Below are 57,671 nucleotides of genomic sequence, written 5' to 3' on the forward strand. Positions count from 1 at the left end.
TGGTCGCGGCGACCGAGGAAGCCGTGAGTGACCGGGTCGCGGAGCGGGCGGCGGAGCTGGCCGAGCGGTACGGGCTGGTGCCGATGGCCGCCGACGACACCGTCGAGGAGATGGATCACCCCGGTGATCCCGCCTCCGTGCGGACCGTCGCCGAGGCGCTCGCCGCCGACGTGGTGGGGACGGCGGCCGCGATGGCGGGGTCCGCGCTGCGGCTGCCGGCCTCGCCGCGGCTGGTGACCGCCATGGTCACGCTGCTGCGCGAGAACCCCCGCTTCCGCTCCTGGCTGCGCGCCCGTCTGGGCAACGCCCGCATGGAAGTCGTCCTCGCCGCCGTGAACGCGGCCGTGCACGGCGCCGGGCACTCCCCGACCTCGCTGCTGCTCGACGGCGTGCTGCGCAGCTGCCAGTTGGCGGAGGCGGTGGTGCGGACGGCCGCCTTCGAGACCGTGCACGACCACCTGTGCGCGCCGGGCCGGGACAGCGTGCCCGCGGATCCGGGCGTACGCCCGCCGCTGCGGACGTCCCCGGCCCAGGAGTACGCCGCCCACGCCTCGACCGGCAGCGTCCTGGGCGCGGCGGCGGCCCTGCTCGTCAAGCACAACCTGGCCGAGGCGGCGGAGGCGGTCCTGGCCGGCTCGCCCAAGGCCGCGCGGTACGGGCCCGCCGCCTTCCACGCCGTCCTGAGCGGTGCCCTGTCCCGTGCGGGCGTCCTCGTGCGGGACCCCGACCGGCTGCGGCAGCTGGAAATGGCCGGCACGGTGGTGCTGCATCCCAGTGCGCTCAGGACACCCGGCGCGGGCGCGGACCCGTGGGCCGAGGCCGTACTGGACGCCGCCCGCCGGGCCGGGCTGCGGGTCGTGATCGTCGACGATCCCGCACTCGCCGACTTCACCGGCCTGGCCGACCAGGTCGTCGGCGCGGACCGGCCACTGAGCGAGGTGGTGGACGAACTGCGCGAGGAGGGCGGTGTCGTCACCGTCGCTCGCCCCCGCCCGCACGAGGACGCGCACGTGACCTTCGGACTTCTCCGGGGCGACGTGGCCGTCGCCCTCACCGACGAGGACGGCCAGGTGGTGTGGGGCGCGGACGTCCTCGCCCCGCACGGCCTCGCCGACGTGTGGCGGCTGCTGATCGCCATTCCGGCGGCGCGGGGCGTCGGCCGCCGGTCACAGACCCTGGCCCGGTCCGGCGCCGCGCTGTCCGGCCTGCTCGTGGCCATCGGCGAGTCCCGCAAGGGCGGCGGTCCACCCCTGCCCGGCCTCCCGCACGCGCCGGTCGACATCGGCGCGGCCGCCGCCCTGTTCACGGGGACACGCGCGGCCCTCGGCGTCGCCGCGGCCCGTCCCCCGCGCCCCCGGCCGCGGGTGTCCTGGCACGCCCTGCACCCGGACGACGTACGCGAGCGGCTGGAGCGGCAGGCGCCCCCGGAGCCGACCCCCGTCGAACAGGCGACCGCCCGGGCGCGTACGGCCGCCGACAGCGTCGTACAACAGCCCGCGATGGCCCCGGCGCGCTGGTCGTGGCAGCTCGCCCGGGCCGTGCGCGGCGAGCTGGACGACCCCCTGACCCCGGTCCTGGCCGTCGGTTCGGCCGCGTCCGCGATCCTCGGGTCCGCCGTGGACGCCCTGCTGGTCCTTGGAGCCCTCGACCTGAACGCCCTGGTCGGCGGCATCCAGCGGCTGCGGGCCGAGCGTGCCCTGTCCGGGCTTCTCGCCCAGCAGAAGCAGAAGGCACGGGTCGCGGACGACGACGAGGGGGAATCGGCACACCTCGTCGACGCCGCCAAGCTCAGCCCCGGCGACGTCATCGACCTCAAGACCGACGACGTGGTGCCCGCCGACGCCCGCCTGCTGTGGCAGGACGGACTGGAGGTCGACGAGTCCGCGCTGACCGGCGAGTCCCTGCCGGTCGACAAGGACATGGACGTGACCCCCCGCGCCCCCGTGGCCGAGCGGCACTGCATGGTCTTCGAGGGGACGACGGTGGTGGCCGGACGCGCCCAGGCGGTCGTCGTGGAGACCGGCGACCGTACCGAGGCCGCCCGGGCCGTCTCGCTCGCCGCCCGCGTCCCGCCGGCCGGCGGAGTGCAGGCCCGCCTCCAGGAACTCACCAGCAAGGCGATGCCGTTGACGATGGCGGGCGGCGCCGCCGTGACCGGCCTGTCACTGCTGCGCGGTACGCCGATCCGGCAGGCGGTCAGCGGCGGAGTCGCCGTGGCCGTGGCCGCCGTACCCGAAGGGCTGCCGCTGGTGGCCACCGTGGCGCAGCTCGCCGCCGCCCGCCGGCTCAGCAGCCGCGGCCTCCTCGTCCGCACCCCGCGCACGCTGGAGGCGCTGGGCCGGATGGACACCATCTGCTTCGACAAGACCGGCACCCTCACCGAGAACCGGTTGCGCCTGGTCCGGGTGGCCGGCTCGGACGGCACGGTCCACACCCTGGACGAGCCGGACGCCGCCGACACGCTGCGGGCCGCGGCCCGCGCCTGCCCCCGCCTCAACGGCGACTCGGTCCGTCCGGTGCACGCCACCGACGAGGCCGTCCTGGACGCCGCCGAACCCGACCCCGACTGGGAGCAGACCGAGGGCGTCCCCTTCGAGGCCGCCCGCGGTTACGCCGCCGCCGTCGGCCGCGCCGGGGACGGTTCCCCGGTCCTGGTCGTCAAGGGCGCCCCCGAGACCGTCCTGCCCACCTGCGCCGGTCTCCCCTCCCACATCCACGACAGGGCCCAGTCGCTGGCCGGCGACGGCCTGCGCGTCCTGGCGGTGGCCGTCCGCCCGCTGAAGGAGGGCGAGCAGGCGACGGACGTACTCGAAGAGCCCCTGCGGGACCTGGAGTTCACCGGACTGCTCGCGCTCGCCGACGTGGCGCGCGAGACGTCCCCGGCGCTGGTCCGCGGGCTGCGCGAGGCGGGCGTACGGCCCGTCGTGCTGACCGGCGACCACCCGCAGACCGCCCACGCCATCGCCGTCGACCTCGGCTGGCCGGACGACGCGAACGTGGTCACCGGCGACGAACTCGCCGCCGCCGACCGCACGACCCGCTCCCGGATGCTGCGGGACGCCGACGTCGTCGCCCGGGTCGCGCCCGAGCAGAAACTCCAGGTCGTCGAGGCCCTCAGGGACGCCGGCCGGGTCGTCGGCATGGTCGGCGACGGCGCCAACGACGCCGCCGCCATCCGTGCCGCCGACATCGGCGTCGGCATCAACGCCCGCGGCTCGGCCGCCGCCCGCAACGCCGCCGACCTCGTCGTCACCGGCGACGACCTCTCGGTGCTCATCGAGGCGGTCCACGAAGGCCGCGCCCTGTGGCACAGCGTCGCCGACGCCATCGCCATCCTCATCGGCGGCAACGCGGGCGAGGTCGGCTTCGGCATCCTCGGCACCCTCCTGTCCGGCGCCGCGCCCCTGTCCACCCGCCAGATGCTGCTGGTCAACCTCTTCACGGACCTGTTCCCGGCGATGGCGGTGGCGGTGACCCCGAAGGCGAAGGAACAGGGCGAGTCCGCAGCGACACGATCCGACGAACCCCTGGGCACGGCCCTGCTCGGTGCCCCCCTCATCCGCCAGATCCGCCACCGGGCCCTCACCACCTGCCTCGGCGCCACCGTGGCCTGGCTCTTCGGACGCTTCACCCCGGGCACGGCCCGCCGCTCCACGACGATGGCCCTGTGCGCGGTGGTCGGCACCCAGCTGGCCCAGACCCTGGCCGACCGCCGGGACAGCCCTCTGGTCCGCTTCACGTCCCTGGGCTCGGCACTGGCCCTCTTCGCCCTGGTGCAGACCCCGGGCGCGAGCCAACTCTTCGGCTGCACGCCGCTGGGGCCGATGGCGTGGGCGGGAGTACTGGCGGCGATCGCAGTGGCCCTGGTGGGCCAGAAGGCTCTACCGGGCGTGGAGGAGCTACTGCTCAAGCGGTGGCCGAACCTGGCCTCGCAAACGGGCTGAGGGGGCCGAACTGCTTCGTGAAATTCCGCCGACCCGGCTGCTCTCCCCTCGTGAAGCAGCCGGGTCGGCGGAGCCGGTCGGTCTACGTGTCGGAGATGTCGAGCTTGCTCACCAGGATGGCCGAGGTGTCGTGCTCCCAGACGATGAAGTACTTGCCGGGCGCGTACTCGTCGCCCATCGGGTACGTGTCCCAGCCGGCGCCTGTTCCGGCCGGTGTCGGGTCGTTGGGGCCGTCGGGGTTGGCGAACGGCTTGCTGCTCGACCAGGCCGCGCCGGGGCTCCTGGTCCGGTAGTTCATGGCGAGCCGGTCTCGGGCGGTGTTGTAGATGGTCAGATACCGGCCGGTGCTGTCCTTGGTGAAGTAGCTCTTGGAGTCGTTGTTGGGCACGTTGGTGTCCAGGGCGAGGTTGCTCCAGGACTCGCCGCCGTTCGTGCTGGTGGCGGTCAGCGCGAACGTCGGTGATGTGCCGTCAGGGGGACTGCTGCGGGCGACCATGAGCAGCTGGTTCGGGTCGTCCTGGGAGATGACCAACTGCGGTTCGCCGGGCAGGTGGTCGGTCGGGTTGGGGGCGGCGGTGCCGGCCGTCCAGTCCTGGAGGTTGGTGGAGTACAGCGCCCCGACCTTCCGGCCCGTCCACCAGACCGGCATGACATATCTTTTGTCGGCCATCTGGACCGGGCGTCCGGCCAGGGCGAGGTTCCCGTGGTCGGCGAGCGGCAGATTGACGGTGAAGTCGTGCCAGGTGTGCCCCCCGTCGGTGCTCTCCTTGGCGACGATGGCGTCGATCGGCAGGCCTCTGCGGTTCGCGGGCGAGGTTCTGCCCATGTACGCGAGGATGCGGTCGCCCGTCTTGTAGAGCTCGACGTAGTGCCAGGAGTGCTCGCTGGTCTCCTGCGCCAGCGTCTGCGGGCGGCTCCAGCTCGCGCCGCCGTCGGTGGTGTACGAGTACCGGATGTACCCGTGGTCGACGACCGGTCCCGAGGTGTCGGTGATCACCGTGGCGGTGGTGCCCTCCCGCCACACCACGACCGCGTCGTTCGCGCTGGTGCTGATGATGTCGGGGGTGCGCGGCCCGTCGCCCTCGGTCGCCGTGTTCTGGTAGGCGACCTGCGGGGCGGAGATACTCGCGGCGGACGCGCGGTCGGGCGCGATGAGCAGGGTCACCAGCAGCGCGGCGACGAGACCGAGGAGACCTGCCAGGAGGGCCGGCCGGGGCCGTCGCGAGAACCGTTGTTCCGTTACCAGAGCCATTGCTGATCCTTGTTCGTGCCGCAGGTCCACTGAGCGGGCTTGACTCCGTTGGCCGTTTCGGTGCCGAGGACGGCCAGGCAGAACTTGCTGTTGGCGTTCGTCAGCCGGTCGATGGAGTCGTGTGCCCAGACCTGCTCGCCGCCGTCACCGCCGTCGCACGGCCACTGGATGGGGTTGGCGCCCTGCACCTTGGTGCTGCTCGCCATGGCGAGACACATGCCGCTCGCCAGGTTCTTCACCTGGTAGCCGCCCGTCGCGGGGATGAGCGCCCAGTACTGGGTCTCGCTGGTGCTGCACGTCCACTGGATCAGCTCGGCGCCTTCGACGTCCGTGTACTCGCCCGGCACGGCGAGGCACTTTCCGGTGCCCTGGTTGTAGAGGCGGGCGTAGACCGGGTCCGCGGCGGCCTCGGCGGTGACCGCCGCGGTCGTGGTGGTCGTGGTGGCGTTGGCGGTCTCTGCCGCCGTCGCCGTGCCGGTGAGGGAGGAACCGGTCAGGACAGGCGCGGTCAGCAGGGCGACGGCCGCCATGGCGAGGGGCATCCGGAAGGGTCTACCCATGGAGGAGTTCTCTCGATTCGGGTGAAACGTACGTGCTCATCACGTCACCAGAATGCGGAGCGGGTACTGAGGCTGTCGTTACCACTGGGTCCACAGGGCTTTGACGCTGCGTCTACTCGCCCTCGAACAGGGCCTGGAACCGGTATTCCGTGGGCGAGATCCCGTACGCGGTGCGGAAGGCGCGGGTGAAGTCGGAGGCGCGGGGGATGCCCCAGCGGGCGGCGATGGTGTGGACGGGCGTGGTGTACAGCGCGGGGTTGGCCAGATCGCGGCGGGCGCCCTCCAGCCGCTGAGCGCGGATCCAGGCCGCCACCGTCTCGCCCGACCCCTCTTCCTGGAAGAGCCGGTGCAGGTAGCTGAGCGAGATGTGGTGCGCGGCGGCGATCACGGGCGGCCGCAGTTCCGGGTCGTGCAGGTGCTGCCGGATGAACGCCCGTATGCGGGTGACCGTGACCCGGCGTTGGGTCTCCGCAGACAGGGCGCTCTCCGCCTCCAGCAGGTGGGCGAGCCATGCCGCCAGCAGGTCGACCAGGACCATGCCCAGACGCGGCGCGTCGGCGGGCTGGAGGAAGTCGGACTGCCGGTCCAGGCCGGTGAGGAAGCCCGTCAGCAGGGCGCCCGTCCCCTCCCGCCCCGACAGCCGCCTGCCCAGCAACTCCCGGACCCGGGCCGGTGGCAGGGGCAGCAGCGTCTTGGAGAAGTCCACACCCACCCCGGTGATGAAGGGGATGTCCTGGTCGGCCGACGGCCGCATGCCGTAGGGCTGTACGTCGTACGGGCGTGAGGTGTCGGACAGCCACAGGTCGTGCGGTCCGTACGTGTCGGCCCGCCCCACGTGGTCGAAGCCCATCCCGCCGCCGAGCACCAGCGACAGGTGGTACTCCTCGGGGTCGGACCGCCGCACCAGCCGCGCGTTCCGCTGGAACCGTGTCGGCCGGATCCGGGTCGGCCACACGCGCACCGGCCCCAGTTCGAGCAACCGCTGCTCCGCCCGGAAGTCCGCGGCGTAGTCACTGCTCATCTCGCTGGGTGCGATCGCCAGGCTCATCACCTGCCGCCAGTACTCGAACCTGTCCTCCACCGGTACGTCCTCGGTCCGGAACACAGTCCCGATCATCCCGCCCCGACCTCCACCCACGTTCCCCGGCGGTCCTGGTCCGTCACCGCCCGTGCGGAGAGTACTTCAGCCCTCGGCGTCCGGCTCGCGTTGCTCAGGCGCTGACGCTCGCCGCATCCCGGACGTCCGTCGCCTCCAGCCGCTCCGCGGTCCGCTCGGCCGTCCGTCGGGCCCATGTTCCGGTGGTCGCGGCGCCCAGAACGAGGACCACCAGGCCGCATCCGGCGAGGATCCACCAACCGGGGACGGCCGCGGAGACGAAGGTGTCGCGGTACGACGAGACGCTCACGCCCGCCGCCAGGACCGCGCCGACCACCGCGACGCCCAGGGTCTGGCCGAGTTGCCGACTGGTGGAGGCGATGGCCGCCGCGACCCCCGCCTGACTGCGCGGCATGCCCGACACCGCCGTGTTGGTGATCGGCGCGTTCACGAAACCGAAGCCCACCCCGAACAGCACGTACCCGAGGAGCAGCGTGACGTCGGACGCCTCCGCGTCGAAGGCGGCGAACAACAGCCCGCTCGTCGTCATCGCGACCCCCGCGATCAGCAGCGGCAGCCGCGGGCCCCGGCTGCCCACCAGACGCCCCGACAGCGGCGCGCACAGGAACGTCGGAACGGCCATCGGCAGCATCCACAGCCCCGCGTGCAGCGCGTCCAGCCCTCGTACGTTCTGCAGATACAGCGTCGACAGGAAGAGGAACCCGCCCAGCGCGGCGAACCCGGCGATCGCGATCACCGTCGCCCCGCTGAACGGCGCCGACCGGAAGAACCGCAGGTCGATGAGGGGTTCGTCGCGCCGGGGCTCGAACCACAGGAGTCCCGCCAGCGCGGCTACCGCCAGCGCGGCGAACGGCAGGACCGAGGTGAGCCCGGCGTTCGGCGCCTCAATGATCGCGTACGTCAGGGAAGCGAACAGGGCGATCACCATGACCTGGCCGACCGGGTCGGGCCGCCGGGCCTTGGGCGCACGGGACTCGGAGACGTAGCGCAGCGTGAGCAGCAGAGCGGCGAGCCCCACCGGCAGATTGACCCAGAAGATCGACCGCCAGCCGACGGACTCCACCAGCAGCCCTCCGACCAGAGGGCCCGCGGCCATGGAGATGCCGACCACGGCACCCCACGCACCGATGGCCCGCGCCCTCTCGCGCGGGTCCGTGAACGTGTTCGTGATGATCGACATGGCGACCGGGTTGAGCATCGAACCGCCCACCGCCTGCACCATGCGGAAGGCGACGAGCATCTCCAGGTTCGGGGCGACGGAGCACAGGGCCGAGCCGAGGGTGAAGACGATCAGGCCCGCCATGAACACCCGCTTGCGGCCGATCCGGTCGGCGGTGGATCCGGCGAGCATCAGCAGGGAGGCGAGGACCAGGGTGTAGCCGTCGATGGTCCACTGCAGGCCCGCCGTACTGGCGTGCAGTTCTCTCTGCATGGACGGCAGGGCGACGTTCAGGGCGGTGTTGTCCAGACTCACGATCAGCAGGCTCATGCAGCAGATCGCGAGCACGAGCATGCGTCGACGGTGGCTGAGCTCGGGCATGCGTTCCAGCGTACGCCGATATCGATAGTGTGTCTAACTAATGACTGTTGCAGGATCACGCAGCCGACCACCCCTCGCCGTACGCGACAATGGGGGAATGTCCACGCCCGCCTCCCCTCTCCAGATCGGCCCGCACACCGTCCGGCCGCCGGTCGTCCTCGCCCCCATGGCCGGGATCACCAACGCGCCCTTCCGTACCCTGTGCCGGGAGTTCAGCGGCGGCAAGGGCCTGTTCGTGAGCGAGATGATCACGACCCGGGCACTGGTCGAGCGCAACGAGAAGACCATGCAGCTGATCCGCTTCGACGCGACGGAGACGCCGCGCTCGATCCAGCTGTACGGCGTCGACCCGGCGACCGTCGGCAAGGCCGTCCGCATGATCGCGGAGGCGGACCTCGCCGACCACATCGACCTGAACTTCGGCTGCCCGGTCCCGAAGGTGACCCGGAAGGGCGGCGGCTCCGCCCTCCCGTACAAGCGCAACCTGCTGCGGGCGATCCTGCGCGAGGCCGTCAGCGGCGCCGGTGACCTGCCGGTGACGATGAAGATGCGCAAGGGCATCGACGACGACCACATCACCTTCCTCGACGCCGGCCGCATCGCCGTCGAGGAGGGCGTCACCTCCATCGCCCTGCACGGCCGCACCGCCGCCCAGCACTACGGCGGCACGGCCGACTGGGACGCCATCGCCCGCCTCAAGGAGCACGTGCCGGAGATCCCCGTGCTCGGCAACGGCGACATCTGGTCGGCCGAGGACGCGCTGCGGATGGTGCGCGAGACGGGCTGTGACGGAGTGGTCGTGGGGCGCGGCTGCCTCGGCCGGCCGTGGCTGTTCGCGGACCTGGTGGCGGCCTTCGAGGGACGTACCGAGGACATCGCACGCCCCTCCCTCCGCGAGGTCGCCGACGTCATGGTCCGCCACGCCACCCTGCTCGGCGAGTGGATCGGCGACGAGGCGCGCGGGGTCATCGACTTCCGCAAGCACGTCGCCTGGTACCTGAAGGGCTTCGCGGTCGGCTCCGAGATGCGTAAGCGCCTCGCCATCACCTCCTCGCTGGCCGAACTCCGCACCGGCCTCGACGAGCTGGACCTCGACCAGCCCTGGCCCACCGGCGCCGACGGCCCCCGCGGCCGTACCTCCGGCAACAACCGCGTGGTGCTGCCGGACGGCTGGCTGAAGGACCCGTACGACTGCGCGGGGATCGGCGAGGACGCGGAACTGGACACGTCCGGGGGCTGAACCCGGTGTGGAGGCTCAGCCCTCGGACGGGTGCGGGGTCGACCCGTACGCCGTCAGGAACCGGTCCCGGAACGCACTCATCTTCCACACCGGCGAGTTCTTGGCGGGCTTCAGGCCGTCCGTCCAGTTCCAGGCGGCGATCTTGTCGAGGACCTTCGGGTCCTTCGCGACGATCGTGACCGGTACGTCACGGCTGGCGCCCGCGCCGCTGACCCGGGCGATGGGCTGGTGGTCGCCGAGGAAGACGAGGACGGTGTCGTCGGTGCCGTAGCGCTCCAGCCACTGGGTGAGGCTGGTGACGGAGTACTGGATCGACTTGCCGTACTCCTCCTTGGAGCGGGTGGAGTTCGTGAGGAGCTCCGAGGGGTCGACGCCGGCCTTCTGGATCGGGCCGAAGACCGAGCCGTCGCCGAGCTCGTCCCAGTCGACCAGCTTCGGGATGGGCGCCCACGGCTGGTGGCTGGAGGTCAGGATGATCTCCGACATCAGCGGCTTGTCGCGCTTCTTGCCGTGCACCAGACGCTGGAAGGCCTCCAGGGTGTACTGGTCCGGCATGGTCGACCAGCTGAACTTCGGGCCCCTGTAACCCAGATGGAAGGCGTTGTAGACCTTGTCGAGGCCGTAGTACTCCTGCTCCGGCCAGCCCTTCTGCACGCCCGGCATGATGCCCACCGTGTCCCAGGCGCCGGTCTTCCCGAACGCCTTCGTCAGGCTGAGGTGGTCGCTGGACATGACGGTCCGGTAGCGCTGCTGGTTGTCGATCCACAGGCCCGACATGGTGGTGGAGTGGCCGAGCCAGCTGCTGCCGCCGTACGTCGCCGAGGTCATCCAGCCGCTCTTCGCGCGGTAACCGGCCTTCTCCAGGGCCTCGGTGCTCGCGTCGAGGGTCTGGTCGACGCCGGGTGCGATCTCCGGGTCTTCGAGCGCGCTGCGGCCGTAGCTCTCGATGAACGTGAAGATGACGTCCTTGCCGCGCAGGTCGGGCAGCAGCTCGCTGCCCGGGGTGTTGCCGAAGGTGTCGGTCTTCGCCTCCTTCGCGAACGCGGCCTCGTCGCGCAGGGTGTCCTGCACCCGCCGCGCCTGGATCTTCAGCGCATAACCGGCCCGGTCGGCGGCGATCGGCATGCCGTTGACCTGGAGGCCGAGGCTGGAGCAGGTGATCCAGACGGTGCCCGCGATCAGGGTGGCCCGGGTGGCGGTCCGGGTGTCGCGGACCAACAGGTTGCTCAGCCGGACCGTCGCCAGCGCCATGACTACCAGCAGCAGCACGACCAGGGCGACCGCGCCGACCGCCGCCCCGATGGCCGTCGCCCTGCCCATGGAGTCCTCGACGTACGCCTGGGCGTCGTCCAGCAGCCCCCAGTCGAGCACCAGGTTGAAGCCCCGGCCGAGGTACTCGATGAACCCCATGTCCAGCAGGTTCAGCACGGTCAGCGCGCCGAGGAGCGTCCCGCACAGCGCCGCCACGACCACCCGCGGCCGGCGCGGCAGCGCGAGCACCAGGACAGCACCGACGATCGCCTCCGCCGGCAGCCGCGTGAACCGGTTGTACTGGAGCGCGCTGACGGTGTTCGGCAGCACCAGGGCGCCGTAGACCAGGACGGCGGCGAGACCGGTGGTCGTCCAGCTCAGGGCGCGGGCGGCGGCGGGGTGCCGGGTGCGCCAGGAACGCCAGTGGGCGAGACGGACCTTGAGCGTGCCGGGCGTCTCCTCGCCGGGTACGGGTTCGCCGGGTACGGCGTCTTCCTCGGGTAGGGCGTCGCCCGTCGCCTCGGTTGCCTCAGTCGCCTCTGCCGACACCCGAAGGTCCTTCCGTACGAAGCCCGGTGATACGGCGGACGAGGGCCCGAAGCAGGGCACCGCATCCGCCGTACTCCCGTACGGTTCGCCTCCGTCCGCTGTTCAGCCCATTTGCCCAGCGCTCGGCAAACACCGGGCAAACGCCTCACCAACGGGCCCGTCGTGGGCCTTGTCAGGCGCCCCCGACCGCCGTGAGCAGCGCCAGCGGAGCCGCTGCCGACCGCGACTCCCGCACGCACGCGTGCGGGTACGGCACCGGCTCCGCGTGCGTGTCCCGGCCGTAGCCCGCGAGGACCTCCGGCAGCCGGTGCCCGGTCGCCGTCGCCGCGTCGACCAGGCCGTGGGCGACCGTGCGGGCCTCGTCGTGCAGTCCGTAGCGGGCCAGGCCCAGCGTGATCAGCGCGTTGTCGTGCGGCCACACCGAACCCCGGTGGTACGACAACGGGTGGTACGCCGGCTGTCCCGCGGCCAGCGTGCGCACGCCCCAGCCGGAGAAGAAGTCGGGTTCGAGCAGGCGTCGGCCGACGAGCTCGCCGTACTCCTTGTCCAGGAGCCCCGACCACAGCAGATGCCCGGCGTCCGAGGCCAGCGCGTCCACCTGGTTGCCCTCACCGTCCAGGGCGAGGGCCGGGAAGGAGTGGTCCGGCATCCAGAAGTCGCGCTGGAAGCGGTCGCGCAGGTCGGCGGCGGCCTGCTCCAGCAGGGCCGCGTAGACCTGGTCGTCCCACGCCGTGCGCGACAGCCACGCGGTGCGGCGCAGCGCGTCGTACGCGTAGCCCTGGGCCCCCGCGGCCATCACCGGGCCGCTCGCGCGGCTGCCGTCGGCCGAGCAGATGGCGCCGGGGGAGTCCTTCCAGTTCTGGTTGGCGAGGCCGCCCTGGTCGGCGCGGTAGACCAGGTAGCCGCGCGAGGTCAGCCCGCCGTGGTCCAGCATCCAGCCGATCGCCGCACGGGCGTGGGCCTCCAGGCGGCGGGCCAGGTCCGTGTCCCCGGTGTACTCGACGTAAGCGCCGAGGAGCACGAGGAACAGCGGGGTGGCGTCCACCGAGCCGTAGTAACGGCCGTAGGGCACCTGCCCGAAGTGCGCCAGCTCACCGTGCCGCACCTCGTGCACGATCTTGCCGGGCTGGGCGACCGCCGTGGGGCCGGTCTCCGTCGCCTGGGCGGCGGCGAGCGCCAGCAGTGTGGCGGCGGCCGGCCGAGGCCGGTAGGGCAGCGCGAACAGCGAGGTCAGCAGGGCGTCCCGGCCCAGCAGGGTCAGGAACCAGGGCGCGCCCGCCGCCGGCACGCGCAGTTCCTCGCCGTCCGGCCCGGTCGCCGGCACCTGGAGCGAGGCGAGATCGGCGAGCCCGCGGGCACAGGCCGCGGCCAGCTCCGGCCAGCCGGTCGGGAAGGCCACGCCCTCCACGAACTCGCCCTCCAGAGCGAGGAGTTGGTCGTTCAGCGCGGCGGGGGAGCGCGGTACCCGCAGCGCCCGTTTGTCCCCGTGCGGCCGTGCCATCACGCGCAGTATCAGCTCGGCCGTGCCGTGCGGTTCGAGATCCAGGGTCCATACGAGGCGACGGGCGCCGGTGCCGGTCTCCTCGACGCCGTCCGGGGCGGGCTCGGCCGTCACCGTCGTACAGGACCGCCACTCGCCACGCTGGTAGGCGAACTCCACACCGTCGTCGAGGACCTGGCGGGAGCGGGTCGCTCCTATCTTCGCGTACGTACGGTGGTCGGAGCGCAGTTCGAACTGGTCGGTGAAGTCGGCGTCCGCGGTCACCGCGAGCCGGACCGTCGTCGGCACCGGGCGGTTGCTGGTCACCCGCAGGGACTCGACGAACGAGCCGTCACCGACGGCCTGTTCGCGGAAGAGCGTGTACGCGGGCGGCTCCTGACGTCCGCCGCGCGGCACGAGCACACACCGCGCGGTGTCCCCGTCGGCGACCGGCGACAGCGCCTCGGGCACCGCGCCGTCCACGGTGAGCTGCCACCGGCTCAGATGCCGGGCGTCGCGCACGAACAATCCGTCCGGGGAACTGCCGCCCCGTACGCCGCTGATGTCCCCGCCGTCTCCCACGGCGGCGAACGTCCCGCCGTGCACGAGCAGATGATGCCGGTCCGTCATCCCCGGTCCCCTCCCCTGTCACTCATCTCGAACGTCCGGATGCCCGTGGGGGACATGTCGTCTCCCGGGCCGGTGTGCAGCAGGTCGAGCGTGAGCGCGGCGGTCCAGCTGAAGCCGGTCGCCCCGCAGGCCTCGCCGGTGTACGGGTCGACGTACTCCGCGAAGTCGGACGTGCCGGCGGTGTCCAGGACGGCCTGGCGCAGCGCGTCGGCCCGTCCCTGTTCGCCGTGCGTGCGCAACCCGCGCTCCACCAGCCAGCTGGTGTTGAACCAGGCCGGGCCGCGCCAGTAGCGGTGCGGGTCGAAGGCCTCGCCGAGCAGGTCGTAGCTCGGGACCAGGCGGGTCGAGTCGCCGAGCCCGAAGTGCTCCCCGCCCAGCGTGCGGACGAGCGCGTCCGTGATCTCCCGCGGCAGGCCGGGCAGCAGCAGCGGCACGACTCCGGAGACACTGCGCTCGCGGATCAGCCCCCCGCCCCGCACGTCCCGGCAGAAGAACATCCCCTCCGCCGGATCCCACAGCCGCTCGACGAGCGCCGCCGTCAGCCGCTCGGCTCGCGCGTGCCGGGCCGTTCCCTCGGCGCCCAGCTCCTGCGCGATTCGCGCGAGAGCGTGCTCGGAGGCGATGAGCAGGGCGTTGAACGCCGGGTCCTCCACCGCGAAGTCGCCCGCGCCGTCCGCGTATCCGCCGTCCCGGTAGTCCGTCGCCAGCCGCACGTACCGCCCGTAGTCCAGATCGGTCGGCCGGTCCTCCGGGGCGCCGTGGTCCAGGTCGGCGCGGCGGAAGGAACGGGCTGGGGCGGGTGTGACGCGGGAGAGCGGGGCGTCCCAGCAGGGGCTGTTGTCCATACCCTGTTCCCAGGGGTGCACGACGGACGCCAGCGACCCCCCGCCCAGGTCCCGCCGGTGCAGCAGGTACCGGTGCCAGGCCGCGAGCCGCGGATACACCCGGGCGAGGAAGCCGCGCGCCCGTGACAGCCCCGGGTCGGCGCAGTGCACCAGCCACGCGGCCAGCGCGTGCACCGGTGGCTGCACGATGCCCGAGGTCTGTACGGTGCGCGGGGCGCCCGCAGCGCGCCCCGCGGTCGAGGAGCGCCAGAAGTCGGGGCTCGGGAAGTACGCGTCGAGCGGGACGGAGGGGTTGAAGACGATGTGCGGGATCCGCCCGTCGCCCCACTGGGCGTCGAGCAGCGTCGTCAGCTCCGTCTGCGCCCGTAACGGCGACAGGTGGCGCAGGCCGATCGCGATGAACGCCGAGTCCCAGGACCACTGGTGCGGGTACAGGCCGTGCGAGGGGACCGTGGAGGTGCCGGTCCAGTTGCCTTCCAGGACGTGGGCGGCCCTGAGGTGCAGGGAACGTGCCGTCGGCGGCGCATGTGTCGCGGACGGCGGATCGTATGCAACGGCCTCCGGCACCGGCACCTCACCATGCCCGGAAAAGGGTGGTGAGGAAATGGTGCCCACGGGCGTCAAGTGCCCGGTGTTGCGGGCGGTGAGCTGCGTTGCGCGATCCACTCAAGGCTCCCCGAAGACGTACGGCCGACCAGTTCGGCAGTGGCTACCGTAGGGTTACGTCTATTTAACACGCAAAACTCAATATGTAATGCAAGCTTGAGAAACACAAGGGGGTGCGCATGACCGGACGACCCGGCAGGACCGGCAGAACGGGAAGTCAGGCGAGCGCCGGAGATCTGCTCGAACTGGTGCGCAGCGGCCGCGCCACCACCCGGGGCGCCCTGCAACAGGCCACCGGCCTCTCCCGCGCCACCGTCGGCCACCGCCTCGACCGCCTCTTCCGCGCGGGCTGGCTCCGCGAGGGCGCCGGCGGCCCCGTCGACTCACCCCTCGGCGGCCGCCCCTCCATCACCCTCGAGTTCGACGACGCGCACGCGGTCGTCCTCTCCGCCGACCTCGACACGCGGCACGCCCGTGCGGCCGTCCTGTCGCTGACCGGCGAGATCCTCGCCGAGCACAGCGGCACGCCGGTCATCGAGGACGGCCCCGACGCCGTACTCGGCGAGATCGGCCGCTGGTTCGCCGAACTCCTGGAGAAGGCCGGCCACCGGCCGGACGAGGTCTGCGGCATCGGCCTCGCGGTACCGGGCCCGGTCGACACCGACACCGGCCGCGTCGTACAGCCGCCGATCATGCCCGGCTGGGACGGCTACGACATACGAGGCCGCATGGCGAGGGCCTTCACCGAACACTCCGGTGCCGGGCCGGTACCCGTCCTGGTCGACAACGACGCCAACCTCATGGCGTACGGCGAACAGCGCACGAGATATGCCGACTGCTCGGCCTTCGTGCTGGTGAAGGTGTCGACGGGCATCGGCGCCGGAGTCGTGGTCGACGGCTCGATCTACCGAGGCGTCGACGGAGGTGCGGGCGACCTCGGCCACATCCGGGTCCCCGCGGGCGCCGACGCGCTGTGCCGCTGCGGCTCCTACGGCTGTCTCGCCGCCGTCGCCAGCGGTGGCGCCGTGGCACGGCGGCTGGCCGAGGCCGGGGTGCCGGCGGCGTCCGGCTCGGACGTACGGGACCTGCTGGCCTCCGGGCACCCGGAGGCGGCGGCGCTGGCACGGGACGCGGGCCGTCAGGTCGGGGACGTCCTGGCGACGGTCGTGACGCTGCTGAACCCGGGCGTTCTGATGATCGCGGGGGATCTGGCCGGAACCGCCTTCCTCACGGGCGTACGCGAGCTGCTGTACCAGCGCGCGCTGCCGCGCTCCACCGCTCATCTGGACGTCGTCACCTCGCGGCTCGGGGAGCGGGCGGGCCTGGTCGGGGCGGGGGCGATGGTCGTGGAGCACCTGTACGCGCCGGAGCGGGTGGAGGAACGGCTGGCCGCACTGGGGGTGTGACCACGATCTTTTCGAGGTTGTTTCGGTCCGGAGACGCGTCCGCATGGTGAAATTCCGGCGCCTGTGACAGCGTGATTATCGCCACCCTTGATAAGGCTTGCGCTCAGATGAGCGGATGGTGCTCGATTGCACTTCTCCAAGGGGTGGCACTGAGTGCCACCCCTTGATCGTTCATCGATCGAAAACGGACGGGCTCGCAGCCGCTCATGTGAGCAGAATTTCAGGAAAGTGAGCGCTCTTGCGTTCAAGAAGTGAAAACATGCGCCCGTATCCGCGTGCCCAGCTTTGACTTTCGATCCGGTGGCGGACGAGTGGTTACAGGCGTATGACGGGCAAGTGGACGTACCCAGAAGCCTTTGATCTGGGTATGTTCCTGCTCGTCAGGGCAGCCACCGCGTCCTCGAGGAGTCGAGACCCGTGTCGGAAAACAAAGATCCCCAGGTAGCTGAGCACGGCACCAGCGTTGAGAGCGTGAAGTTCGTTTACGACTTCACCGAGGGCAACAAGGACCTCAAGGACCTCCTCGGCGGCAAGGGTGCCAACCTCGCCGAGATGACCAACCTGGGCCTTCCGGTGCCTCCGGGCTTCACGATCACCACCGAGGCCTGCAAGGTCTACCTCGACAGCGGCGAGGAGCCGGCGGCACTGCGTGACGAGGTGAGTGCACACCTCGACGCGCTGGAGCAGCGCATGGGCAAGAAGCTCGGCCAGGCCGACGACCCGCTCCTGGTCTCAGTCCGCTCCGGCGCCAAGTTCTCCATGCCGGGCATGATGGACACGGTCCTGAACATCGGCCTCTCCGACAAGTCGGTCCAGGGCCTGGCCAAGCAGGCCGGCGACGACCGCTTCGCCTGGGACTCCTACCGCCGCCTCATCCAGATGTTCGGCAAGACCGTCCTCGGCGTCGACGGCGACCTCTTCGAGGACGCCCTGGAGGCGGCGAAGACGGCCAAGAAGGTCACGGTCGACACCGAGCTGGAAGCCGCGGACCTCAAGAAGCTGGTCACCCGCTTCAAGAAGATCGTGAAGACCGAGGCAGGCCGGGACTTCCCGCAGGACCCGCGCGAGCAGATGGACCTCGCCATCCACGCGGTCTTCGACTCCTGGAACACCGACCGCGCCAAGCTCTACCGCCGCCAGGAGCGCATCCCGGGCGACCTGGGCACCGCGGTCAACGTCTGCTCGATGGTCTTCGGCAACCTGGGCCCGGACTCCGGCACGGGAGTGGCCTTCACCCGTGACCCCGCCTCGGGCCACCAGGGCGTGTACGGCGACTACCTCCAGAACGCCCAGGGCGAGGACGTGGTCGCGGGCATCCGCAACACCGTCCCCCTGGCCGAACTGGAGACGATCGACAAGAAGTCGTACGACCAGCTCATGCAGATCATGGAGACGCTGGAGAACCACTACAAGGATCTCTGCGACATCGAGTTCACCATCGAGCGCGGTCAGCTGTGGATGCTCCAGACCCGCGTCGGCAAGCGCACGGCGGGTGCGGCGTTCCGCATCGCCACGCAGCTCGTGGACCAGGGCCTGATCGACGAGGCCGAGGCGCTCCAGCGTGTGACGGGCGCCCAGCTGGCCCAGCTGATGTTCCCCCGCTTCGACGAGGACACGAAGGTGGCGAAGGTCGGCCGGGGCATCGCGGCGTCGCCGGGTGCGGCGGTCGGCAAGGCGGTCTTCGACTCGTACACCGCTGTGAAGTGGTCGCGCTCGGGGGAGAAGGTGATCCTGGTCCGCCGCGAGACGAACCCGGACGACCTCGACGGCATGATCGCGGCCGAGGGCATCCTGACCTCGCGAGGCGGCAAGACCTCGCACGCGGCCGTGGTCGCGCGCGGCATGGGCAAGACCTGTGTGTGCGGCGCGGAGGAGCTCGAGGTCGACACCAAGCGGCGCCGGATGACGGTCCCTGGCGGCCATGTGGTGGAGGAAGGCGACCTGATCTCGATCGACGGGTCGAGCGGCAAGGTCTACCTGGGCGAGGTCCCGGTCGTCCCGTCCCCGGTGGTGGAGTACTTCGAGGGCCGGATGCACGCGGGCGCCAACGACGCCGACGAACTCGTCGAGGCGGTCCACCGGATCATGGCCTTCGCGGACAGGAAGCGCCGCCTCCGTGTCCGGGCCAACGCCGACAACGCCGAGGACGCGCTGCGCGCCCGTCGCTTCGGCGCCCAGGGCATCGGTCTGTGCCGCACCGAGCACATGTTCCTCGGCGACCGGCGAGAGCTGGTCGAGCGGCTGATCCTGGCCGACACGGAGACCGAGCGCGAGGAGTCGCTGAAGGCGCTGCTCCCCCTCCAGAAGAAGGACTTCGTCGAGCTGTTCTCGGCGATGGACGGCCTCCCGGTGACGGTGCGGCTACTGGACCCGCCGCTGCACGAGTTCCTGCCCGACATCACGGAACTCTCGGTCCGCGTGGCCCTGGCCGAGTCCCGCCAGGAGCCCCACGAGAACGAACTGCGCCTGCTCCAAGCCGTCCACCGCCTGCACGAGCAGAACCCGATGCTGGGCCTGCGCGGCGTACGCCTGGGCCTGGTCATCCCCGGCCTGTTCACCATGCAGGTACGGGCGATCGCCGAGGCCGCGGCCGAACGCAAGGCCGCGAAGGGCGACCCGCGCGCCGAGATCATGATCCCGCTGGTGGGCACGGTCCAGGAGCTGGAGATCGTCCGCGAGGAGGCCGACCAGGTGGTGGCCGAGGTCGAGGCCGCCACGGGCACGTCACTCAAGCTGGCGATCGGCACGATGATCGAACTGCCGCGCGCCGCCCTGACCGCCGGTCAGATCGCCGAGGCGGCGGAGTTCTTCTCCTTCGGCACGAACGACCTGACCCAGACCGTGTGGGGCTTCAGCCGCGACGACGTCGAAGCGTCGTTCTTCACGGCGTACCTGGAGAAGGGCATCTTCGGCGTCTCCCCCTTCGAGACGATCGACAGGGACGGCGTCGGTTCCCTGGTGAAGCTGGCCGCGGAGGCCGGCCGCGCGACGCGCCCCGACCTGAAACTCGGCGTCTGCGGCGAACACGGCGGCGACCCCGAGTCCGTCCACTTCTTCCACGAGGTCGGCCTGGACTACGTCTCCTGCTCGCCGTTCCGGATCCCGGTGGCGCGACTGGAGGCGGGACGGGCGGCTTCGCAGTCGGCGGGGAGTGACCACCGGTAGGCCCGACGGGCCTTGGCCGCGGAGGCTTTGACCTGCTGAGGCTTCGGCCCGCTGAACGCCGGAACCGCCGACTGTCCCCGACCGACCCTCACTGATGGGCGGCGATTCCGGAGCACGAAGAGAGGGCGGCACCCTGTGCGGGGGGCCGCCCTCTTGGCATTGCCTCGTGCGGCTGACCTCGCAACATAGGGTCGGGCGCACGATGACCGACTCCTACACCTATGGAACCAGCACCTACCGCCGACGAGCTGGTCCGCCTCGTCGAGCCGCGTGCCCGGTGCATCCCGCCTGGGACCCACCACAGCGTCTTCGAGCCGTCGGGACGCCGCATAGGTGCGGGCCCCAACGACCGTCACAACGTGTTCGTACAGGTCGACGACGTGATGCGTGATGCGCTGTGCTACGTCCTGAACGGCCCCCGCACCTCGTACGTGATCCCGCCCGACGAACTCCCGCTCGTCCCCCGCTGACTCGAGAAGTACAGCCGCGTGCCGTCGGGGGAGAACGCCGGGCCCGTGATCTCCGACGACGACTGGCCGTCGATGCGCAGGAACGGGGCGATCACGTCGGCCGGGGTGATCACGCAGATCTCCATGTTGCCGCCGTCCTCCGCCACGAACAGGTCGCCGGAGGTGGTGCCGGTGATGTTGTCGACGCCGGTGAGCGGGGCGGTGCCGCCTGTCACCAGAGAGTCGTCGTACGCCAGCTCGTAGGTGTTGGCCGCCAGGTTGAGCTGCCAGACGCGGTTGTCGCCCTTCGTGGTGAACCAGACCGTGTCGTCGGCGTAGTGGCAGCCCTCGCCGCCGTTGAAGGACTTCGAGCCGGAGACCTGGGTGCGGGTGGTGGTGGGGGAGCCGTCCGGGTCGGGGACGTTGGCCCAGGTGAAGGAGCCCGAGGTGGCGGAGCCGGCGACCATGACCTGGAGGGTGCCGGAGGAGAGGTTGCCCCAAGTCGTCGGTACGAAGCGGTAGAAGCGGCCGTTCGTCTCGTCCTCCGTCAGGTAGATCACCCTGCGCACCGGGTCCGCGGCCGCCGCCTCGTGCTTGAAGCGGCCCATCGCGTCGCGGCGGGTGGCCGACTGGAGGCCCCAGGGGTCCGTCTCGTAGACGTAGCCCAGGGACACCTCCTCGCAGGACAGCCAGGTGTTCCACGGGGTTTTGCCGCCCGCGCAGTTCTGCCGCGTGTTGGACAGGATGCGGTACGCGCCCGTGATCGTGCCCGTCGACGAGAACCGCACCGCGCTCGCGCCGCCCGACGGGTTGATCTCCGAGTTGGAGACGTAGATCCAGCCCGTGCCGTCGGTGTAACAGGCGCCGCCGTCGGGGGCGTTGTGCCAGGTGTACGACGTTCCGGTGACCGTCTGGCCGGAGCGGGCGATGACCCGGCTGGTGAAGCCGCTCGGGAGTCTGATGCCGTTGGTGTCGGGGGAGCCGAGCGCCCCGTAGGGGCCGGCTCCGGGTTGGGCGGGGGCCGCGTACGCGGCGCCTCGCCACAGGGTTCCGCCGAGGACGGCGGAGGAGCCGCCGATGACGGCCGCACGCAGGAGGGTACGACGTTCCACGCTTGCTCCAGGGTGTGTCGTGACCTGCCCGCCACCGGTCCGGCGGCGGGGTGGCGCGGTCTCGGACCCTAGGGGCGCGGGATGGACTCCCTGTGGACGGGCTGTGAAGCGGGGGCGCGGTGTACATGACCAGCGACGTGCAGTGCCAGCATCTCTCGGCCTCGCTGGGTGGCGCCGCCCGGTGCATGGCCCGCCATGGGTTCCGCCGACGGCAGTCGCACCACCGCGTCCAGGCCGCCGGTCGCCGCCGCGCGCACGCTCGCCTCGCCGCCGCTCGCGTGGGCGAGGCGTTGGACGAGGGAGAGGCCGAGGCCGGTGCCGCCCTTGGGGGCACCGGGCGCGCGCCAGAAGCGGTCGAAGGCGCGGGCGCGTTGGTCGGGGGTCATGCCAGGGCCCTCGTCGGTGATGTGGAGGTCGACCCAGCAGGGGCGGGCGTCGCGCAGGGCACGGCGGGCGGGGACGTGGAGGCGGAGTTCGATGGTGACGGTGGTGGCGGGCGGGGAGGCCCGCAGGGCGTTGGAGAGGAGGTTGTCCAGTATCTGTTCGATGGACCCGGGCAGTGCCAGCACCGGGCCCACGCTGCCCGCGAACAGGACCAGGGACACGTTCCGCCGGTCGAAGAGCGGCGCCCAGGTGTGGTGGCGTTCCGCGCAGACCGCGCCGATGTCGATAGGGCCGGGTGTGGCCGCGTGCTCCTCCAGTCGCGCCATGGCCAGCAGGCCCTCGACCATGCGGGAGAGCCGGTCCGTCTCGGTGACGGCGGCGGTGAGGCTGCCCTGGCCGCGGGCGGTGACGTTCGGTTCCAGGTTCTCCAGGCGGAGGCGCAGGGCGGCGAGCGGTGTCTTCAGCTGGTGCGAGGCCTCGCCGGCGAAGGCGTGCTGGGAGTCGATGAGATGGGCGAGGCGGGCCGCCGTACGGTTGAACGCGGCGGCCAGGCTGCGGACTTCGGGCGGGCCCTTGGTGACGGTCACCGGCTGGACGCGGCCTCCGTCCGCCAACTCGTGTGTCGCGCGCTCCAGTTCACGGATGGGGCGGCCGGTCCAGCGGGCGATGCCGAAGCCGACGAAGGTGACCGCGGTCAGTACGCCGAGTCCGCCCACGGCGAGCAACAGCCATACGTGGTGGACGCGTTCGTGGACCGTCCGGGTCGGGAGCGTGAGCCAGACGGCACCTTCCGGCCGTACGTCCTGGCCCACGGGTGCGGCGACCGAGAGGTATTCCACCCCGCCGATGGTGGAGGTGCGGACGTCCACCGTGGAGGTGCCTCGCAGGGCGGCCGTGATGCCGGGGCGGGACGTCAGGGCGCGGGACGCGTCCGGGGTCAGCGGATGCGAGGTGGCGAGCGGTGCGCCCGTGTCGTCGACGACCACCACCTTCCCGCCGATGCGCTCGGCGCAGTGGGCCACCCGGGCGGGCAGGTCCTGCGCGGCACGCCCGGCGGCGAGGGACAGGGCGGCGTACGCGGAGACCGACTCGGCCTCGTCCTTCGCCGCGTTGACCACCCGCTCCCGCTCGCCCCGCGAGTACACGAAGCCGAGCGGGATCTCCAGGCAGAGCAGGACGAGCGCGGCAAGGGTGAGGTAGCTGAACAGGAGGCGACGGGTCATGTCGAGCCCAGTCGCTGTTCGCTCGGCGCGCCGTGCACCGCCAGCCGGAAGCCGACGCCGCGCAGCGTCTGGATCCATGCGGGGTGGCCCAACTTCTTCCGCAGTGCGGCGACATGGACGTCGAGGGTCTTGGTCGGGCCCTCGTAGTGCGGGTCCCAGACCCGGTCGAGGATCTGCTGCCGGGAGCAGACCGCGCCGGGGTCCTCGGTGAGCAGCGCGAGCAGCTCGAACTCCTTCGGCGTGAGGGCGACTTGGTCCTCGCCGACCCAGACCTGGCGGGTGCGGCGGTCGACGACGAGCGGGCCGGGTTCGGGGGCGGGGGCGTGGGCCGCGGCCGAGACGGGTTGCTCGTACGACGGTGGCGACAGGGGTTCGTGCGACGGGACCGGCGGTGGGACCGGCGCTCGGTCGTACGACGGGACCTGCGGCGGCACCGGCGCACGGTCGTACGACGGCGTCGACAATGGCATCGGCGCACGGTCGTACGACGGCATCGACACCGGCCTCGGCGTCGACCCCGGCACCGGCTCCGGCACCGCCTGTGTCCGCTGTGTCCGCCGCGTCACCGCCCGCACCCGTGCCACCAGCTCCCGCATGCTGAACGGCTTCGCCAGGTAGTCGTCGGCCCCCAGTTCCAGGCCCAGCACCCGGTCCGCCTCCTCCCCGCGGGCGCTGAGGATGACGATGGGGACGTCGGAGACCTGTCGGATGCCCCGGCAGACGTCGATGCCGTCCATGTCCGGGAGCCCGAGATCGAGCAGGACGACATCGCCGTACGGGCCTCTCAGGCCGTCGGTGCCGGTGGCGACGTGGTCGACCGTCAGTCCGAAGTGGCCGAGACCCTCGGTGAGCGGTTCGGCGATCGTCTCGTCGTCCTCGATGAGCAGTACTCGTAGGCCCATGCGTCCCGTCTCTCCGTGAACCGTGAACCGTGAACCAGGAATCGGCGTGAATCCAGGTGCCCGGATCCGCATTTCGTGCTCCGAAGTCGACACGTTACAAGATGACAGCGCATGCACGAAGCGGGACAAGAAATGTTCAATTCCTGTCCGGGCTCTGGCCGTTACTTAACCTTTCTCTGGGGCGCACCCCCCTACGGTTGGGGTGACCTGGTCGAACTTCCCGTCGAGGAGGCATCGTTGAAGGCACTTCTGGACCGCGCCCGCACGTTCACACAGCGGGTCGAATTCGAGCCCGGCGAATACCGGAAACTGGCCGAGGGGCAATATCCCGAGGCGCTCTTCATTACCTGCTCGGACTCCCGGGTGATACCCGCGCTCATCACGGGCGCCCGGCCCGGAGAGATATTCGAGCTGCGGAACGCGGGCAATATCGTGCCGTCGTACGGGTGGCCCGGGGCAGGTGGTGAGGCGGCCACCATCGAGTACGCACTGGAGGTCCTCGGGGTTCAGGACGTCGTGGTGTGCGGTCACTCACACTGCGGAGCGATGGGCGCGCTGAAGTCCGGCGACGACCTGGCCGCGCTGCCGGGCGTGGGGGCCTGGTTGGAGGTGGCCCGCCCGGAGCTGGCTCCGATGCTCGCCGACGCCTCCGACGATCCGTCGCTGTCCGACGTGGCGCAGCACAACGTCGTCAACCAGCTGGCCGCGCTGCGCAGTCACCCGGCGGTTCGGCAGCGGCTCGACGCGGGCCGGCTGCGGTTGCACGGCTGGTACTACGAGGTCGACACCGGGCGGGTGTACGAGCTCGACGACGACGGTCGTTTCCGGGTGCACGCCGGATGAGCGGGGCGCATGCGCGCAGTCGGGGTGCCGTCTCCAGGAGTGGGGGCGCGAGTGCGGTCAAGGTCGGCAGCAGTGGGGGCGCGACGACGGGCAAGGCCGGTCCCAAAGCCGACCTCGGCACCGAGATCACCGCCTCCCTTGTCGTCTTCCTCGTCGCCCTCCCCCTCTGCATCGGCGTCGCCGTCGCCTCCGGGGTCCCGGCCGAGCTGGGGATCATCTCCGGAGTGATCGGCGGGCTGGTGGTCGGCGCGGTGCGGGGCAGCACGCTCCAGGTCAGCGGGCCCGCGGCGGGGCTCGCCGCGCTGGTCGCGGAGACCGTCGCCGAGGTCGGTGTGGCCATGCTGGGCGTGATCGTGCTGGGGTCCGGGATCCTGCAGATCGTCCTCGGTGTCGTACGGCTCGGCCGGATGTTCCAGGCGATCTCGCTCGCCGTCGTCCAGGGCATGCTGGCCGGCATCGGGCTGCCGCTGATGTTCAGCCAGGCCTACCCGATGGCCGACTCGAAGGCGCCCGGCACGCCGATCGAGAACATGGCCGGGATCCCGGGGCTGTTCGCCGGCATCCTCACCGACCGGCAGGCGATGATCGCCACGCTGCTCGGTGTCGTCACCGTCGTGCTGAGCTTCCTGTGGAAGAAGGTGCCGGGGCCGGTGAAGAAGATCCCGGCCGCGCTGGTGGCCGTGGGCATCGGTATCGCGGTCGCCGCGCTGCCCGGCGTGGACGTGAAGACGCTCCAGGTCGGCAATCTGCTCGCCGCGGTGAGCGTGCCCGGCGGGGAGCAGTTCGCGGGGCTCACCGATACGGCGATCATCACGGCGATCCTCACCTTCACGGTCATCGCCTCCGCGGAGAGCCTGTTCACGGCGGCCGCGGTGGACCGTATGCACAGCGGCCCGCGCACCCGCTACAACACCGAGCTCATCGCCCAGGGCGCGGGGAACACGGTCGCGGGCGTCCTGGGGGCCCTGCCGATCACGGCGGTGGTCGCGCGCAGTTCGGCGAACGTGCAGGCGGGCGCGAAGACCCGGCTCTCCCGCACCCTGCACGGCCTGTGGCTGCTCGCGTTCGCGCTGCTGCTGCCGCAGGTGCTGGCCCTGATCCCGATCTCGGTGCTCGCCGGGGTGCTGGTGCACAGCGGCTGGAAGCTGTTCGCGCCGGAGGAGTTCCCGAAGATGTGGCGCCAGGACCGGGGCGAGTTCGCGGTGATGACCCTCACCACCCTGGTCATCGTGGCGACCGCGCTGCTCGAAGGAGTGCTCGTCGGGCTCGCCGCCGGGATCGTGCTGGCCGCGCTCAGGATGTCGCAGACCGTGATCCGCCAGCACGTCGAGGACGACACCGCCAAGGTCGTCATGGCCGGAAACGCGACCTTCCTGCGGCTGCCGAAGGTCATCGAGGCGCTGGAGGCCGCGGCGGCCTCGGGCAGGCCCCGCATCCGCCTCGACCTGACCGGCGTGACCCATCTGGACCACGCCTGCCGCAACCAGGTGGAGGAGTTCACGGCCCAGCAGAGAGGGAACGGCGTACGGGTGGAGCTGCTGATGCCGGGACCGGCGAAGCCGGTGCCCGCCGAGGTCGAGCCGGACATGCCTGCGACGCCCGATGCCGGGCCCGGCCCCGGTGCCGAGTGGTTCTACCTGGACACGCGGCCCCTCCCGGACGATTACCTGGAGCGTCCCCCGCTCGTAGGCTGAACCTCACCTGCCAGCGGAGGGAGGGTCGGCCATGGCCGGCTGGACCGAGAAGGACATCCCCGATCAGCGCGGCCGAGTCGCCGTGGTCACCGGGTCCAACAGCGGCATCGGGTACGCCGCCGCAAGGGAGCTGGCACGCCGGGGCGCCCGTGTGGTGCTGGCCTGCCGGAGCGAGGCACGCGGCACCGAGGCCGGGGACCGGATGGCCACCGAAGTGCCGGGCGCGGAGGTCGAGTTCGCGCGGCTCGACCTCGGTGACCTCACCTCCGTACGGCAGTTCGCGGCCGTCTTCCCGTACGACCGGCTCGACCTGCTCGTCAACAACGCGGGCGTGATGGCGCTGCCGTACGGGACGACCGCGGACGGGTTCGAGACGCAGTTCGGCGTCAACCACCTCGGGCACTTCGCGCTCACCGGACTGCTGCTGCCCGTGCTGCTCGCCACGCCGGGTGCGCGCGTGGTGACCGTCGCCAGCATGATGCACTCGATGGCCAACATCGACATCCGCGACCTCAACAGCGAGCGCGGGTACCGGCGTTGGACCGCCTACGCCCGCTCCAAGACCGCCAACCTGCTCTTCACGCACGAGCTGGCGCGCAGGCTGGCGGCCCACGGTTCGGACGTCGTCGCCGCGGCGGCGCACCCCGGCTACGCCGCCACCAATCTTCAGACCCAGGGCCCCCGGATGGCCGGCCGCAAGGTCAGCGAGCGGTTCATGGAGGTCGGCAACCGCTTCTTCGCCCAGTCCGCCGAGGCGGGCGCCCTGCCCACCCTGTACGCCGCGACCGCGCCCGACGTATCCCCGGACTCCTTCACCGGCCCGCTCTGGGCGATGTGGCGCGGGAGCCCGGGCCCGTCCTGGCGAGCACCGTGGACGCTCAACGACACGGCGGGGGAGCGGCTGTGGGCCGCCTCGGAGAAGCTGACGGGGGTGGCGTACGGCCAGCTGAAGGCGTGACCGGCGGTCGGCCGGGGTCCTCGCGCCGGTCGACCCTCGCGCCGGTCGACCCTCGCGCCGGTCGACCCTCGCGGCGGTCGGTCCCCGCGCCGGTCAGTCCTTGCGGCCGGTCACGGCCACCGTCACGCCCAGACCGATCATGGTGAGCCCACCGGCCCCGCCCACCAGGGAGAGCCGCCGGGGCGACTGCGCGAACCAGTTCCGCGCGGTCGCCGCCGCCAGCCCCCACACGGTGTCGGACGCGAGAGCGATGAGGTTGAAGACCAGGCCGAGCACCAGCATCTGTGCCGCGGCGTGCCCCCGTCCCCGGTCGACGAACTGCGGCAGCACGGCGGCGAAGAACACGATGGTCTTGGGGTTGGTAACCCCCACGGCGAACCCTTCCCAGAACGTGCGCAGGCCCCCTTGCGCCGCCGCCCCGTCACCGGTGAAGGCGGCCCGCAGCGCTCCGCGCTCCCGCCACGCCTTGACGCCCAGGTACACGAGGTAGGCCGCACCCGCGAGTTTGAGCGCGGTGAAGACGAGGACCGAGCGCTCGACGACCGATCCGACCCCGAGCGCCACGGCCACGATCAGCACGTAGGCGCCGGCCGTGTTCCCGACCACCGTGGTGAGGGCGGCCCGACGGCCCTGGGCCAGTGCCCGGCCGACCACGAACAGCACGCTGGGACCGGGGACCACGATCAGCAGGAAGGACATGGCCGCGAAGGGGAGCAGACGGTCGACAGGCACCATGAACCCCATGCAAGCACGGGGGGCGGCCGTGCCTCCAGCAGGTATCTCAGGCCGTCGCCCCGCTGTCCACCACCAGGTCCGTGCCCACCGTCGAGGCGGCGTCGTCCGAGGCCAGGTAAAGGACGGCGGCGGCCACTTCCGCCGTGGCGGAGACACGGCCGAGCGGGACGGCTTCCCTCATCCGCTCGGCGCGGTCGGCCTCCGTCTCGCCGGGGCGCAGGGACATGGGGGTGTCGACGGCGCCGGGGCTGACCGCGTTGATGCGGACGCCGTCGCGGATGTGGTCGAGGGCGGCGCCCCTGGTCAGGACGGAGACGGCGGCCTTGGAGGCGGAGTAGGCGGCGGCTCCGGGGTGGCGGGTGTGGACGCCGAAGCTGGAGGCGATGTTGACGATCGCGCCGCCCGCCGGCTGGGTGCGCATCTGGCGGATCTCGGCCCGGAGGGCGAGGAACACGCCGGTGACGTTGGTGTCGAGCTGGGTGTGCCAGTCCTCCTCGGACAGGTCGGCCAGCGGGGCGCCGCCGCGGAAGACACCCGCGTTGTTGACCGCCACTTCGAGCGAACCGAAGTGGTCCACGGCGGCGGCCACGAGGGCCTGGGCGTCGGCGGCACGGGTGACGTCCGCGGTGACGGCCAGCGCCTTGCCGCCCGCCGCCTCGATGAGGGTCACCGTCTCGTCGAGCGGCTCCTGCCGCCGCCCCGCTACGACGACGTTCGCGCCCTCGGCGGCGAAGGCGAGGGCGACGGCCCGTCCGATGCCGGAGCCGGCGCCGGTGACGAGGGCGGTCCTGCCGGTGAAGCGAGCGATGGCCATGAGTTCCCCTTTTTTTGACCGATCGGTTCAGTATGAGGTTGTGAGAAGGGGCCCTCGGCGAGGGCCCGTGTCATCAGTGGGTCGGCCTTCAGTCGAGCAGCGCCAGCGCCTGTTCCGCCGCCTCGCGCACCCGCGCGGGGTCCGACGACGCCTTGCCGACGACCTTGAGGCCCTGCGTCAGCACCAGCAGCATGCGGGCGAGGGCGCGCGGATCCCGGCCCTCGGGCAGCTCCCCCTGGGCCTGCGCGCGGACCAGGGCCGTGTGCAGCACGGTCTCCAGGCCGTCCCAGTTGCGCTCGACCTGCCGGGCGGCGACCGGGTCGTGCGGGGCGAGTTCGGCCGCGGTGTTGGTGATGAAACAGCCAACCCGACGCAGTTCCTCGGTGGCGGCCTCGTGCGCGTAACGCCGTACGGCAGCTCGGACCGCGGGCAGTACGGGACCCGGCTGGGACAGCTCCCGCAGCAGGTCCGGGAGCTGCTCCTGGTAGCGCTGGAGTGCCTTCAGGTACAGCTCGTGCTTGTTGCCGAAGGTGGCGTAGATGCTGGCGCGTCCGATGCCCAGGTGCTCGACCAGGTCGGACATCGACGTCGCCTCGAAGCCGCGCCGCCAGAACAGCTCGAGAGCTGACTGCAGCGCGGCTTCGGGATCGAACTCCTTGGTCCTGGCCACGTCCAGGAGCCTAGATGCAGTTGGAACGATCAGTCAAGAAACCCGCTTACGACGTCCGTACCTCGTACGTCGCGATCCGCACCGACTCGTCGTCCAGGCACTGCCCCGACTCGAGGTCGAACCGCTGCTTCAGCAGGGGCGAGGCGACGAAGGGACGGCCCTGCAGCGAGCCGAGCAGGCCGCGGGAGAGGACCGCCGCACCGCTGAACGGGTCGCGGTTGTCGATGGCGTACAGGGAGCCGGCGCGGTCGCGGAAGAGGGCGACCTGGCGGCCGTCGGGCAGCAGCGCCGCCACTCCGCGGCCCGGCAGCAGCACGTTCAGGTCGCAGACCGTGAACCAGCTGTCGGTCAGCTTCAGTTGGACCTTCAGGTCGGTCGTCTCGGGTGCCAGTGTCATCGCTGGGCACTTCCTTCCAGGACGTCTGCCGGGTTCTCACTGGGGCGCATGCCGATGGACAGCAGCGGCAGGTCGGGCTTGATCTGGTCGCGCTCGGGGACGAAGCCGACGACCGGGTCGGGGGTGTCGGGCGCGTTCACGAAGGAGACGAACCGGGACAGCTTCTCGGGGTCGTTGATGGTCGTCGCCCACTCGTCGGCGTAGTGCGACACGTGGTCCTTCATCAGGGACTCCAGTTCCTCGCAGATACCGAGGGAGTCCTCCACCACCACGTCCCGTACGTGGTCCAGGCCGCCCGGGATCCGCTCCAGCCAGGTGGAGGTGCGCTCCAGGCGGTCGGCGGTGCGGATGTAGAACATCAGGAAGCGGTCGATCAGGCGGATCAGCTCGTCGTCGTTGAGGTCCTGCGCGAGCAGGTCCGCGTGGCGCGGGGTGGCGCCGCCGTTGCCGCCGACGTAGAGGTTCCAGCCGTTGGAGGTGGCGATGACGCCGAAGTCCTTCGACTGTGCCTCGGCGCACTCGCGGGCGCAGCCCGACACCGCCGACTTCAGCTTGTGCGGGGACCTGAGGCCCCGGTAGCGCAGCTCCAGGTCGATCGCCATGCGGACGGAGTCCTGGACGCCGTAGCGGCACCAGGTCTGGCCGACGCAGGACTTCACCGTGCGCAGGGACTTGCCGTAGGCGTGGCCGGACTCGAAGCCGGCGTCGACCAGCCGGGTCCAGATGAGCGGGAGCTGCTCGACGCGGGCGCCGAACATGTCGATCCGCTGGCCGCCGGTGATCTTCGTGTAGAGGCCGAAGTCGCGGGCGATCTCGCCGATGACGATGAGGCCCTCGGGAGTGATCTCGCCGCCGGGGATGCGGGGGACGACCGAGTACGAGCCGTTCTTCTGCAGGTTGGCGAGGAAGTGGTCGTTGGTCTCCTGCAGCGCCGCCTGCTCGCCGTCGAGGACGTAGCCGCTGGCGCCGATGGTCGGGGCGAGCGAGGCGATGATCGAGCCGACCGCCGGCTTGCAGATGTCGCAGCCGTCGCCGCCCCGGGCGTCCTCGCGGCCGTAGCGGTCCAGGAGGTCCTGGTAGGTGTTGATCCGCAGGGCGAGGACGATCTCGTACAGCTCCTCGCGGGTCTGCGAGAAGCAGCCGCACAGGCCCTTGTCGACCTCGACGCCGTTGGCCTCCAGCTCGGCGGTGACCAGCTGGCCGAGCACCTTGACGCAGGAGCCGCAGCCCGTGCCGGCCTTGGTGCACTTCTTGACCTCGGGCACGGTCGTGCACTGGTGGTCGGTGACCGCGCCGCGGATCGCGCCCTTCGACACGTTGTGGCAGGAGCAGATGACCGCCTCGTCCGGCAGCGCGGACGGGCCGAGCTGGACGGACTCACCGGAGCCGGCCGGCAGGACCAGCGACTCGGGCGAGACCGGCGGGACCGACCCGGTGAAGGCGCGCAGCGTGCCGTACGCCTCCGCGTCGCCGACCAGGATGCCGCCGAGCAGCGTGCCGTCACGGCCGATGACCAGCTTCTTGTACAGGCCCGAGCGGGAGTCGGAGTAGACGACGTCCAGGCAGTCCTCGGCGGTGCCGTGCGCGTCGCCGAAGGACGCCACGTCCACGCCGAGCAGCTTCAGCTTGGTGGACAGGTCGGCGCCGGTGAACTCCGCCTCGTCCTGCGCGATCGTCGCGGCCACGGTCTCGGCCTGCTCGTAGCCGGGCGCCACCAGGCCGTACACCCGGCCGTCGGAGGCCAGCGCGCACTCGCCGATCGCGAACACGTGCGGGTCGTTCACCGTGCGGCACTGCTCGTCGACGCTGATGCCGCCGCGCTCGCCGACCGTCAGACCGCAGTCGCGGGCCAGCTGGTCGCGGGGGCGGACACCGGCGGAGAACACCACCAGGTCGGTGGCGAGTTCGGAGCCGTCGGACAGCTTCATGCCGGTGACCGCGCCGGACTCGTCGACCACGATCTCCTGCGTGCCCACGCCCGTGTGGACGGACAGGCCCATGTCCTGGATGGTGCGCAGCAGCGCGGCGCCGCCGCCCTCGTCGACCTGGACCGGCATCAGGCGGGGGGCGAACTCCACGATGTGGGAGGTGAGGCCGAGGCCCTTCAGTGCACCGGCCGCCTCCAGTCCGAGCAGACCGCCGCCGACGACCGCACCCGTCGTCCTCGACTTGGCGTACTCCTCGATGGCGAGGAGGTCCTCGATGGTGCGGTAGACGAAGCAGCCCTGGGCGTCCTTGTTCGGGACCGGCGGGACGAAGGGGTACGAGCCGGTGGCGAGGACCAGGACGTCGTAGTCGACGGTCAGTCCGGAGCGGGCCGTCACCCTCTTCGCGGTGCGGTCGACCGTCTCCGCCGGGTCCCCGACGTGCAGTTCGATGCCGTGGTCGGCGATGAACTGCATGTCCGTCATCGAGAGGTCCTCGGGCGTCTTGCCCGAGAAGTACGAGGTGAGCTGCACGCGGTCGTACGCAGGACGCGGCTCCTCGCACAGCACGACCACGCGGTGCGTGGCGGTCAGGCCGCGCTCGGCGAGCGCTTCGAGGAAGCGCTGGCCGACCATGCCATGGCCGACGAGCACGATCGTGGGGGTGTCCGTGGACATCAGGAGCCTCCATCATTGGTGAGCAGGTGGAGCAGGGGGCCGCCGTCGGACGGGAGCGGCTCTGCTCCCTCCCAGGCGCGCGCGAGCGCGCCGACGGTGCCGAGTTCGCCGACGAGGACCCCGCCGACCAGGCGGTCGTCGCGGACGACGACCTTGCGGTAGGTGCCTCTGGTGGCGTCGGCGAGCTGGACCACGTCGTCGCCGGGAAGGGCCTCCGTCTCGCCGAACGCGGCGAGGTCGAAGGCGGTCTGCCCGGCGAGGGTGAGTCGGGTCAGCGAGCGGGTGCCGGTGTAGCGGGCGTTCGCCCGGCCGGCCAGCGACTCGGCGAGCACGTCGGCCTGTTCGAGCGCCGGGGTGGCCAGTCCGTAGACCGTGCCGTCGTGCTGCGCGCAGTCGCCGATCGCCCGGATGTGCGGGTCGGAGGTGCGCAGTTCGTCGTCGACCACGACGCCCTTGCGGACGTCGAGGCCGGAGATCTGGGCGAGGCCCACGCGCGGGTGGACCCCGCAGGCCAGGACCACGAGGTCGGCGTCGAGGGCGTATCCGTCGGCCATCTCCACCGAGCGGACCGCACCGCCGACGCAGCGCACGTCGCGGACCCGGCACTCGGTGTGGATCTCGACGCCGAGGTCGACCAGGTGCCGCCGGACCAGCTTGGAGGCGGACGGGTCGAGCTGGCGTTCCATGAGCCGCTCGGACTGCTGGGCGAGGACGACCTGGGCGCCGCGCAGGGCGAGCGCCCGGGCCGCGGACACACCGAGGAGCCCGCCGCCGATGACGACCGCCTTCACGCCCGGCCGCACCGCCTTGGACAGGCCCAGGCAGTCGTCCATCGTGCGGAAGGCGTGGACGCCCTCGGGCAGTACATGGTCGGGGCTGAACAGGCCGCGAAGGGGCGGGAGCACGGGGTTGGAGCCGGTGGCCAGGACCAGCGTGTCGTATGCGATCTTGGTGCCGTCCGCGCACTCCACGGTCCGTCCGGCCCGGTCGATGCCGGTGACCCGGGCGCGCGTCAGCTCCGCGGGCGCCGGGAGGGCGATCACGTCGGGGCTGTAACGGCCGGCCAGCACCTCGGCGAGCAGAACCCGGTTGTAGGGCCGGTGCTCCTCCTCGCCGATGAGCGTCACGGGAACGCCGAGCTCACCGAGCCGCCGGGCGAGACGGACGCCCGCGATGCCGGCGCCGATCACCACCACACGCGTATTCGAGGTCATGTCTAGGAGCGTGCGTTGCCGGTGTTACCCGGCCGCATCACGTCTGTTTCCCGCGGGGAACGCTGCCCTCAGCGGGGGCGGGGGGTGGATGTGAGGGTTCGTGGCGGGCGCCGGGGGAGCGCTGTGAGGCGGGGCACGGCGGGGGCGGGCCGGGGGCGGCCCGACCGCCGGGATCCGTGCAGTCGGCATCGTCTACGACCGGAGGCGGCACGAGCCGTCAGGGACCGGGTTTCACCAGCTCATGCCCGGAGGGGCGGACGAGCGGCCCTGCCCGGAACATCGTGGTCGGGCGGATCCGGATCCTCCGGTGGTGTCGTCTTCTGCGGACCCGGATCCTCCGGTGGTGTCGTCTTCTGCGGACCCGGATCCTCCGGTGGTGTCGTCTTCTGCGGACCCGGATCCTCCGGCGGCGTCGCCATCTGCGGGACCGCGACCTTTCGTCGACGTCCTCTTCGGCGGACCGGAACCCTCCGCCGGTGTTGTCGTGCTGCTGACGGTGGTGTTCGCGCTGGTGGCGAATCCGGCGTACGAGCAGGGGTGGCGTAGGCCGGGGGTCTCAGCGGCTGCGCGTGGGGTCGCGGGTCCTCGCGGCTGCCCGTGGGATCGCGGGTCTTCAGCGGCTGCCGTGGGATCGCGGGTGTTCAGCGGCTGCCCGTGAGGTGCGCGAACGCGACGACGTTCCCCTGATAGCCGGTGCTCGGTGAGTAACCGCCACCGCACGTGATCACCCGCAGTTCGGGCCGCGCGGCCGGCCCGTACACCTTCGCGTCGGGGAAGCCCTTCGCGTCGTACACCTCGACGGCGTCCACGGTGAAGACGGCGACGCCTCCGTCACGCCGTTCGACCTCGATGACCGCGCCCTTCTTCAGGGCGCCGAGGTCGTAGAAGACGGCGGGGCCGTCGGCGTTGTCCACGTGGCCCGCGACGATCGCGGTGCCCGCCTCGCCGGGGGTGGTGCCCGCCTCGTACCAGCCGGCGAGGTTCTTCCGCGCGGCGGGCGGGACGTCGAGGCTGCCGGTGGTGGTGAGGCGGAGGCCCGTCAAGGGGGCGTTCACGCCGATCGACGGGATGCGGATCCGGTCGGGCGGGGAGGGTGGCAGCGCGGGGGCGGCGGACCGCTGGGTGTGCGGGTCGACGCGGGCCTCGGCCGCGGACGGCTGCGGCGGTGCGTGGGTCTCGGCGCCACTGTGCAGCAGCCACGCGCCGGAGCACAGGGCCGCGGCGGTGACGGCCGCTATCGCGGCGTTGCCGAGCCTGGGCATGGCGGAACCCCTTTCCCCAAGCGCTGGGCCCGCTTCCCCCTCCGGGCCGCGAGGGGCGTCGGACCCGGAGAGGGAGGGGGCATGCGGTACCGGTGGACGGACGGCGGAGGGTGTCCGTCAGATCCCGTCGCCTCTCGCCCGGCGATGCAGGAGCCAGGTACCGCCCGCGGCGGCGACGGCGAGAGCCGCCACGCCGGCCGCGGTCTGTACGGGATCGGGGCCCAGTGCGCCGCCGACCCCCGTCTTCACACTTCCTCGCGGAGCCACCCACTCGCGCGCGGACGTCAGCGTGACGACCAGGTCGCCCGTGACCCGCAGGCCGCTCTCCGCGCACGTCGCGACGATCTCGTACGTCCCCGGCTGCGCGCTCGGCGGCACCCGGAACTGTCCGATCGCGTCGCCCTCGTGGGTGCCGGGGGCCAGCGTGAACGCACCGGCGCCCACCGCGCCGGCGTCGCCCGCCGCCGTCCCGCCGTCCCCGCACTCCGCCGTGTTCACCGTGATCTGGTCGCCCGGCACGACGGAGGCCGGGTAGACCTCCAGGCCGCCGGCACCGCCACCGTACGCGGGCGCGGCACCGAGGCCGGCGACGGCGACGGCGAACGCGCTACCGGACAGCAGACGGGCGGTACGTCGCATCGGTGCTCCCTCGGGCTCTGCGGTGCACTTCGGTGATGGGCTGCTCTTCCGAGGAAAGTGGCAGCGGGCCGAGACCGCTTCCTGAAGGTGTGTCAGAAATGGGGTGAATGGGTGTCAGACGGGACCCGACTGGACGGCTGCGGGCGGTATTTCAGCAGGTCATCGGCGCGAGGTGGGTGAGTGGGGAAAAGAACCCGAAGGACGCGGGGCGGGGGTGTGAACGGGTGACCGGGCACACCTGCGGAAGGGGTGACCGGGCATGCCTGAGAGGCCCGGCTTGATTGCTGACCAGATTGTTGACGATGTTTCGACGTCCGACCACGCGCGGCAGAGCGGTCACGGCGGAGGGTCTCGTGGACCGCCCGAGGTGAAACCCGTCCTGGAGTGCGCCGACGTGACCGGCCGGGGCACCGTCGCCCCCCCGAACATCATCGTCCTGCGCCTGCCCGTCGACGGCTGGACCCGGCAATCACGGGCGGGGGCGGTGTGCGAGGTCAGCCCCGCACACCGCCCCGGTCCCGGTCCCCGCTCCCGCCCTCGTGTTCGGCCAGGACCTCCGCCACGGCCCGGTGCCCCACCGCCGCGAGCACGGGATTCTTCCCGCCGCGGTAGTAGTGCTCCGCCGTCAGCCCGAAGCACAGGGCCCAACCCCGCCCCCGGGCCCACGTCATGTCGTCGACGTCGGCCGCCTCCCGGAAGAGCCCACGGGTCTCGGCGTCGAAGAGTGTCCACGCGGCCATCACGTCCGCCGCCGGATCCCCGACCCCGAGGCCGCCGAAGTCGATGACCGCGGTGAGCCGGCCGTTCTCGGTCAGCAGGTTCCCCGGTAGCAGGTCGCCGTGGAGCCAGACGGGGGCGCCGTCCCACTGCGGCAGCCGCAGCGTGTCCTCCCAGACGGCCGTAGCCGCGGCCCCGTCGATGGTCCCGTCGGCGCCCATGTCGTCGATCGCGGCACGAACGGACTCGTCGTTGCCGGTGAGCGGCCCGCCCCGCCAGGAGGCCGGCCCGCCGGTGGCGTCGACCCGCCGCAGCGCGGCGACGAACCGCCCCAACTTCACGGCCGCGTCCGCGAGTTCGACGAGCGGCGTGTCGTAGGCGTTGGCGCCGTCCAGCCAGCCGTACACCCCCCACGGCAGCGCGTACTCACGCCCGGGCTCGCCCTTCGCGAGCGGTACCGGCACGGCCAGCGGGAGGTGCGGGGCCAGTCGGGGCAGCCAGCGGTGCTCGATGCCGATCTGGTGGGCTCCGCCGGGCAGCCGCGGCAGCCGTACGACCATGTCGTCGCCCAGCCGGTACATGGCGTTGTCGGTCCCGGCCGACTCGACCCGCGTCACCGGGAGTTCCGCCCACTGCGGGAACTGGTCCGACACCAGCCCTTCGACCAGCGTCGTGTCGATGTCGAGTTCGTCGGGGTGCATCTTGGTCGTGGACGGCATACGGCTCCCTGGGAGTCGGGCGGGCGGCAGGGGAGCGTATCCGGCGGCCGAGCGGCGCAGCGATGGGATTTCCCGACGGAAGGGCGCGCCGCCACCCCAGGGGTGACGGCGCGCCCTCGGTACGTTCAGCAGCCGGTGGTCCAGATGTGGGAGTCACCCCGGTCGTTGGCGCCCGCGTTGTAGGGGACCTCCTGACCGGGGGACAGGCAGATGGTCACGCCGCCGCCCTGCCACGCGCCGGCGTACACCTTGACGTGGTCCTTGATGCCAGGGCCCGAGATCCCGTGGTTGGCCCACGAGCTGTCCTCGTCCGCGATGTTGCTCTCCCACCAGCCGTCGTCGCCGGTCCATCCCACCGACAGACCGCCGTAGTCGGCGTCGGTGTAGGCGCAGAAGCTCCCCTGGGCGCAGGGGGCGGCGGCCTGGGCCGTACCGGGCACGGCGGCCAGGGAGGCACCGGCGCCGAGGAGTACGCCGGCCGCGGTGATGAAGGTCTTGCGCATGATGGTGATCCCTTCGATGTGAAATGCGGTGTGATGGTGTGATCTCTGGGTGTCGGTGGTGTCGGTGGTGTCGGTGGTGTCGGTGGTGTCGGTGGTGCCGGTGGTGCCGGTTACTCGGGTCGCTGACGTGGGTCGGCGAAGGCCGCCGCGGGTCGCTGACGTGGGTCGGTGAAGGCCGCCGGAGGCAGACGCCTCAGAGGCCGTGCCGGACGGCGTGGCGCAGGCCGTGCTCGCGCAGCTGTCGGTGTTCGTCGATCAGGTCGGCGTACTCGCCACGCAGGTCGGCCGCGTGGTGCTTCTCCAGCCGGGCGCCGGTGCCTGCGAGGTCCGTGCTCCGGACACACCGTGCCTCGGCCACGGCGTACCGCTTCTGCAGGTCGGCGGCCTGACGCGGATCGAGGTCGCGGGCGCGGCGCTGCCATGTGCTGCGCAGTTCCGCCGGGTCCTCGGCCTTCTGCACCGGGGCGACGCAGCGCGCCCAGCGGTTGAGTGCGGCCCGGTACGCCGGGTCCCGGGTCACCCGGTCGTGAGCGGCGGCCCCCAGGTTGTTGACCGCGACCTCGGTACGGAACCAGCGCGCCTGGTCGCCGTAGAGGACGCGTTGCGCTGCGGCGAGGCAGCCGTCGCTGTTGGCCCTGACGACCAGTCCGGTGGCGGTACGGGTGGACAGCTCTCGGCGCCCGCTGCCGAACATCGCGTCGGCCAGCCGCCGTTGCTGCTCGGCCGCCTTCTTCCCCGGCTGCGGTGCCTGCGGTGCGGGCTGCTGAGCCTGTCGAGTCCCCGCCGCACCCCCGAAGCCGTGTTCGGCGGCCCAGGCGGGGTCGTCGATCCCGTACGGGAACTGGCGCTGCGGCACGGGTGCCTGACCCGCCGAGCCGCGCGGCGCCGCCGAGACCGAGACCGACGGCATCTCACGCTCCGTCAGACAGCGCCGTGCAAGCGCGGATTCGGCCGTCTTCAGCAGATCGTCCTGGGCCTGGGGGGACCGCGGTACGGGTCGAGGTTCCCCCGCATCGTCCTGCCCCGCACCGCCCGCGCAGCCGCCCACCATGGCCGCCACGCACATCGACAGCGCCACCGTGGAAACGAACCTCGATACCCGCACCGTGGTCACCCCCCCCACAGTCCCCCGACTCCTCCGTCGGCCTGGCTCCCATTAGAGGAGGAGAAGGGGGCAGCTGTGACCCTCCGAAGTCATAGGGCGGGGCTCGGGGGTGCTGACGAAGGCAACGCGACGGCCGCCCCGGTCCTGACCACAGGACCGGGGCGGCCGCGTCACGCACCTGCCCGACTCACCCCACGCCGACCGCACTCCACGCCGCGGCCACCGCGCCGTACTCCGCGCTGCCCGCCCCGTACAGATCCTTCGCCGCGCTCAGCGTCGCCGCCCGCGCCCCCGCGTAGTCCGTGGAGGACGTCATGTAGACGGTCAGCGCCCGGTACCAGATCGCCCCCAGCTTGGCGCGGCCGATGCCCGTCACCGAAGCGCCGTCACACGTCGGCGAGTTGTAGCTGACTCCGTTCACCGTGCTGGCGCCGCTGCCCTGCGCCAACACGAACGCGAAGTGGTTGGCGACCCCGGAGGAGTAGTGGACGTCGAGGTCGCCCACGGCAGAGGTCCAGCAGTCCGCGGAGGCGCCGTCCTTGGAGGGCTTGTCCATGTAGCGCAGGGCGTCCCGGCCGAAGCCGGAGCGGACGATCTTCTCGCCGATCAGGTAGTCGCCCGTGTCGGACGAGTTGCCGGCGTAGAACTCCACCAGCGTGCCGAAGATGTCCGACGTGGCCTCGTTGAGGCCGCCGGACTCGCCCGAGTACGCCAGCGCAGCCGTCTTGGACGTCACGCCGTGCGACATCTCGTGGCCCGCCACGTCGAGGGACACCAGCGGTCCGAGCTGCGTCCCGTCACCGTCCCCGTACGTCATGCAGAAGCAGCTGTCGTCCCAGAACGCGTTGTTGTACCGGGTTCCGTAGTGCACGCGGTTGTAGGACCCCTTGCCGTCGCCCGCGATGCCGTTGCGGCCGTGGACGTTCTTGTAGTAGTCCCACGTCACGTCCGTGCCGTACTGCGCGTCGACTGCCGCCGAGGCACGGTCGGCATCCGTGCCGGTGCCCCAGTGGTTGTCGGCGTCGGTGAAGACCGTCGCGGGGGCCCGGCTCAGGCAGACCGTCAGGATGCACAGGTCGTTCTGGTTCGCCGCGTCGCCGGTGTAGGTGTTCCCGCGCGTCGCGTCCTTCAGCTGGTACGTCGATCCCGACTGCGTCGTCTCCAGCGGAACCGTGCCGCCGTACCGGGACTTGCCGTCGCCCGAGGCCGTCTCGATGGTGTCCCAGGCGTCGATCTGGGTGCCCGTGCCGGCGTCCGTCAGAATCGTCCGCCCGGTCGGGTTGCCGAGGGAGTCCTGCGCCAGGGCGTTCGTCCGCCACGCCAGCCTAGGGGTGCCGTGCAGGGCGTCGACGACCAGCTCCGGCTTGGCGGTGATCCGCCGCAGGGTCTCGCCGAGGTTGACGGCACGCAGCGCGTTCACCGCGAGGTCGGCGGCCTTCGGGGCGGACAGCTTCGGGGTGACGCTCGCGAGCGAGATCGCGCTCTTCGTGGCGCGGCTCGTGCTGCGGTAGCTGCCGTCGGGTGCCAGGTGGATCACGAAATCGCCGCCCAGGACGGGCAGTTGGCGGTACGTACGGTCGTAGCGGACGTGCTGCGTGCCGTCCGCGTCCAGTACGACGTCCCGGACGGTCGTGTCCTGCGCGGCGGTGAGACCCAGCGCCGCGGCCCGGTCCGCGAGCACCGACGACGCGCTCTCGATCGCGGCGGCCCGGGTCGGCCGTTCGGCCGCGTCGGCGGCGGGGGTGAGCGCGGCGGCCAGCAGGGTGGCGGCGGTGGCGGCGGCGCCGGCGGTGGCGAGACGACGGGAACCTCGGACGTACGGCCGTATCCGGCTCATCGGTCTCCTAGGGAATGCGCCTTGCGGGGCGTGGGGCGTGAGGGCATCAGGGCATGAAGAAGGGCGCGCTGGAGGTGGGGGGAATGGGTCGGGACGGGGGGGGAAGTAAAGGGGATCTTGAAGAAAGATTTAAGGGGCCATGACATGTCGTGTCTATGGCGCGGATGCGCAGGTGTGTGAGGGGTGAGAATCGTTTCTGTGAGCGCCCCGCAACTGCCCTTCTTCGTCTACGGCACCCTCCGCCCCGGCGAGCCCAACCACGACCTCTTCCTGCGTGGCCGCACACGGTCCGAGGAACCGGGCCGGCTCACCGGCGTCGTGCTGTACGAAGGGCCCGGCTATCCGTACGCCGTGGAGGAGCGCGTGAAGGTGCATGGGGAGGAGCGCGGGGGAGTGGTGTTCGGCGAGGTCGTCACCGCACTGCCCGACGCGTACGAGGAGTTGCTGCTCGCGCTGGACCGGCTGGAGGAGTGCGAGCCGGGGAATCCGCGCAGCCTCTACGAGCGCGTGGAGCGCGAGGTGATCCTCGGCGGCGACGGGCGGGCCGTACGGGCGTGGGTGTACGTGGCCGCGCCCGCCGTGGCCGCGCGTCTGCGCGCCCGCGGGAAGCGCATCGGCAGCGGCGACTGGCTCGTGCGCGGCTGAGCCGGGGCGCGGGCGTCGCTGCGGCAGACCAACGCCTCAACCTCGTGCCGCTGTTGCGTATCTCACAGGAAACATCCTCATTTCGCAGTACGAAAGTTCAACAAATTTTGGCAATGATCGCCGCATGAACGACCGCAAAGCGGTTCCCCGGGCGGCGGATCTGGCGAGCCTCGTCCGCGCCCCGGCCGCCCTCAGCGTTCCCGGTGACGTCCTCGTCGGAGCGACGGCGGCCGGCCGCCCGCTCGGCCTCCGGACGGCCGGAGTCATGGCCTCGTCCGTGTGCCTCTACTGGGCCGGCATGGCCCTCAACGACTACGCGGACGCCGCCGTCGACTCGGTGGAGCGGCCCCAACGCCCCATACCCTCCGGCCGCGTGCCGCGCCGGACCGCCCTGTCCGTCGCCACCGGTCTGACCGCCGCCGGCCTCGGCCTCGCCACCCTCTCGGGCGGCCGGCGCGGCCTCGCCGCCGCGCTGCCGCTGACCGTGCTGGTGTGGGCGTACGACCTGAAACTGAAGTCGACCCCGGCGGGACCCGCGGCGATGGCAGGGGCGCGGGTGCTGGACGTGCTGGCGGGAGCGGTGGCGGGCGGCGGGCGGACGCCACCGCCCGCATCCGGTGGAGGAGCCGGCACCGCGTCGGACGGGACCGCTCGCGCGCTCGGCCGCGCGGCCGTTCCCGCGCTCCTGACCGGGCTGCACACCTACACGCTCACCCTCCTCAGCCGCCACGAGATCTCCGGCGCCCCGGCGCGGCTGCCGGCGGCGACCCTCGCCGTCTCGTCGGCGACGGCGGTGGCCAGTGCCTGGCCCTCCAGGCGGTCGGCACCTCGCGGCACCGCGGACGGGAACGCACCCGGCACCCCTGTCGGCACCACGCCCGCCACCGCCGTCGCCGGCACCACGCCCGCCACCGCCGTCGCCGCGGCCCTCGCCTACCTGGGGACCTACGGCCGGGCCCAGGCGCTCGCCGTGCGCGACCCGCGCGGCGGGCCTGTACGGCGGGCGGTGAGAGCCGGCATCCTCGCCATGGTGCCGTTGCAGGCGGCGCTCACCGCGCGCGGCGGTGCGCCCGGTGCCGCCGCCGTCCTCGGCGCCGTCCATCCACTGGCGCTGCGGCTGGCCAGACGGGTGTCGCCGACATGAGCCTCAGATTCGGCTACGGCACCAACGGGTTCGCCCACCACCGGCTGACCGACGTCCTCGGCGTCCTCGCCGACCTGGGCTACGACGGCGTCGCGCTCACCCTCGACCATCACCACCTCGACCCGTACGCCGTGGACCTCGGCCGCCAGGTCGCCCTGACCGGCAAGCAGTTGGCGCGGCACGGGCTCACCGTCACCGTCGAGACCGGGGCGCCGTACTTCCTCGACGCCTGGGCCAAGCACGAGCCGACGCTGATGTCGACGGAGCCGGAGCGGCGGATCGACCTGCTGCGGCGCGCTGTGCGCATCGCGGCCGAACTGGGCTCGCCCACCGTCCACCTGTGCAGCGGACCGGCCCCGGTCGGGGTGTCCGAGACGGCGGTGTGGCAGCGCCTCGCGGCGGGCGTCGGGGCGGTGCTGGAGACGGCCGAGGCGTACGGGGTGGCCCTGGCCTTCGAGCCGGAGCCCTACATGTTCGTCGACACGGTCGAACGGTGTCTGTGGCTGCGCCAACTGGTGGGCGGGCACGACCTGTTCGGCATCACCCTGGACATCGGCCACGCCCACTGCGTGGAGGAACCGCCGCTGTTGGAATGCGTGCGACGGGCCGCGCGCCACCTGCTGAACGTGCAGATCGAGGACATGGTGCGCGGCGTCCACCGGCATCTGGAGTTCGGCGCGGGCGAGATCGACTTCCCGCCGGTGCTGGCGGCGCTGGAAGCACTGGGACACGAGGGTCTGGTGTCCGTCGAGATCCAGGGCGGTTCCCTGGACGCACCCGAGGTCGCCCGCCGCTCGATCGCGTTCCTGCGCGCGGCCGAGTCCGGCTTACTCGCCTCCTGAGGCTTCCCGGCCTTCCCCCAAGGGTCCCTGAGCTCTCTCCCCTCACGGAGGTAGGTGCTCCATGCCCTCTTTCCCCCCTCACCCCGGACGCCCGCGCCTGGCTCGACGCCGCCGTCGCTCGCGTCAGCGCCGACCCCACCGCCGTCCGCGCCCTCTTCCCCGCCGTCCGCCGCCACTGCGGGCGTGAACCCCTGCCCGACGGCCGGAGCGTCGACGAGGCGGCCCGCGCCCTGCTCCTGACCGCGTTGCCGCTGCGCGGCGAGGCGCTCGTCGAGGCGGTGGGAGCGCTCCACCGGCACGGCGACCCCGCCGAACAGCGGGCCGTCCTCAAAGCGTTGCCGCTCCTCGACGACCGGGGCAGGTACCTGGACCTCGTACGGCAGACCCTGCGCGGCAACGACACCACGTTGATCGAGGCGGCCCTCGGCCCGTACGCGGCCGCCCACCTCCCCGCGGACGAGTACCGGCAGGCCGTCCTGGAGTGCGTCTTCCTCGAGATCCCGCTCGCCCGCGTGGCCGGACTCGACGAGCGCGCGGACGCCGAACTCGCCCGCATGCTCGCCGACTTCGCCGCCGAACGCGGCGTCGCCGGCTGCCCAGGACCCGCGGACACAGGCCCCCTCATCAGTGCCTTTCTCCCCGATGGAGATCTCTGAGCATGCGCATCTTCGACCCCCACATCCACATGACGTCCCGCACCACCGACGACTACGAGGCGATGTACGCGGCCGGGGTCCGGGCCGTCGTCGAGCCCGCCTTCTGGCTCGGCCAGCCCCGCACCTCGCCCGAGTCCTTCTACGACTACTTCGACTCCCTGCTGGGCTGGGAGCCGTACCGCGCCGCCCAGTTCGGCATCCAGCACTTCTGCACGATCGCCCTCAACCTCTGGGGCCCGAACGCGGGCATGCCCTCGACCCAGTGGATCCTCGGCGCCGCCCGCCAGGTCTTCGACGAGCACGACCCCGACCTGACCCTCGTCTACATCCCGCAGATGGACTACGAGCCGCAGCGCTCCGGACCGGACTCGGCGGCCACCGCCCGCGCCGCCCGCCGGCTCGACGACGCCCTGCGCCCCCTGATCGACCACTTCCTCGCCGCCGGCGCCACGGTCGTGGCGCTCAGCGAGTACGGCATCACCCCGGTCTCCCGGCCCGTGGACATCAACCGCGCCCTGCGCCGCGCCGGACTCCTGGACGTCTACACCCAGGACGGCATGGAGTACCTGGACCCCTGGACCCCTGGACCTCGCGCGCCTTCGCCGTCGCCGACCACCAGGTGGCACACGTCTACGTGCGCGATCCCGGGGACGAGCCCGAGGTCGCCAAGATCCTCGGCGAACTCGACGGCGTCGACCAGGTCCTGGACGCGGCGGGCAAAGCGACGCACGGCCTAAACCACGAGCGTTCCGGAGAACTCGTCGCGGTCGCCGAGCCCGACGCGTGGTTCACGTACTACTACTGGCTGGACGACGACCGCGCCCCCGACTTCGCCCGCCAGGTCGAGATCCACCGCAAGCCCGGCTACGACCCGGCCGAGCTGCTGCACGACGAGACGGTGCCGGCGGTGAAGCTGCGAGCCGTCGGCCAGGTCGCCCGCAAGAAGCTCGGCTTCCGCTACCGGCTCCGTACCGTCCCGCTCGACCCGTCCGGCGTACGCGGCAGCCACGGCCGCCTCCCCGACGACCCGGAACACGGCCCCGTACTGCTGTGCTCCGAACCGGGCCCGGCGCGGCCCGAGTTCACCGCGACCGAGGTCGAGCCGCTGCTCCTGCGTCTCGCGGGGCTGGCGGAAGACCCCGTCCGATGAGGACCCGCCCACCCGTACCCACAACGCCCGTCACCTGCTGAAAGAGCCCCCCCATGACCACCACCCCCACGCCCCCTGTCGCCACGCTGAGCGAGACCGTCCTGAAGAACGCCCGCCCCGAGATCGCCGCCTGGCTCGCCGCCTTCGTCGAACGCCACGGCGGATTCGTCGGCTCCGTCCACCTGTCCGAGCCGGCCGAGGACGGCGAGATCGTGCTGGTCGCCGCCCACAACCTGCCGCCCGCCGTGGTGAACGGCGCCGCCGTCGTCGGTATCGGCAAGGGCATGGCCGGAGCCACCGCCGAGCGCAAGGCCCCGGTCGGCATCACGGACCTCCAGACCGACACCTCGGGCGTCGCCCGCCGGCCGGCCTGCGCCTCACAGGCGAAGGGCTCCGCCACTCTCCCCGTCTTCGCCCCGGACGACCCGACCAGGCTCCTCGCCGTGGTCGGCCTCGGCTTCGCGGAGCCCCGCGAGTTCACCGACGAGGAGATCGCGGAGTACGGGGCGGACGCGGCGACGGTCCTCGAGGCCGCGTAACGGGACTCAGCCCTGCACGGCCTCCAGCCGCACCGCGCACGCCTTGAACTCCGGCATCCGCGAGGTCGGGTCGAGGGCCGGGTTGGTCAGGGTGTTGGCGCGTCCCTCACCGGCCCAGTGGAAGGGCATGAAGACGGTGTCGGGGCGGATCGTGGTCGTGATCCGCGCCGGCGCCACCGCCCGGCCGCGCCGGGAGACCACGGCCACCGGGTCGCCCTCGGACGCGCCGAGCCGCTCCGCCAGCCGCGGATGCAGCTCCACAAACGGGCCGGGCGCGGCGGCGTTCAGCTCGTCGACGCGGCGGGTCTGGGCGCCGGACTGGTACTGCGCCACGACCCGGCCGGTCGTCAGCAGCACCGGGTACTCCTCGTCGGGCTCCTCGGCGATGGCCCGGTGCGAGACGGGGACGAACCTGGCCCGGCCGTCCGGGGTGGCGAACCGGTCGAGGAAGAGGCGCGGGGTGCCGGGGTGCACGCCGCCGGCGATGCCGTCGGCCCGCGGCGGGTCGGCCTGCGGGTCGTTCCGCGCCGGGTCGTCGTCACCGAGGGCGTCCAGCGAGGCGTCCTCGGAGTCGGCAGCCTCGGCCCCCTCGGCCCGGTTGTCCCCCGCCGGACACGGCCAGAACACCCCGTTCTCCTCCGCCAGCCTGCGGTAGGTGATCCCGGAGTAGTCGGCCGGCCCACCCGCGCTCGCCCGGCGCAGCTCCTCGAAGACCTCCTCGGGGTCGGTCGGGAAGCCCTTCTCCACGCCGAGCCGGGCGGCCAGCTCGTGCATGACCTCCAGGTCGCTGCGGATGCCCTCGGGCGGGCTGATCGCCCGCTTGCGCAGCAGCACCCTGCCCTCCAGGTTGGTCATGGTCCCCGTCTCCTCGGCCCACTGCGTGACCGGCAGCACGACGTCCGCGAGGGCCGCCGTCTCCGACAGCACGACGTCACACACCGCGAGGAAGTCCAGCGACCTGATGCGCTCCTCGATGTGGGCGGCGCGCGGCGCCGACACCACCGGGTTCGACGCCATCAGCAGCAGCGACCTGATGTCCGTACCCAGCGCGTCCAGCAGTTCGTACGCACTGCGCCCCGGTCCGGGAAGGCTGTCCGGGTCCACGCCCCACACCTCGGCGACATGCCGGCGCGCGGCCGGGTCGTCCAGCTTGCGGTAGCCGGGCAGCTGGTCGGCCTTCTGGCCGTGCTCGCGCCCGCCCTGCCCGTTGCCCTGCCCGGTCAGACAGCCGTACCCGGACAGCGGGCGCCCCGCGCGGCCGGTCGCCAGGCACAGGTTGATCCAGGCGCCCACGGTGTCGGTGCCCTTGGACTGCTGCTCGGGCCCGCGGGCGGTGAGCACCATCGCGGACTCCGGCTCGCAGAACATGCGTACCGTCTCGCGGAGTTGGGGAACGGACACCCCCGTGATCCGTTCCACGTACTCCGGCCAGTGCGCCATCGCCGCCGCCCGCGTCTCCTCCCAGCCGGAGGTCCGCTCGCGGACGTACTCCTCGTCGACCCGCCCCTCGGCGACGACCAGGTGCAGCAACCCGAGCGCCAGCGCCAGGTCGGTCCCCGGCCGGGGAGCCAGGTGCAGGTCGGCCTGCTCGGCGGTCTTCGTGCGGCGCGGATCGATGACGATCAGCGTGCCGCCGTTCTCCCGCAGCTCGTTGAAGAACCTCAGGGACGGCGGCATGGTCTCCGCGAGGTTGGACCCCACGAGGATCACGCAGCCGGTCTTCGGGATGTCCTCCAGCGGGAAGGGCAGGCCGCGGTCCAGGCCGAAGGCCTTGATTCCGGCCGCCGCCGCGGACGACATGCAGAAGCGCCCGTTGTAGTCGATCTGCGAGGTGCCGAGCACCACACGCGCGAACTTGCCGAGCGTGTACGCCTTCTCGTTGGTCAGACCGCCGCCGCCGAATACCCCGCACGCGTCCGGACCATGCTCCGTGCGCGTGCGGGACAGCCCCTCGGCGATCCGGTCCAGCGCCTCGTCCCAGGAGGCGGGCACGAGCGTGCCCTCGGAGCGCACCAACGGGGAGGTCAGCCGCACTCGGGACGAGAGCACCGCCGGCGCGGTACGGCCCTTGCCGCACAGCGCGCCCCGGTTCACCGGGAAATCCGCGCGCTCGCTCACTTCGACGGTCCCGTCCGGGGTGGCCGTCAGATTCATCCCGCACTGCAGGGCGCAGTACGGGCAGTGCGTGGGCGTCGCGGTGTTCTGCATGCCGTTCAGCGTGCTTCGGCCGTGTTACGCGGACGGAGGCTCTCTGTTACGCGCCCGGCACGGCGACCTCCCCGCCGCCGTCCCGCCGCCGTGAGGGCGCCCGCCCGCACGGGCCGCGAGGCGCACACCTGCCCACCTCACAGTCGCCGCCGGTCGGCGCGGAAGTTGCCGTTGTTGTGAAAGACGCCACATGTGGCGCGTTCCGCTCCGTGATTGGCCGAGCACGCCTCGTTGAGAGTTGAAAGACCCGACCCGCAGACTGGCCCCGCGCGCGACTCCGCACGGCGTTCGACACCCGGGCATGCCCGCCGTTCATTCCGGCTGCATCCACACACGGCTCCGCCGCCTGTGGCAAACCGTCACTCGAAACAGCCAGCCAGGAGGTCCCCCAACCATGCCTCTGCGCCAGTTGACCCCCCGCGACCAGCACCTTTTCCGGCAGTACGGCCATGGCCCCACCGTTGCCGTCCCGGACCCCCTCGTCCACCACGCCGTGGAACTGTGGGCCGCGTCCACCCCCCACTCCGTCGCCGCCGAGCACCTCGGAGCGACGATCACCTACGGCGAGCTCGACCGATACGCCGACGCCCTCGCCGCTCGCCTCGTCCGTGAGGGCGTACGCCCCGGCGACCACGTCGGCCTCTTCGTCCGCCGCTCGATCCCGATGCTCATCGGCCTGCTCGGCATCCTGAAGACGGGCGCCGCCTACGTCCCGCAGGACGTCGCCCTGACGCCCCCGGCCCAGCTCGCCCACGTCGTCCGCACGGCCCGCACCCGCGTGGTCCTCACCCTCGCGGAACACGCCCACCGCGTTCCGCTGCCGGACGGCCACCGCGTCATCGCGCTCGACGAGCCGCTGCCGTACGTTCCCGGGCCCCGCCGCGCCACCGACGGTGAGCCCCGGGTCCCGCGCCCGCGCATCCGGCCCGACGACGGCTGCTACGTCCTGTTCACCTCCGGTACCACCGGTCGCCCCAACGGCGTGAAGGTCACCCACCGCAACGTCGCCAACATCCTGCTCACCCGACCGGGCGGCCTCGGCATCCGCCCCGGCGACCGCGTGGCCCAGCTCCTCAACATCGCCTTCGACATGGCCGCCTGGGAGATCCTCGGCTGCCTCGCGCACGGCGGCACCCTCGTCCTCCGCGGCAAGGACCTCGCGGCCGCGGCCCGTACGGCCACCGTGCTGATCGCCACCCCGACCGTGCTGTCCGGCATCGACGACGCCGCCTGCCCGCGCGTCCACACGGTCGCCGTCGCCGGGGAGCCCTGCCCGCGCCCGCTCGCCGACCGCTGGGCCCGCCGGGCTGCCTTCTTCAACTGCTGCGGCCCCACCGAGACGACGATCGTCAACACCATGGGCCGTCACGACCCTGCCGACCCGCTGCTGACCATCGGCCGCCCCACCCCCAACAACACGGTCTACGTCCTCGACGCCGACCGCAGCCCCCTGCCCGTGGGCGAGGTCGGCGAGATGTGGGCGGGCGGCGACTGCGTCTCGGCCGGCTACCTGGGCGACGACCGGCTCAACGCCGAGCGCTACGCCCCCGACCCCTTCCTCGGCGGCGACCGCCGGATGTTCCGCACCCGCGACCTGGGCCGCTGGACCCCCGACGGCGCACTCGAACACCTCGGCCGCACCGACGACCAGGTCAAGGTGCGCGGCTTCCGCGTCGAACTCGACTCCGTCTCCTCGGTACTGGAGTCGGTCGAGGGCTGCGTCCGCGCGGTGACCCTGAAACGGGACGCACGGAACCTGGTCTCCTTCGTCTGCCCGGCGGACGTCGACCCGGACGCGGCCCGCCGCGCCGTGACGGACGCCCTTCCCTACTACTGCGTGCCCTCGGACGTCCTGCCGCTCGCGTTCCTCCCCGAGACCGACCGCGGAAAGATCGACAAGCCGGCGCTGCTGCGGCTGGCCGAGGAGCGGACCGCTCTCCAGGAGGTGGCCCGGTGACGACCTCACTCGACCGCGAGGCCGTCGAGGCCGTCGAGCTGCCCCCGCTCCTCCCCACCGTCCGCCGCCTGCTCAAGCACCCGCGGCTGATGCACCACAACCGCCTGGCGGGGCTGGTGATCCTGGCCAACCTCGTCTTCCTGTACGTCGGCCGGCCACTGTCGACGCCGGCACTGGGTCACGCCTCGATCGCCAACCTCGCCCTCGCGATCGTCGTCCGCCAGCAGCACGTCATCAACCTCTTCTTCCGCCTGGCCACTTGGCCCTCGACCGGCTGGCCGCTGCGGATCCGCTGGACGCTGGGCAAGGTCTACCACTTCGGCGGACTGCACGTGGGCGGGGCGCTCGCGGGAGCGGGGTGGTTCGTGGCGCTGGCGGTCGCGGTGACGGCGGAGGGCAGGAACACCGCCCTGACAGCGGTGAGCTGGACCCTGGTGGCTCTCCTGGCCGTCATCGTCGCCACCGCCCTGCCCCCCTTCCGATCCCGCCACCACGACCTCTTCGAGAAGATCCACCGCTTCGGCGGCTGGACCGCCCTGGCCCTCTTCTGGACGCACACGCTGCTGTCCACCCCGGGGCCGGTCCCCCTGGTGGTCCTCTCCGTGGTCACCTTCAGCGTCGCCCTGCCCTGGCTGCGGCTGCGCAAGGTCGACGTACGCGTCGAACGTCCCTCGCCGCACGTGGCCCTGGCCCGCTTCGACCACGGCGAGACCCCCTTCGCCGGCTCCTCCACGGCGGTCAGCCGCAGCCCGCTGAAGGAATGGCACTCCTTCGCCAACGTCCCGTCCCCCGGCGAGCCCGGCTTCCGGCTCACGATCTCCCGGGCCGGCGACTGGACGGGCTCGTTCATCGACGACCTGCCGTCCCGGGTGTGGGTGAAGGGCATCACCACGGCCGGCGTCGCCAACATCGAGACCCTCTTCACCAAGGTCGTCTACGTCGCGACAGGCAGCGGCATCGGCCCCTGCCTGCCCCACCTCCTCGCCGCCGAGGTCCCCTCCCGCCTGGTCTGGGCGACCCGCGACCCCCGCACCACCTACGGCGACGCCCTCGTCGACGAGATCCTCGCCGTCCAGCCGCACGCCCTCGTCTGGGACACCTCCCGCGACGGCAAGCCCGACATGGTGCGCCTCGCCTACGAGGCCTACCGCGACTTCGGGGCCGAGGCGGTGATCTGCATCTCCAACAAGAAGCTCACCTGGCAGGTGGTGCACGGCCTGGAGCGGCGCGGGATTCCCGCGTACGGCGCGATCTGGGACTCGTAGACCGGGAAGGAAACCGATGGACACCATCAAGATCGAACGGCACGACCGAGTGGTCACCGTACGCCTGCACCGCCCGCACGTCCGCAACGCCCTGAGCGGCGAACTCCTCGCCGAACTCCTCTCCGCCCTGCGCCCGCTGGACGCGGACCCCGAGGTCGGTTGCTTCGTCGTCACCGGCTCGGAGAGATTCTTCGCGGCGGGCGCCGACATCAGGGAGATGGCGTCGAAGACGGCCGTGGAGATGGCGGCGGAGGACTACTTCGCCGACTGGGAGGAGTTCGCCGACCTCCGCACCCCGAAGATCGCGGCCGTGGGCGGGCACGCCCTGGGCGGCGGTTGCGAACTGGCGATGATGTGCGACCTGGTGATCGCGGGAGAATCGGCGGTCTTCGGCCAGCCGGAGATCAAGCTCGGCGTGATCCCGGGCATCGGCGGCACCCAGCGCCTGACCCGCCTGGTGGGCCGGGCCAAGGCGATGGACCTCGTCCTCACCGGCCGCACGATGGACGCCCGCGAGGCGGAGGCCGCCGGCCTGGTCTCCCGGGTCGTCCCCGACGACCGCGTCCTGCCCGACGCCCTCGAAGCGGCGGCGACCATCGCCTCGTACAGCCGTACGGCGGTCAGGGCGGCCCGCGAGTGCGTCGACCGCGCCCTGGAGACCGGCCTGCGCGACGGCGTCCGCTTCGAACGCCGCGTCTTCCACGCCCTGTTCGCGACGGAGGACCAGAAGGAGGGCATGACCGCGTTCCTGGAGAAACGCGCCCCGCGCTTCACCCACCGCTAGGGCCTGGCGAGCGCCTCGGTGACCCCCGGTTCCCTCGGCCCGAGGAACCGGGGGTCCGGCTCGAACACCGCGTCCAGCGCCGCCTTGCCCGCCGCGAAGATCTCCCGCGCGCCCCCGTAGTACCAGGTCACGTCATGCTTGGCGTCGACCCCGACGCCGTACGACGTGACCCCCGCCGCCTGGCACAGCGCGACCGCCCGCCGGATGTGGAAGCCCTGGCTGATCAGCACGGCCCGGTCGACGCCGAAGATCTTCTTCGCGCGGACGCAGGAGTCCCAGGTGTCGAAGCCGGCGTAGTCGCTGACGATCCGCCCGTCGGGCACCCCGTGTTTCGTGAGATACGTGCGCATCGCGTCCGGCTCGTCGTAGTCCACGCGACTGTTGTCCCCGGTGACCAGGACGACCTCGATCCGGTTCTCGCGGTACAGCTTCGCCGCCGCGTCCAGCCGGTGGGCCAGATACGGCGACGGCTCCCCGGCCCACAGCCCGGCGCCGAACACCACGGCAACCTCGGTGCGCGGCACGTCCGCCGCCGTCCGCAACCGGTCGCCCGTCACGGCGTACATCCAGGTCGCCGGAAGCAGCGCCAGCACGCACCCGGCCATCACGGCCTGCACCAGCCGCCGCCGCCCGGTACGGGTGCGCGGCAGGCGGGGTCTGCGCAGCTGTCTGAGCGGCTTCGCCAGTCGCATCGGACGGTCCCTCCCCGGTCGGCTTTCGACAGTCAGAGACGTCCTGTAAGCCCCGCCGGTTCGCCGAGCCCCATGTGACCAGCTTCACCTCGACCTGCGAACCCGCAGGTCACAACACCTCACAGACCCCCTGCACCCCACCGTGAACCCTCCGAAAACACCCGTCATTCCCGTGCAACGGGGTGGCAACCTCCCGCAGCCACCATCGGTTCATGACGGCGACGAGCAAGTCGAACGTTCCTCGTGAGAAGACCGCGACCCTCCCCATCGGAGCCCTGCCGCTCCCGGGGGCCGACCTCGACAGTACGGCGCACATCATGAACCGGATCAGCAGCCAGCTCACCACGCAGCTCAGCCTCGTCTCGCTCGACGGCCGCCGACGCCCGGAGCCGCCCGCGCTCGTGCTGGTCGCCCACGGCAGCCGCGACCCGCGCACGCTGAGCACGGTCCACACCCTCGTCGAGCGCGTCCGCGAGCTGCGCCCCGGTCTGCCCGTGCACCTCGGTCACATCGAGCTGAACGAGCCCCTGCTCCCCGACACCCTCGCCTCCCTCGGCACCGGCGACGCCGTCCTCGTACCGCTGCTCCTCAGCCGCGGCTACCACGTCAAGCGCGACATCCCCGAGATGGCGGCCGCGGCCCGGGCACGCACCCGCGTGGCCGCCCCGCTCGGCCCCCACCCCCTCCTCGTGGAGACCCTCCACGCCCGCCTGGTCGAGGCCGGCTGGCCCACCCGCATGGACGAGACCACCCGCCGCTCCAGCGCGGTCGTCCTCGCCGCGGCCGGCTCCCGCGACCCGGAGGCGGCCGTCGACACGGGCCGCACGGCCCACCTCCTGTCGAAGCGCCTGGGCGTACCGGTGGTCCCCGCCTACGCCTCCGCCGCCACACCGACGGTCGACACGGCGATCCGCGCCCTCGCGGCCCGAGGCCGCGAGCGAGTGGCGGTGGCCTCCTACTTCACCGCCCCGGGCCTCTTCGCCACCCAGTGCGCGGAAGCCGCCCCCTGGACAGCCGCGGCCCCCCTCGGCACCCACCCCGCAATGGCCCGCCTGATCCTGCACCGCTACGACCAGTCCCTGGCAACGGCAACGGCAACGATGACGGCACCAGCCCTGGCCTCGGCCTAAAAACCCCGAGAGCGCCCGACGCCCCCAGGGGCGCGGGGAACGGCGCGACAAGCCACAACGCACCCGCACCCGCAACGCGACAGAAGAACCGGCCTCGGCCCAAGAACGCCGAGAGGGCCCGACGCCCCAAGGGGCGCGGGGAACGGCGCGACAAGCCACAACGCACCCGCACCCGCAACGCGACAGTGCTCGGCAGACGCGTAGGCACACCCGATTGTCACCACCTGCGCTTACTGTCGAGACATGGAAGGCAACAACCACATCCCGCCCCCCGGCTACGACCCGACGTCAGTCGACCGCTGGGCCACCGAACCGGACAAACGCCCAGGCCGCACCGCCTTCCAACGCGACCGGGCCCGCGTACTGCATTCCTCCGCCCTGAGAAGACTCGCCGGCAAGACCCAGGTGGTGACGCCCGGCACCCGGAACCAGGCATGGGACGCCAGCCCCCGCACCCGCCTCACCCACTCCCTGGAGTGCGCCCAGGTGGGCCGAGAGCTGGGCGCGGCCCTGGGTTGTGACCCCGACCTGGTGGAGGCCGCCTGCCTCTCCCACGACCTCGGCCACCCCCCGTTCGGCCACAACGGCGAAGTGGCCCTCAACGAATTCGCCGACGACTGCGGCGGCTTCGAGGGCAACGCCCAGTCGCTGAGGCTCCTGACCCGCATCGAGCCCAAGCGCTTCACCGCCGAAGGCTCCGTCGGCCTCAACCTCACCCGTGCCGCCCTCGACGCCGCCACCAAGTACCCGTGGCCCCGAGGCGCCCACCCCACCCACCCGAAGTCCCCGAAGTTCGGCGTCTACGACGACGACCGCCCCGTCTTCGACTGGGTCCGCAAGGGCGCCCCCGGCACCCGCACCACCTTCGAGGCCCAGGTCATGGACTGGTCCGACGACGTGGCGTACTCCGTGCACGACGTCGAGGACGGCCTGCACGCCGGTCACATCGACCCCAACTGCCTGCACGCCGAGCCGGAACGCCAGGCGGTCTTCGCGGTCGCCATCGGCCGGTACGTGCCCGAGGACACCGACCCCGCCGAGCTCGCCGCGGCCCTCGACCGCCTCCAGGACCAGGAGTGGTGGCCGCACGGCTACGACGGCTCGGCCGTCGCCCAGGCCCGCCTGAAGGACGCCACCAGCCAGCTCATCGGCCGCTTCTGCCTCGCCGCCGAGGCCGCCACGCGCGCGGCGTACGGCACCGGGCGGCTCACCCGCTACACCGCCGAACTGGTCGTACCCCACGAGGCGCGCCTGGAGTGCGCGGTCCTCAAGGCGGTCGCCGACCGGTACGTCATGCAGCGCGCCGAGCAGGAGCGGCTGCGGGCCGACCAGCGGATCGTGGTCGCCGAGCTGGCCGAGGCACTCACCGTGCGCGCGCCGGACGGCCTGGACCCCCAGTTCCGTGCCCTGTTCGACCGGGCGTCCGACGACCGCGCCCGCAAGCGGGTGATCGTCGACCAGATCGCGGCCCTCACCGACGTCGCGGCCCGTTCCCTGCACGAACGCCTGACGGGACATCGGTGAGAGGCCCGGGACACGAGTGACGTGAAACCAGCTCGTACGTGACACTCCGTGGCCTGAACGGGCCACTCCCTCTTCCCGCATCACGCTGCGTGCGGGACGCTCGCATGTGGCGGCACCCTTACGAGGAGGCATCAAGTGGTCGACGCGGATCAGACATTCGTCATCGTCGGAGGCGGTCTCGCCGGTGCGAAGGCGGCCGAGACGCTCCGAGCGGAGGGCTTCACCGGCCGCGTGATACTGATCTGCGACGAACGCGACCACCCGTACGAGCGCCCGCCCCTCTCCAAGGGCTACCTCCTCGGCAAGGAGGAGCGCGACAGCGTCTTCGTACACGAACCGGCCTGGTACGCGCGCAACGACATCGAGCTGCACCTCGGCCAGACCGTCGACGCCGTCGACCGGACCGCGAAGACGGTCCGCTTCGGCGAGGACGGCACCGTCGTGCGCTACGACAAGCTGCTCCTGGCCACCGGCGCCGAGCCCCGCCGCCTGGACATCCCGGGCACCACCCTCGCGGGCGTCCACCACCTGCGGCGCCTCGCGCACGCCGAACGCCTCAAGGGCGTCCTGGCCGCCCTCGGCAGGGACAACGGCCACATCGTGATCGCCGGCGCGGGCTGGATCGGCCTGGAGGTCGCGGCGGCGGCCCGCGAGTACGGCGCCGAGGTCACCGTCGTCGAGCCGGAGTCGACCCCGCTGTACGGCGCCCTGGGCCCCGAGCTCGGCAACCTGTTCGCCGAGCTGCACCGCGAGCACGGCGTCCGCTTCCACTTCGGCGCCCGGCTGACCGAGATCGTCGGCCAGGACGGCGTGGTCCTCGCGGCCCGCACCGACGACGGCGAGGAGCACCCCGCGCACGACGTCCTCGCGGCGGTCGGCGCGGCCCCGCGGATCGCACTCGCGGAGGCGGCGGGCCTGGAGATCGCCGAGCGCGCGCACGGCGGCGGTGTCATGGTCGACGAACGGCTGCGCACCTCCGACCCCGACATCTACGCGGCCGGTGACGTGGCCTCCTTCCACCACGCCCTCTTCGACACCCGGCTGCGCGTCGAGCACTGGGCCAACGCCCTCAACGGCGGCCCGGCGGCGGCCCGGGCGATGCTCGGCCGCGACCTCGCCTACGACCGTGTGCCCTATTTCTTCTCCGACCAGTACGACATGGGGATGGAGTACAGCGGCTGGGCGCCCCCGGGGTCGTACGACGAAGTGGTGATCCGGGGGGACGCGGGAAAGCGTGAGTTCATCGCGTTCTGGGTGAAGGAGAACCGGGTGCTGGCGGGGATGAACGTGAACGTGTGGGACGTCACAGAGCCCATCCAGCAGCTGATCCGCAGCAAGGCCCAGGTGGTCACCGAGGCGCTCGCGAACCCGCACGTACCGCTGGACAGCCTGGTCTCGTGACCCGACGAGTGCGATCGGCTGTCACACCACCCCCGTGCTGCGAATCCCGGGGGACGCTGTATCCCATAGCCGCTGCGCGGCGGACCGGACCCCCGGCCGGGGCTCGGTCACCGCGCCCCAAGAGTGTCAGTTCTGCCCCGTAGACTCACCTCGTGGCAGGACGGATCAACGACGAGGACGTGAAGGCGGTACGGGACGCGGTCCCGATCGACGCCGTGGTGTCCGAGTACCTCCAGCTGCGCAACGCGGGCGGCGGAAACCTCAAGGGGCTGTGCCCCTTCCACGACGAGAAGTCGCCGTCCTTCCAGGTCAGCCCGAGCAAGGGACTCTTCCACTGCTTCGGCTGCCAGGAGGGCGGCGACACCCTCACGTTCGTGATGAAGGTCGACCACCTCTCCTTCTCCGAGGCGGTCGAGCGCCTCGCCGCCCAGGCCGGCATCACCCTGCGCTACGAGGAGGGCGGGTACAACCCCTCCCACCAGCGCGGCGAACGCATCCGCCTGGTCGAGGCCCACAAGGTCGCCGCCCAGTGGTACGTGGAACAGCTGGCCACCAGCTCCGAGGCCGACACCGGCCGCAAGTTTCTCGCCGAGCGCGGCTTCGACCAGGCCGCCGCCGAGCACTTCTCGGTCGGCTACAGCCCCCAGGGCTGGGACCACCTCACCCGCTACCTCCGCGGCAAGGGCTTCAGCGACAAGGAGCTCCTGCTCTCCGGCCTCTCCCAGGAGGGCCGCCGCGGCCCCATCGACCGCTTCCGCGGCCGCCTGATGTGGCCGATCCGCGACATCGGCGGCGAGGTCGTCGGCTTCGGCGCGCGAAAGCTGTACGAGTCGGACAACGGCCCCAAATACCTCAACACGCCTGACACAGCGATCTACCGCAAGTCCCAGGTCCTGTACGGCATCGACCTTGCGAAGAAGGACATCGCCAAGTCGAGCCGCGCGGTCGTGGTCGAGGGTTACACGGACGTCATGGCCTGCCACCTCGCCGGCGTCACCACCGCCATCGCCACCTGCGGTACGGCCTTCGGCACCGACCACATCAAGATCCTCCGCAGGCTGCTGATGGACAACGGCTCAGCCCGCGTGATCTTCACCTTCGACGGTGACGCGGCCGGCCAGAAGGCGGCCCTGCGGGCCTTCGAGGACGACCAGAAGTTCGCCGCCGAGACGTACATCGCGATCGCCCCGGACAACATGGACCCCTGCGAGCTGCGCCTCGCCAAGGGCGACGAGGCGGTCGCCGACCTGGTCGAACCCCGCACCCCGCTCTTCGAGTTCGCGCTGCGCCAGATCGTCGTCCGCTACGACCTGGACACCCCGGCCGGCCGCGCGGCCGCGCTGGACGAGGCCGCCCCCATCGTGGCCCG

General features: G+C 71.9%; 46 protein-coding genes (2 of these 46 only partly in view). 22 read left to right on the top strand and 24 right to left on the bottom strand.

The features are described from left to right. Positions 1-3,944: the 3' portion of an HAD-IC family P-type ATPase gene (locus tag ACFWWR_RS28480; protein ID WP_384306049.1), read on the top strand. Its footprint begins 712 nt before the window's first position; the window shows 3,944 of its 4,656 coding nt (coding positions 713-4,656); the start codon falls outside the window, past its left edge; it ends in the stop codon at positions 3,942-3,944. A gap of 82 nt (positions 3,945-4,026) precedes the next feature. Here the strand turns inward: ACFWWR_RS28480 and ACFWWR_RS28485 are convergent, their stop codons facing one another. From ACFWWR_RS28485 to ACFWWR_RS28500, 4 genes are all read right to left on the bottom strand, one after another. Then, positions 4,027-5,196, bottom strand: a complete 1,170-nt coding sequence (locus tag ACFWWR_RS28485; protein ID WP_384306052.1) for a sialidase family protein — start codon at positions 5,194-5,196, stop codon at positions 4,027-4,029. After that, positions 5,184-5,756: an RICIN domain-containing protein gene (locus ACFWWR_RS28490; protein WP_383867878.1), complete on the bottom strand. Its 573-nt coding sequence runs from the start codon at positions 5,754-5,756 to the stop codon at positions 5,184-5,186. Before ACFWWR_RS28490 ends, ACFWWR_RS28485 begins: the two co-directional genes overlap by 13 nt. A 112-nt stretch (positions 5,757-5,868) precedes the next feature. Further along, entirely contained in the window at positions 5,869-6,873 is a 1,005-nt protein-coding gene (locus ACFWWR_RS28495) for a helix-turn-helix domain-containing protein (RefSeq protein ID WP_383867876.1), read from the bottom strand. Positions 6,874-6,967: 94 nt separating this feature from the next. Then, positions 6,968-8,413: an MFS transporter gene (locus ACFWWR_RS28500; RefSeq protein WP_384306055.1), complete on the bottom strand. Its 1,446-nt coding sequence runs from the start codon at positions 8,411-8,413 to the stop codon at positions 6,968-6,970. Positions 8,414-8,510: 97 nt separating this feature from the next. Between ACFWWR_RS28500 and dusB the strand changes: the two genes are divergently transcribed. Next, positions 8,511-9,653 carry a tRNA dihydrouridine synthase DusB gene (gene dusB / locus ACFWWR_RS28505; protein ID WP_384306058.1) on the top strand — a complete coding sequence of 381 codons (1,143 nt, stop codon included), beginning with the start codon at positions 8,511-8,513 and terminating at the stop codon, positions 9,651-9,653. A 15-nt stretch (positions 9,654-9,668) separates the two neighbouring features. On the opposite strand, the gene ACFWWR_RS28510 is transcribed toward dusB, so the two are convergent. The 3 genes from ACFWWR_RS28510 to ACFWWR_RS28520 form a co-directional block, all read right to left on the bottom strand. Beyond that, positions 9,669-11,453, bottom strand: coding sequence for a CDP-alcohol phosphatidyltransferase (locus ACFWWR_RS28510; RefSeq protein WP_384306061.1), 1,785 nt, complete (start codon positions 11,451-11,453; stop codon positions 9,669-9,671). A 172-nt stretch (positions 11,454-11,625) separates the two neighbouring features. Then, a complete protein-coding gene (locus ACFWWR_RS28515; RefSeq protein WP_383867868.1) occupies positions 11,626-13,563 on the bottom strand; it encodes a glycogen debranching N-terminal domain-containing protein in 1,938 nt (645 codons plus the stop codon). Then, the gene (locus ACFWWR_RS28520; RefSeq protein WP_383867866.1) at positions 13,560-15,074 is read right to left on the bottom strand and encodes a hypothetical protein; all 1,515 of its coding nucleotides are present in this window, start codon (positions 15,072-15,074) and stop codon (positions 13,560-13,562) included. Before ACFWWR_RS28520 ends, ACFWWR_RS28515 begins: the two co-directional genes overlap by 4 nt. 119 nt (positions 15,075-15,193) lie before the next feature. Between ACFWWR_RS28520 and ACFWWR_RS28525 the strand changes: the two genes are divergently transcribed. The 3 genes from ACFWWR_RS28525 (at position 15,194) to ACFWWR_RS28535 (ending at position 20,055) form a co-directional block, all read left to right on the top strand. Beyond that, entirely contained in the window at positions 15,194-16,420 is a 1,227-nt protein-coding gene (locus ACFWWR_RS28525) for an ROK family protein (protein ID WP_383867864.1), read from the top strand. A 417-nt stretch (positions 16,421-16,837) separates the two neighbouring features. Further along, positions 16,838-19,585, top strand: a complete 2,748-nt coding sequence (ppdK, locus tag ACFWWR_RS28530; RefSeq protein WP_383867862.1) for a pyruvate, phosphate dikinase — start codon at positions 16,838-16,840, stop codon at positions 19,583-19,585. Between the two features lie 221 nt (positions 19,586-19,806). Continuing rightward, positions 19,807-20,055 (top strand): hypothetical protein, encoded by a 249-nt coding sequence (locus ACFWWR_RS28535; RefSeq protein ID WP_383867860.1) that lies wholly within the window; start codon positions 19,807-19,809, stop codon positions 20,053-20,055. On the opposite strand, the gene ACFWWR_RS28540 is transcribed toward ACFWWR_RS28535, so the two are convergent. The 3 genes from ACFWWR_RS28540 to ACFWWR_RS28550 all read right to left on the bottom strand — a co-directional run bounded on the left by ACFWWR_RS28540 (position 19,986) and on the right by ACFWWR_RS28550 (position 23,655). Next, complete coding sequence (locus tag ACFWWR_RS28540; protein WP_383867858.1) at positions 19,986-21,146, bottom strand: alkaline phosphatase PhoX; 1,161 nt, start codon at positions 21,144-21,146, stop codon at positions 19,986-19,988. The genes ACFWWR_RS28535 and ACFWWR_RS28540 overlap by 70 nt on opposite strands. A 68-nt stretch (positions 21,147-21,214) precedes the next feature. Further along, positions 21,215-22,753 (bottom strand): sensor histidine kinase, encoded by a 1,539-nt coding sequence (locus ACFWWR_RS28545; RefSeq protein ID WP_384306064.1) that lies wholly within the window; start codon positions 22,751-22,753, stop codon positions 21,215-21,217. After that, entirely contained in the window at positions 22,750-23,655 is a 906-nt protein-coding gene (locus tag ACFWWR_RS28550; RefSeq protein ID WP_384306068.1) for a winged helix-turn-helix domain-containing protein, read from the bottom strand. The genes ACFWWR_RS28545 and ACFWWR_RS28550 overlap by 4 nt, the downstream gene beginning before the upstream one ends. Positions 23,656-23,892: 237 nt before the next feature. Here ACFWWR_RS28550 and ACFWWR_RS28555 point away from each other — a divergent pair, with 237 nt between their 5' ends. Genes ACFWWR_RS28555 through ACFWWR_RS28565 form a run of 3 tightly spaced genes read left to right on the top strand, consistent with a single transcriptional unit; the run spans position 23,893 to position 27,150 of the window. Beyond that, positions 23,893-24,498 (top strand): carbonic anhydrase, encoded by a 606-nt coding sequence (locus tag ACFWWR_RS28555; RefSeq protein WP_383867852.1) that lies wholly within the window; start codon positions 23,893-23,895, stop codon positions 24,496-24,498. Beyond that, a complete protein-coding gene (locus tag ACFWWR_RS28560; protein WP_384306071.1) occupies positions 24,495-26,192 on the top strand; it encodes a SulP family inorganic anion transporter in 1,698 nt (565 codons plus the stop codon). Before ACFWWR_RS28555 ends, ACFWWR_RS28560 begins: the two co-directional genes overlap by 4 nt. A 31-nt stretch (positions 26,193-26,223) precedes the next feature. Next, the gene (locus ACFWWR_RS28565) at positions 26,224-27,150 is read left to right on the top strand and encodes an oxidoreductase (RefSeq protein ID WP_384306074.1); all 927 of its coding nucleotides are present in this window, start codon (positions 26,224-26,226) and stop codon (positions 27,148-27,150) included. Positions 27,151-27,243: 93 nt separating this feature from the next. Here ACFWWR_RS28565 and ACFWWR_RS28570 read toward each other — a convergent pair whose 3' ends face one another. From ACFWWR_RS28570 to ACFWWR_RS28625, 12 genes are all read right to left on the bottom strand, one after another. After that, positions 27,244-27,885, bottom strand: coding sequence for a LysE family translocator (locus ACFWWR_RS28570; RefSeq protein ID WP_384306077.1), 642 nt, complete (start codon positions 27,883-27,885; stop codon positions 27,244-27,246). A 46-nt stretch (positions 27,886-27,931) separates the two neighbouring features. After that, entirely contained in the window at positions 27,932-28,699 is a 768-nt protein-coding gene (locus ACFWWR_RS28575) for an SDR family NAD(P)-dependent oxidoreductase (protein ID WP_383867844.1), read from the bottom strand. Between the two features lie 88 nt (positions 28,700-28,787). Further along, positions 28,788-29,369: a TetR/AcrR family transcriptional regulator gene (locus ACFWWR_RS28580; protein ID WP_384306080.1), complete on the bottom strand. Its 582-nt coding sequence runs from the start codon at positions 29,367-29,369 to the stop codon at positions 28,788-28,790. A 46-nt stretch (positions 29,370-29,415) separates the two neighbouring features. Continuing rightward, the gene (gene nirD / locus ACFWWR_RS28585; RefSeq protein ID WP_384306083.1) at positions 29,416-29,766 is read right to left on the bottom strand and encodes a nitrite reductase small subunit NirD; all 351 of its coding nucleotides are present in this window, start codon (positions 29,764-29,766) and stop codon (positions 29,416-29,418) included. Beyond that, entirely contained in the window at positions 29,763-32,369 is a 2,607-nt protein-coding gene (gene nirB / locus ACFWWR_RS28590) for a nitrite reductase large subunit NirB (protein WP_383867838.1), read from the bottom strand. Before nirB ends, nirD begins: the two co-directional genes overlap by 4 nt. After that, positions 32,369-33,583, bottom strand: coding sequence for an NAD(P)/FAD-dependent oxidoreductase (locus ACFWWR_RS28595; RefSeq protein WP_383867836.1), 1,215 nt, complete (start codon positions 33,581-33,583; stop codon positions 32,369-32,371). The genes nirB and ACFWWR_RS28595 overlap by 1 nt, the downstream gene beginning before the upstream one ends. Positions 33,584-34,224: 641 nt before the next feature. Then, positions 34,225-34,845, bottom strand: a complete 621-nt coding sequence (locus tag ACFWWR_RS28600) for a class F sortase (protein WP_383867834.1) — start codon at positions 34,843-34,845, stop codon at positions 34,225-34,227. A 117-nt stretch (positions 34,846-34,962) separates the two neighbouring features. Further along, positions 34,963-35,484, bottom strand: coding sequence for a hypothetical protein (locus tag ACFWWR_RS28605; protein WP_384306086.1), 522 nt, complete (start codon positions 35,482-35,484; stop codon positions 34,963-34,965). A gap of 494 nt (positions 35,485-35,978) precedes the next feature. Next, positions 35,979-36,920 (bottom strand): aminoglycoside phosphotransferase family protein, encoded by a 942-nt coding sequence (locus ACFWWR_RS28610; RefSeq protein ID WP_384306089.1) that lies wholly within the window; start codon positions 36,918-36,920, stop codon positions 35,979-35,981. Between the two features lie 125 nt (positions 36,921-37,045). Further along, positions 37,046-37,423 (bottom strand): peptidase inhibitor family I36 protein, encoded by a 378-nt coding sequence (locus tag ACFWWR_RS28615; protein WP_384306092.1) that lies wholly within the window; start codon positions 37,421-37,423, stop codon positions 37,046-37,048. A 193-nt stretch (positions 37,424-37,616) separates the two neighbouring features. After that, the gene (locus ACFWWR_RS28620; RefSeq protein WP_384306094.1) at positions 37,617-38,537 is read right to left on the bottom strand and encodes a hypothetical protein; all 921 of its coding nucleotides are present in this window, start codon (positions 38,535-38,537) and stop codon (positions 37,617-37,619) included. Between the two features lie 178 nt (positions 38,538-38,715). Then, positions 38,716-40,365, bottom strand: a complete 1,650-nt coding sequence (locus ACFWWR_RS28625; protein ID WP_384306097.1) for a M4 family metallopeptidase — start codon at positions 40,363-40,365, stop codon at positions 38,716-38,718. A gap of 198 nt (positions 40,366-40,563) precedes the next feature. On the opposite strand from ACFWWR_RS28625, the gene ACFWWR_RS28630 reads away from it, so the two are divergent. The 7 genes from ACFWWR_RS28630 (at position 40,564) to ACFWWR_RS28660 (ending at position 45,341) form a co-directional block, all read left to right on the top strand. Beyond that, a complete protein-coding gene (locus ACFWWR_RS28630; protein WP_383867823.1) occupies positions 40,564-41,010 on the top strand; it encodes a gamma-glutamylcyclotransferase family protein in 447 nt (148 codons plus the stop codon). A gap of 124 nt (positions 41,011-41,134) precedes the next feature. Next, entirely contained in the window at positions 41,135-42,154 is a 1,020-nt protein-coding gene (locus ACFWWR_RS28635; protein ID WP_384306100.1) for an SCO3242 family prenyltransferase, read from the top strand. After that, positions 42,151-42,996 carry a sugar phosphate isomerase/epimerase family protein gene (locus tag ACFWWR_RS28640; protein WP_383867819.1) on the top strand — a complete coding sequence of 282 codons (846 nt, stop codon included), beginning with the start codon at positions 42,151-42,153 and terminating at the stop codon, positions 42,994-42,996. The genes ACFWWR_RS28635 and ACFWWR_RS28640 overlap by 4 nt, the downstream gene beginning before the upstream one ends. A 191-nt stretch (positions 42,997-43,187) precedes the next feature. After that, the gene (locus ACFWWR_RS28645; RefSeq protein WP_384306113.1) at positions 43,188-43,652 is read left to right on the top strand and encodes an EboA domain-containing protein; all 465 of its coding nucleotides are present in this window, start codon (positions 43,188-43,190) and stop codon (positions 43,650-43,652) included. A gap of 2 nt (positions 43,653-43,654) precedes the next feature. Continuing rightward, positions 43,655-44,389: an alkaline phosphatase family protein gene (locus ACFWWR_RS28650; RefSeq protein WP_384306102.1), complete on the top strand. Its 735-nt coding sequence runs from the start codon at positions 43,655-43,657 to the stop codon at positions 44,387-44,389. Continuing rightward, complete coding sequence (locus ACFWWR_RS28655; RefSeq protein ID WP_384306105.1) at positions 44,287-44,802, top strand: hypothetical protein; 516 nt, start codon at positions 44,287-44,289, stop codon at positions 44,800-44,802. Before ACFWWR_RS28650 ends, ACFWWR_RS28655 begins: the two co-directional genes overlap by 103 nt. 53 nt (positions 44,803-44,855) lie before the next feature. Next, complete coding sequence (locus ACFWWR_RS28660) at positions 44,856-45,341, top strand: GAF domain-containing protein (protein ID WP_383867817.1); 486 nt, start codon at positions 44,856-44,858, stop codon at positions 45,339-45,341. Between the two features lie 6 nt (positions 45,342-45,347). Here the strand turns inward: ACFWWR_RS28660 and ACFWWR_RS28665 are convergent, their stop codons facing one another. Continuing rightward, positions 45,348-47,549 carry a molybdopterin oxidoreductase family protein gene (locus ACFWWR_RS28665; RefSeq protein WP_383867815.1) on the bottom strand — a complete coding sequence of 734 codons (2,202 nt, stop codon included), beginning with the start codon at positions 47,547-47,549 and terminating at the stop codon, positions 45,348-45,350. A 394-nt stretch (positions 47,550-47,943) separates the two neighbouring features. Between ACFWWR_RS28665 and ACFWWR_RS28670 the strand changes: the two genes are divergently transcribed. The 3 genes from ACFWWR_RS28670 to ACFWWR_RS28680 are packed head-to-tail and all read left to right on the top strand — an operon-like array spanning position 47,944 to position 51,555. Then, a complete protein-coding gene (locus ACFWWR_RS28670; protein ID WP_383867813.1) occupies positions 47,944-49,506 on the top strand; it encodes an amino acid adenylation domain-containing protein in 1,563 nt (520 codons plus the stop codon). Continuing rightward, positions 49,503-50,771, top strand: a complete 1,269-nt coding sequence (locus ACFWWR_RS28675) for a hypothetical protein (RefSeq protein ID WP_383867811.1) — start codon at positions 49,503-49,505, stop codon at positions 50,769-50,771. Before ACFWWR_RS28670 ends, ACFWWR_RS28675 begins: the two co-directional genes overlap by 4 nt. A gap of 16 nt (positions 50,772-50,787) precedes the next feature. Further along, positions 50,788-51,555, top strand: coding sequence for an enoyl-CoA hydratase-related protein (locus ACFWWR_RS28680; protein ID WP_383867809.1), 768 nt, complete (start codon positions 50,788-50,790; stop codon positions 51,553-51,555). Here ACFWWR_RS28680 and ACFWWR_RS28685 read toward each other — a convergent pair. Further along, positions 51,552-52,247: a vancomycin high temperature exclusion protein gene (locus ACFWWR_RS28685; RefSeq protein ID WP_383867807.1), complete on the bottom strand. Its 696-nt coding sequence runs from the start codon at positions 52,245-52,247 to the stop codon at positions 51,552-51,554. The two genes, ACFWWR_RS28680 and ACFWWR_RS28685, sit on opposite strands and share 4 nt — an antisense overlap. Before the next feature lie 317 nt (positions 52,248-52,564). Between ACFWWR_RS28685 and ACFWWR_RS28690 the strand changes: the two genes are divergently transcribed. From ACFWWR_RS28690 to dnaG, 4 genes are all read left to right on the top strand, one after another. After that, positions 52,565-53,377: a sirohydrochlorin chelatase gene (locus tag ACFWWR_RS28690; protein ID WP_383867992.1), complete on the top strand. Its 813-nt coding sequence runs from the start codon at positions 52,565-52,567 to the stop codon at positions 53,375-53,377. A gap of 243 nt (positions 53,378-53,620) precedes the next feature. Then, entirely contained in the window at positions 53,621-54,901 is a 1,281-nt protein-coding gene (locus ACFWWR_RS28695; RefSeq protein ID WP_384306108.1) for a deoxyguanosinetriphosphate triphosphohydrolase, read from the top strand. A 135-nt stretch (positions 54,902-55,036) separates the two neighbouring features. After that, complete coding sequence (locus ACFWWR_RS28700) at positions 55,037-56,302, top strand: NAD(P)/FAD-dependent oxidoreductase (protein WP_383867803.1); 1,266 nt, start codon at positions 55,037-55,039, stop codon at positions 56,300-56,302. Positions 56,303-56,454: 152 nt separating this feature from the next. After that, positions 56,455-57,671: the 5' portion of a DNA primase gene (dnaG, locus tag ACFWWR_RS28705; RefSeq protein ID WP_383867801.1), read on the top strand. The gene runs 685 nt beyond the window's last position; 1,217 of the gene's 1,902 nt are visible here — the first part of the coding sequence; it begins with the start codon at positions 56,455-56,457; its stop codon lies off the right edge, out of view.

It is taken from the genome of Streptomyces sp. NPDC058678, from assembly GCF_042714835.1.
Taxonomy (GTDB): Bacteria; Actinomycetota; Actinomycetes; order Streptomycetales; family Streptomycetaceae; genus Streptomyces.

Excerpts from the sequence above, each read along its gene's own strand:
- ACFWWR_RS28575 (WP_383867844.1), bottom strand. The coding sequence starts at position 28,699 with ATGGCCATCGCTCGCTTCACCGGCAGGACCGCCCTCGTCACCGGCGCC.
- ACFWWR_RS28625 (WP_384306097.1), bottom strand. The coding sequence starts at position 40,365 with ATGAGCCGGATACGGCCGTACGTCCGAGGTTCCCGTCGTCTCGCCACC.
- ACFWWR_RS28560 (WP_384306071.1), top strand. The coding sequence starts at position 24,495 with ATGAGCGGGGCGCATGCGCGCAGTCGGGGTGCCGTCTCCAGGAGTGGG.
- ACFWWR_RS28680 (WP_383867809.1), top strand. The coding sequence starts at position 50,788 with ATGGACACCATCAAGATCGAACGGCACGACCGAGTGGTCACCGTACGC.
- ACFWWR_RS28500 (WP_384306055.1), bottom strand. The coding sequence starts at position 8,413 with ATGCCCGAGCTCAGCCACCGTCGACGCATGCTCGTGCTCGCGATCTGC.
- ACFWWR_RS28615 (WP_384306092.1), bottom strand. The coding sequence starts at position 37,423 with ATGCGCAAGACCTTCATCACCGCGGCCGGCGTACTCCTCGGCGCCGGT.
- ACFWWR_RS28635 (WP_384306100.1), top strand. The coding sequence starts at position 41,135 with ATGAACGACCGCAAAGCGGTTCCCCGGGCGGCGGATCTGGCGAGCCTC.
- ACFWWR_RS28660 (WP_383867817.1), top strand. The coding sequence starts at position 44,856 with ATGACCACCACCCCCACGCCCCCTGTCGCCACGCTGAGCGAGACCGTC.
- ACFWWR_RS28535 (WP_383867860.1), top strand. The coding sequence starts at position 19,807 with ATGGAACCAGCACCTACCGCCGACGAGCTGGTCCGCCTCGTCGAGCCG.
- ACFWWR_RS28490 (WP_383867878.1), bottom strand. The coding sequence starts at position 5,756 with ATGGGTAGACCCTTCCGGATGCCCCTCGCCATGGCGGCCGTCGCCCTG.
- ACFWWR_RS28605 (WP_384306086.1), bottom strand. The coding sequence starts at position 35,484 with ATGCGACGTACCGCCCGTCTGCTGTCCGGTAGCGCGTTCGCCGTCGCC.
- ACFWWR_RS28610 (WP_384306089.1), bottom strand. The coding sequence starts at position 36,920 with ATGCCGTCCACGACCAAGATGCACCCCGACGAACTCGACATCGACACG.
- ACFWWR_RS28545 (WP_384306064.1), bottom strand. The coding sequence starts at position 22,753 with ATGACCCGTCGCCTCCTGTTCAGCTACCTCACCCTTGCCGCGCTCGTC.
- ACFWWR_RS28570 (WP_384306077.1), bottom strand. The coding sequence starts at position 27,885 with ATGGTGCCTGTCGACCGTCTGCTCCCCTTCGCGGCCATGTCCTTCCTG.
- ACFWWR_RS28485 (WP_384306052.1), bottom strand. The coding sequence starts at position 5,196 with ATGGCTCTGGTAACGGAACAACGGTTCTCGCGACGGCCCCGGCCGGCC.
- nirB (WP_383867838.1), bottom strand. The coding sequence starts at position 32,369 with ATGTCCACGGACACCCCCACGATCGTGCTCGTCGGCCATGGCATGGTC.
- ACFWWR_RS28650 (WP_384306102.1), top strand. The coding sequence starts at position 43,655 with ATGCGCATCTTCGACCCCCACATCCACATGACGTCCCGCACCACCGAC.
- ACFWWR_RS28670 (WP_383867813.1), top strand. The coding sequence starts at position 47,944 with ATGCCTCTGCGCCAGTTGACCCCCCGCGACCAGCACCTTTTCCGGCAG.
- ACFWWR_RS28525 (WP_383867864.1), top strand. The coding sequence starts at position 15,194 with ATGACCGGACGACCCGGCAGGACCGGCAGAACGGGAAGTCAGGCGAGC.
- ACFWWR_RS28565 (WP_384306074.1), top strand. The coding sequence starts at position 26,224 with ATGGCCGGCTGGACCGAGAAGGACATCCCCGATCAGCGCGGCCGAGTC.
- ACFWWR_RS28665 (WP_383867815.1), bottom strand. The coding sequence starts at position 47,549 with ATGCAGAACACCGCGACGCCCACGCACTGCCCGTACTGCGCCCTGCAG.
- ACFWWR_RS28515 (WP_383867868.1), bottom strand. The coding sequence starts at position 13,563 with ATGACGGACCGGCATCATCTGCTCGTGCACGGCGGGACGTTCGCCGCC.
- ACFWWR_RS28595 (WP_383867836.1), bottom strand. The coding sequence starts at position 33,583 with ATGACCTCGAATACGCGTGTGGTGGTGATCGGCGCCGGCATCGCGGGC.
- ACFWWR_RS28600 (WP_383867834.1), bottom strand. The coding sequence starts at position 34,845 with ATGCCCAGGCTCGGCAACGCCGCGATAGCGGCCGTCACCGCCGCGGCC.
- nirD (WP_384306083.1), bottom strand. The coding sequence starts at position 29,766 with ATGACACTGGCACCCGAGACGACCGACCTGAAGGTCCAACTGAAGCTG.
- ACFWWR_RS28690 (WP_383867992.1), top strand. The coding sequence starts at position 52,565 with ATGAACCGGATCAGCAGCCAGCTCACCACGCAGCTCAGCCTCGTCTCG.
- ACFWWR_RS28640 (WP_383867819.1), top strand. The coding sequence starts at position 42,151 with ATGAGCCTCAGATTCGGCTACGGCACCAACGGGTTCGCCCACCACCGG.
- ACFWWR_RS28695 (WP_384306108.1), top strand. The coding sequence starts at position 53,621 with ATGGAAGGCAACAACCACATCCCGCCCCCCGGCTACGACCCGACGTCA.
- ACFWWR_RS28550 (WP_384306068.1), bottom strand. The coding sequence starts at position 23,655 with ATGGGCCTACGAGTACTGCTCATCGAGGACGACGAGACGATCGCCGAA.
- ACFWWR_RS28495 (WP_383867876.1), bottom strand. The coding sequence starts at position 6,873 with ATGATCGGGACTGTGTTCCGGACCGAGGACGTACCGGTGGAGGACAGG.
- ACFWWR_RS28685 (WP_383867807.1), bottom strand. The coding sequence starts at position 52,247 with ATGCGACTGGCGAAGCCGCTCAGACAGCTGCGCAGACCCCGCCTGCCG.
- dusB (WP_384306058.1), top strand. The coding sequence starts at position 8,511 with ATGTCCACGCCCGCCTCCCCTCTCCAGATCGGCCCGCACACCGTCCGG.